Raw genomic sequence first — 56616 nt, forward strand, 5'->3', positions numbered from 1 at the left:
GAAGATTTAATGAAAGAACAAACAATTTAAAATGTGTGGAAGATACGTTGTTAAAAATCCAGTTACCAAAACTAGTACTCTAGTTAAATCTGCAATTCAGGTTGAGGATAATGAAAACTATAATGCTCATCCTTATCAAAAACTTCCAGTTATAAAAAAATATAAAAATGGAAATACTTTAGAAGCTTTGAAATGGGGTTTAGTTCCAAGCTGGGCAAAAGATAAAGATTTTAAAGCTCTGATTAATGCACGACTTGAGACAATTGATGAAAAGGTTTCATTTAAAAAATTGATTAAAAACAATAGATGTGTTGCTGTTGCAGATGGATTTTATGAATGGAAGAGGGAAGAGAAAGAAAAAACTCCTCATTACTTTACTCGTGAAGATGCTAATACCATTTATTTTGCAGGGATATTTGAAGATGGTCAGTTTTGTTTAATTACAGAAGAAGCAAAAGAAAATATTAAGGAAATTCATCACCGTCAACCAGTTATTCTTAATCAAGCGGATGTTAATAGATATCTAAATTTAGAATTACAAGGATCAGCGTTTCTTAATGAACGTAAATCACCAAATCTTATATTTCATGAAGTTTCAAAAGATGTAAATAAGCCTACAAACAATAGTGCTTCTTTAATTCAAAATGTAACTACTAGTTAGATAGTTTTTCAAAAGATCTATAAATTTAATTTTATTTACGTTTATGCTTTTTGAATGAAAAATTTTTTGGTCTCTTACGATTTTTAAATTTATTTTTTTTCTTAAATGATTTTTGTTTAAAGTTTTCATTTTCCATTGGATTTTCTTGTTTTTTGCTAAAATATTTTGGATTATTTGTGTATCCAACTGTTGTTTCTTTTTTTTTAAATTTAGATCTTTTGTGATCTTTATTAAAAGATTTTTTTTTATCTTTAAAGTTTGATCTTTTGTTATCATCTTTTTTGCTAAATTTTTTGTTTTTATTAAAACTAGATTTTTTTTTATCTTCTTTTTTAAAGAATTTATTTTTATCTCTAAAATTCCTCTTTTTATTGAATGATTTTTTTTCTTTTTTATTTTTCTTCGATCTATTTTTTTCAATTTCTTGAAAAGTTTTAAAATTTGGATCTATTAATTTTTGTATAGATCTCCACATATTTCGATCGCTATTGGTTAAAAAGGTCAAAGCAGAACCATCTTTTCCAGCTCTACCAGTTCTACCTATTCTGTGAATATAATCTTCTGGAACTTGTGGAAGATCATAATTAATTACATGTTTTATAACAGGAATGTCTAAACCTCTTGCAGCAACATCTGTTGCTACTAGAATTCTACTATTACCATTTCTAAATCCTTTAATAACTCTGTCTCTTTTGCTTTGTCTAAGATTACCATGGATAGCATCAGCTTTATGACCATCATATTTTAATCTTTTTACTATTTTATCAGCACCATGTTTTGTTTTAACAAAAACTAGAATAGATCCACTTCTTTCAACTAATTGATTAATCAACTCATGATATTTTTTGTCTGTTGTAATTTCGAAAGTTTCTTGTTTAATTTTTTCAATTGGTGTCGATAAAGACCCGACTGATATTCTTTCAGGATTATTAAGATATTTTTGAGAAATCTTTAAAATGTTTTCAGGCAAAGTTGCAGAAAACAATAATGTTTGATGATCTTTTGGAATAAATTTTAAAATTACTTCTATTTGTGGGGTAAATCCCATATCTAACATTCGATCTGTTTCATCTAGAACCAGGTAATTTACATTTGATAAGTTTAAACTTCTACGTTCAATGTGATCGTTAATTCTTCCAGGGGTTCCAACTATTATTCTTGCTCTTTTTTTTAATTGTCTAAGTTGTTTTTGCATACTCTCACCACCAATTAATAGAGCATTACCAATTCCTATTTCTCTAATATTAAGTTTTAAAACAGTTTCCATTACCTGTGTTGCAAGTTCCCTTGTTGGACAAATTATTAATGCCATTGCTTGCTTATCTTTTAAAAGCTTATTCAGCATTGGAATTGTGAAAGCTAAAGTTTTGCCAGTACCGGTTTGAGCAGTTCCTAAAACATCTTTTCCTTCTAAACTAATTGGTATCGATTGACTTTGAATAGGGGTTGGGGTTTTAAATTCAGCTAATTCAATTGATCTTTTTAATTTATTTTCAATATTTAGATCAGAGAAGTTCATTATGTCGGGATTGGTATAAATTTTAAGTAATTGAGTGTCTGCTTATATCTTTTTGTACCAAATACAATAAATAGTTTGAAAAGATTAATCTCTAAAGTTTACAAAGTCTATTGGAAGCCCAATATCAATAGCTTTAATTGCTGCTATAGCTTCTTGAAGGTCATCTCTTTTTTTACCATCTACTCTTAATTCATCACCTTGAATTTTTACCTGAATTTTTAGCTTAAGTTTTTTAATGTCAGCTATAACTTTTTTTGCGTTTTCTTGGCTAATTCCTTCTTTAAGTTCACTTACTTGTCTTATTGCTCCACCTGAAGCACCTTCCGAACTTTTAACTTCTAAAACTCTTGGATCTACTTTTCTTCTTACTAAATGTGTTTGTAATAATTCATTAACTTGCTTTAATTTTAATTCATCAGGAGCATTGGTTGTAACTGATTTATCTTTTCGCTCTATAGTGATGTGAAGTCCTTTAAAGTCATATCGATTACTTATTTCTCTTAAGCAATTTGCTAAAGCATTATCAAATTCTTGATAATTAATTTTACTGATTACATCAAATGAAGGCATAGTTATTTATACAATAATCTATTTTTTATTAAACGAAATTAAAGATAATATTAATTTAAAATATGAAAAAAATTAAAATTCACATCAGAAATAATCATTGGAAAGAGGGATTTTTGCCTTGTGATCCTGAAGGTGAGAAAAATAATACAATCACCAAGGAAGAAATTGAAAAGGGATTTGATCAATATACAGAGTTAAGAGACAAAGTAGAATATTTAATTGATTGGGATGATGATAATTTTGTCTCCTCAATTAAATCAGCTGACATTTTACTCGGCTGGCAGTTTCCAACAAAAGGTTTAAAACAAATTGCACCTAACCTTAAATGGATCCATGTGATTTCTGCTGGTGTTAATCATTTATCTCCTTTTGATTGGATGACAGAAGATTTAGTTTTAACAAACAGTAGTGGCGTTCATGCTAAAAAAGCGGGTGAGTTTGGTTTGATGAGTATATTAATGCTCCAAAATCACATGACTAGAATTGTAACCAACCAAAAAAATAAAGAATTTGTATCTTTACTTGGAAAACCTATAGAAGGAAAGAAAGTAGTTGTTATTGGAACTGGTTCTTTAGGTGGTTCAATGATTAAACATATCAGTAAGCTTGGAGCTGAAGTTATTGGTGTAAATAGAAAAGGAAAAGATGTTGAGGGATGCTCTAAAGTTATTACATTTGATAAAATTGATGAAGTTTTACCTCTAGCTGATTTTTTATATTTAGCAGTTCCAGAAACGGAAGAGACCAAAGGATTAATTAATAAATCAAGATTAGATAAATTAAAATCTGCATGTGGAATTGTAAACATTGGAAGGCAATCTGTTTTAGATTACGAAGCTTTAAGAATTAAACTTCAAAATAATGAAATTGCTGGAGCAATTTTAGATGTATTTTCACAAGAGCCTATTCCAAAAACATCAAACCTTTGGGATACTCCAAATTTAATTATCACTCCTCATATTTCATCTGATAGTGAGGGTAATTATATTGAGATGGTTCTTAAAATTTTCTTTAAAAATTTAAAATTATTCATAGAAAATAAAGAATTGATTAATCAAATAGATAGAAATTTAGGTTATTAGATCTGGTTTAAACAATTATTAAATATTTGGGAAAAAACATTTATATTTTCTATTTTCTTTATCAGTTTCTGAAGGATTAATATCTTTACATTTTTCAGTTTTATTTTCACATCTAGAATAAAACGAACATCCTTTAGGTGGATTAATTGGATCGGGTAGCTCTGTTTCAACTAAACTTTGAATTTCAATTTTTTGATTAGTTTTAGGTACACTATTTAAAAGTAAATTTGTGTATGGATGATAAGGTTTTTGAAATAATTCTTTAGCATCAGATTTTTCAACTATATCTCCAAAATACATAACCATTATTCTGTCACATATAGCTTCTATCACAGCAAGGTCATGACTAATTACAATATAAGACAATTCAAATTTTTTCTGTAAATCGTTTAATAAATTTAATATTTGTGATTGAACCGAAACATCTAGAGCAGAAACTGGTTCGTCTAAGATTATAATTTTTGCTTTTGAGAGCAATACTCTTGCAATACCAATTCTTTGAGCTTGGCCTCCTGAAAATTCGTGTGGGAAACGATTTAAAAATTCTTCCTTTAAATTAACTTCTTTAATTATGCTTTTAATCTCATTTTCAATTTCTTTTTCATCAAGATTTCTAAGATATTTTAAAGGTGCTGCTAAAGATTGATAAATTGTTTTTCTTGGATTGAGACTACTGATTGGGTCTTGGAACATATATTGAATATGATTTGGTAGTTCATACTTTTCATAATTATTTATATCTTTGTCTTGTATCTTTATTTCTCCAGAAGAAGGAGTAATTAATCCTGCCAACATTTTTGCTAATGTTGATTTACCACAACCAGACTCGCCAACTATTCCAAGTGACTCTTTTGCTTTTAAATTAATATTAATATTGTTTACGGCTCTTAGATTTATTGATTGCTTGTTAAATAAACCTTTATTTTTTGAATAAAACTTTGAAAGATTATTTGCAGATAAAATGTCCATCGTATTATTCATGAGGATATAAACACCTAACCTCACTATCTCCTTTCTGAACTATTTTGACATCTTCATTTAAGCAGTTATCTTTTTTAATTAAGCACCGACTAGCAAATGAACATCCAATTTCTTTCTTATGTGTAATTGATTGGGGACTACCTAATATCGTTGGAAGTTTTCTTTTGCCAAATCCAATATGAGGAACACACTCCATTAACTGACTAGTGTATGGATGTCTTGGTTTGCTCATTATATTTTCTGTTTTACCTTCCTCAACAATTTGGCCTCCATACATTACAATCACACGATCACAAATTTGTGAAACAACTCCAAAGTCATGTGAAATAAATAAAACGGATAATCCTCTCTCTTTTCTTAAAGTATCCAGTAATGATAAGATTTGAGCTTGAACTGTAACATCTAATGCAGTTGTTGGTTCGTCTGCAATAATTAATTCTGGATCATTAGTTAATGCCATTGCAATAGAAACTCTTTGTCTCATCCCGCCAGAAAGTTCATGAGGATAGGAATTCCATACATTTTCAATATTAGGAATTTGAACTAACTTTAATAATTCCTTACCTTTTAATATAGCTTCATTACTTTTTTGATGATTGTGTTCAATAAATGCTTCTTCAAGCTGTTTTCCAATTTTAATCAGAGGGTGTAGGGTAGAAAGAGGGTCTTGGAAAATATATGAAATTTTATTTCCTCTTAACTCTCTAATTTGTTCATAGTTCATTTTTAAAATATCATCACCCTGAAATTTTACAGATCCATCAACAATCACACCTGGAGGAGAGGCAACAAGACAAGTAATTGATAAAGCTGTTACTGATTTTCCCGAACCACTTTCACCAATTAACCCTAAACATTCACCTTTTTTTATATCAAACGAAACATCCTTAGATGCTAGGTGTAATTTGTTATCAAATTCAAAAGCTGTAGTTAAATTCTGTACTGATAAAAAAGAATTGTTATTATTTTCAACATTTCTATTTAATTTAATTTGAGTAACAGGTTGAGGTTTAACTAATTCTCCTTTGCTTAATCTTGGATCTAATGCATCTCTAATACCATCACCAAATAAATTAACTCCAATAACAATTAAGAAAATCATAGCTCCAGGCACATATGAAGTATGAGGATTTACAATTAATGAACTTCTCCCTTCTCCAAGCATTGAACCTAAATCAGCTTGTGGAGGTTGCGAACCTAAACCTAAAAATGATAGACCAGCTGTCTCTAATATCATCCAGCCAACGGTCGTTGAAATTGTAACGACTATTACCGGAAGAATATTTGGAAAAATTTCATAAATAATAATTTTAAAATTACTCATCCCAGATAATCTTGCAGCATCAATAAATTCTTTGTTAGCAATCGTGACAGTGACACCTCTGATGTTTCTTGCAAAAAAAGGAATGTTAACTAAAGCAACTGCAATCATAGCATTAAAAAGACCGGGGCCTAAAACAGCAACTATTGCAAGTGCTAACAGAATATAAGGAAAAGCCATTAAGACATCAATGATACGCATAATAACGTTGTCAGTTTTATTTCCATAAAACCCAGCAATAGTTCCAAGTATTGATCCTATAGTTGCTGAAATTAAAGCTGCTGATATTCCAACCAATAAACTTAATCTAGTTCCCCATAATAATCTTGATAACAAATCTCTACCTAAGTGGTCTGTACCCAGTAAGTATCCTTCTGAAAAAGGTAAAAGAAATCTGTCACTAGTTTTAATGACATCAGGATCTTTTAAAGGCAACAAGGGACTTAGAAATGAGACTACAAAAATAACAACTAATAAAATCCCACCAAATAATGCAAGTTTGTTTCTTGAAATTAATTTTAAGAAATTAATCATTTAATCCTTGGATCTAAATATCTTTGTAACAAATCAACTGCAATATTGAATAATACATAACAGGCAGCAACAAACATGACGCCACCTTGAACAAGTAAAATATCTCTTTTTAAAATTGCATCGACCAACATTCTTCCAACACCTGGCCATTGAAAAACAATTTCAATAAAAACAGATCCAGATAAAACAAATCCAGCCTGCAAACCTAAAATTGGAAGAATAGTGACGATTGCAATTCTTAAAACATGTTTGAAAAGTACATTTCCTTCTCTAACTCCTTTAGCTCTTGCTGTTCTAATATAATCTTGTCTAAGTATTTCTAAAACAGAGTTTCTAGTTATTCTTGCAACTACTCCAGTTGCAACTAAGGCAAGTGCTATTGCAGGCATAATTAAATGATGAATTAAATCTAAAAAATCACCCCCACCATAAATTGCATACATTCCTGATACAGGGAGCCATTGAAGATTAACTGCAAATAATAAAATCATCATCATTCCTAAAAAAAATGATGGTAATGAAATTCCAGTTAAAACAGTAAAAGTGATTATCTTATCTGTAATAGTGTATTGTTTAAATGCTGAGATTGTTCCAATTAAAACTCCAACAACAGAGCATAAAATAAATGCAGTCCCTGATAAAATTAATGTAGCATTAAATCTTTCTAAAATCTCATCCAATACCGGACGATTTAAAGCAAACGATCTTCCAAGATCACCTTGAACCAAATTACCAAGCCAAATGAAGTATCTTTGAACTAATCCCTTATCTAATCCTAGCTGTTCATTAAGAAGTTTTACATTCTCTGGTGTTGCATAAGAACCAAGTATTGCTGTTGCTGGATCTCCTGGAATTAGTGAAATAATAAAAAAAACTATAATTGTAATACCTAAAAGTACAGGAATTGCAGATAGTAATCTTTGAAGGAGATAATTCATGATAATACCCTAGGCTTTTTTATGCCTAGGGCAACTATTATAATTCTTAACTTTTTTTAGTTTTTCTTAACGTCTTTTAATAAAAGTAAGAATGAAGGTTGAAGTGAGAAGTTACTCACTTTGTTGCTAGTAACTGCATTTTGTTTCCAGTTAGCAACAAAAACCCATGGAGCATCTTCTTGAACAATTTCTTGCATCTCTTGATACAGTTTTGCTCTTTCTGCTTGGTCAGTAGATGATCTTGCTTTATTTAAAAGATCATCAACTTTAGGGTTTGAGTAATATCCAGAGTTAAATCCTCCTTTGTCAGGCCAAGATTCTGTTCTTAGCGCTAAGAAAGGAAGAGTATCAGGATCGTTTGTCATCCATGCCATTTCTGCCATGTCTGCTTTTCCTTCTAAACCTGGGTTTACTTCACCTAGGAACGAGTTCCATTCAAAAGTTTTGATTTCAACATCAAAACCTACAGCTTTAAGATCTGCTTGAATTGCAGTTCCCATTGCAACAGGATCTAACATTCCAGAACCACCTTCAGTAACATAGAAAGTAAGTTTTGCACCTTCAACACCTGCTTCTTTAATTAAAGCTTTAGCTTTAGCAGGGTCATAAGGATATGGTTGTAAACTATTGTTATACGCCCAAGCAAATGCAGGAGGTGTTGGTCCAGCAGCTATGGCAGCTGTTCCTTCTAGCACGTCATTTACAATTGCTTGCTTGTTAATTGCATAATTAGCAGCTTGTCTTACTTTCTTATTAGCAAAAGGACCTTCTTTTGCATTTAAGATCAAGAACCAAACGTGAGGTCCAGCTTGTTCAACTACGCTAAATTTACTTCCACCAAATTTACTTAATGATGCAGGAGGAACTTCAACCATCATGTCAATTCCACCTGAAAGCATTTCAGCAACTCTAGTGTTAGCATCAGTTATAGGTCTAAAGACAACTGCATCTGTTCCAGCTTTTCCATCCCAATAACCAGAGTTTTTGTCTACAACAACTCTTTCATTTGATTTCCATTCATTAAATTTGAATGGACCAGTACCAGAAGGATTTCTTCCAAAATCTTTTCCGTGTTTTTTAACACCTGCTGGTGAAACAATTAAACCTGTTGGATACGCTAAGTTAGATAAAAAAGGAGCGTAAGGCTCATTCAATGTAAACTTAACTGTATTAGCATTTACTACATCAACTGATTTGATTGCTGAAAAAAAGAAAGATAGCGGGAAAGGTCCTGTATTATGATAAGGATGATCTTTGTTTAACATTCTATCAAAGTTAAACTTCACTGCATCAGCATTAAAGTCTGATCCATCATGAAACTTAATTCCTGATCTTAAGTTGAATGTATAAACTGTTCCGTCGCTACTAATGTCCCAACTTTTTGCTAAAGCTGGTTCAACTTCTAATTTTCCGTCTGTATATCTTACAAGTCCATCATAGATATTCATTACGATTCTAAAGTCATTTACAGCCGTAACTGTACTTGGATCTAAAGATTTTGGCTCAGCTATTTGACCTACCACCAATACTTTGGCGTTAGATGCAACTGTAAAACCAGTTATGAAAACTAATGATAAAAGACTAATAAAAAACGTTCTTAACTTTTTTAACATTTTATCTCCATCGTTGTATTTATTATAAATAAAGCCTAACAATTGATAATTTTGAATTCAACCCGATCATTTGTTCATTTCAGTTTTTTTCTGGTTAAAAAAAATAGTAAAATTAAGCAATTTTGTAGTAGGCTATTTATGTTATGACATTTTCAATTTTAGCTAGAAATCCAAAAACGGGCGAAATAGGCGGAGCTGCTGCTACAGGAAATCTTTGTGTAGGAGGATGGGTTTTAAGAGGAGATATAAAAAAAGGTGTTACTGCATCACAAGGTTTTTATCCAAGCACTATTTGGGGTGAAAATATTTTAAATAATTTAGGCAAATATTCACCAACAACAGCAACCAATAAAGTTATCAAAAATGATAAGCAAAAACATTACAGACAAGTTGCTTGTTTAAACATATCTGGCAAAGGTTTTTCATTTACAGGAAATAAAAATACAAAATATTTTAGTCATATAGTTTTGCCAAATTTGGTTGTAAGTGGAAACATGCTGTCCAATGACAAAGTGATCAATAAAATTGTGGATAATTTTAAGTTTAAAAATGAACCATTAGCAAAGACATTGGTAGAAGCTCTTAAAATAGGCAAAAAGTTTGGCAGCGACAAAAGAGGATTGATGTCTGCTGCATTACTGGTCTTTAAAAAAAACAATCCACCACTAAATATAAGAGTGGATCATGATACAAATCCATTGGTAAAACTAGAAAAAATTCTAAAAATGACTAATAAAACTAAATATAAAGAGTGGTTAAAAAAACTTCCTACTAAATAATGATTATACAAAATTATATTGAAAAAATTGCAAAATGTTCAAAACCTGCAGAAGGGGTAACGAGGTTACCTTTTACTAAAGAACATAAATCTGCAAATAATCTTCTAAAAAAATGGATGAGTGATGCTGGATTAAAAATTAGTTTAGATGCAGCTGGAACTTTAATTGGCAAATACGTAAGTCCTAAAAAAAATGCCAAAACATTATTGATAGGTTCTCACCAAGATAGCGGTTACAACTCTGGAAGATATGATGGTATCATGGGAGTGATACTTCCAATTTTAGCTTTAAAAGAATTAAAGAAAAAAAAAATTATTCTTCCTTATAATGTAGAAATTTTAGCTTTTGCAGATGAGGAAGGTGTTAGGTTTCCAACAGCATTGATGGGACCAAGATCATTAGCAGGAACATTTAATAAAAAAGATTTAAAACTTAAAGATAAAAACAATATTTCTATTGAACAGGCTTTAAAAAGTTTTGGATGTAATCCATCAAAAATTAATTCATTAAAAAGAAATAAAAAAGATCTACTAGGTTTTTTTGAGGTTCATATTGAACAAGGACCAGTTCTAGAAAGTAAAAACTTAGCAGTTGGAATAGTGAATGGTATTTCTGGAATATCTAGATTTAAACTTGAAATCGAAGGTTATGCTTCTCATGCAGGAACTACTCCAATGCATCTTAGAAAAGATTCATTAGCTGCAACTGCAGAAGTAATTAATGCTGTAGAAAATTTGGCTAAAAAAAATAAAAACTTTTTAGCAACGATGGCATCGATTGAGAATAGACCAAATAGTGTAAATGCTATTCCTGCAAAATCACTATCTTTTGTAGAATGTAGGAGTGTCGATGATAAAAAAAGAAAAAAAGTAGAAAAAGAGATTTCTAAAAAAATCGGGCTAATTTGTAAGAAAAGAGGTCTTAAATTTAATTTAAACAAAACTTACGATCAAAGTGCTGTTAGTTGTGATAAGAAAATTATGAGTACACTTAAAAAATCATTTCAGAATTTAAAATTAAATCCATTTGTATTGATGTCAGGAGCAACACACGATGCATCAGCAATGTCTGATTTATGTCCTATTTCAATGCTTTTTGTAAGAAGTCAAAAAGGTTTAAGTCATAACCCAAAAGAATTTACTATCGAAAAGGATATGCAAATAGCAGTCAAAGTTATTGAGAAATTTTTAATTAATTTTAATTGATTTAATAAGAGGTATTGATGTTGAAAGTATATTTAGCAGGAGAAATTCACACAAATTGGCGAGATGAAATTATTGATGAATGTAAAAAACAAAATTTAGACATTCAATTTTCGTCTCCTGTAACAGATCACGCATCTTCAGATGATTGTGGAGTTGAAATCTTAGGTCCTGAAGAGAAAAATTTTTGGAAAGATCGAAAAGGGGCTAATATCAATTCAATTAGAACTAAAAAATCAATCAAAGAAAGCGATGTGGTCGTTGTTAAATTTGGTGAAAAATACAAACAATGGAATGCAGCATTTGATGCTGGATATGCATCTGCATTAAACAAATCTATTATAGTTATTCATAGCGACGATCATCAACATGCCCTTAAAGAGGTAGATGCTGCAGCATCAGCTGTTGCCTCAGATCAAAAACAAGTTGTCAGAATTCTAAAATATGTTCTAGAGGGCTCTTTAAAATAAAATAATGAAATTATTAAAATCGTTATTTGTTATTATTTTTTTTATCTCGACAAATTCATACGCTGAAATTTATAAATTAAATTGCAAGTATTCAGAGGAATTAGGTGGGGGCAACAAAAGTGTGAAAACTTCTGTTTGGTACATAAACAACGAAAAAAAGATGATCGCTCTTGCAAAAATAAATAATACCAATGTAAAGTACACTTCAAATAAATGGGATAGTAAAAGTTTTGGAGTCAAAAATGATGAGGTATTTATTAATCGATCCCAAATGAAAATTAAAAATAATATTTATGAAGTAGGCGCAAGTACCAATAAGGATACCAAAGAAATTATCTTAATGGCACTGAGTGAAGAAGGTTTAGATAAAGATCCAACTTGGATTAAACTACAAAAAGATACTAAAAAGTTATTAACAAAAAAAAATACCCCTGAACTCGAGAAGCAAGTTGAAAAAATTTATAAATTGAATGATCAAGTAGTAGCAAAATGGACAATAGAGCAAAAATGCTCAAAACCAAGTAAAGTAAAAACCGCTAAGAAAGATCCTCTTAATAAAGTTAAAGACAAGTTAAAAGAAACGTTAGATAAAATTAATTAATATTCAAGATCACTAACAATTGGTTTAATTGAGTTTTTATATTTAATATGAAAAAAATACTTTGGTTTAGACAAGATTTAAGAATTGAAGACAATGAAGCTTTCAACAAAGCTTGTAATGATGGAGAAGTCTTACCAATTTTTATTTATGATGAAGGGTATTGGAAATTAGAGACATCTAGTTCATTTCATTTAAATTTTACTAAAGAAAGCTTAGAAGAATTAAATAATGAACTGATAAGTAAATATAATTCTAAAATTGATATATTTTATGGAAATACAATTGAAATTTTAAATAAATTAATCAACCAATTTAAAATTACAGATATTTTTACTAACCAAATATTTAGAAATAAATACACACTAGATTTAGATCAAAAATGCTCTGAGCTTTTTGTTGAAAAAGGAGTTAATTGGCATCAATTACAACAATTTGGAATTCAACTTGAAAATAGAAAAAGAAATTATTGGGCTAATCAGTGGAATAAATTTATCGATAACGGACCACAAACTATTAAAGCTAATTGTAAATTTTTAACCACTGAAACATCATCTATTGAGGTCAAAACAAATCAAATTGATGGTTCAAATATTCAAAAAGGTGGAAGAACTCAAGCGCTTTCACTTTTAAATAGTTTTTTAGAACAAAGATCTGAAAATTACCAAAAAGAAATGTCTTCACCAATTACAGGCGAGGTTGCTTGTTCTAGATTAAGTCCTCACATTACTTATGGAACTATTTCATTGAGAGAAATTAATCATGCAATTGATAATGCTAAACAAATCAATATGTCTTTTAATAAAGTTAAATCTTTAAGATCTTTTAGAAGTAGACTTGCTTGGCACTGTCATTTTATTCAAAAACTTTATGATGAGCCTGAAATTGAATATCAAAATATGAACAGGGCTTATGATGGTGTTAGAGAGAATGATTTTAATGAACAGTATCATCAAGCCTGGATGGATGGTTTAACTGGTTATCCTTTTGTAGATGCTTGTATGAGATATTTAAAATCAAATGGATGGATTAATTTTAGAATGAGAGCCATGCTTGTATCTTTTGCATCATACCAACTTTGGCTTGATTGGAGAAAAACTAGCAAACATTTAGCAAGATTATTTACTGATTATGAACCTGGAATTCATTATTCCCAGTTTCAAATGCAATCAGGCACAACAGGAATTAATACTATTAGAATTTATAACCCTATTAAACAATCAACAGATCAGGATCCAGAAGGTGAATTTATTAAAAGATGGGTGCCAGAATTAAAAGAAATACCCAATAAATTAGTCCATGAACCATGGAAACTTACTTATATAGATCAAAAGGGCCTAGGAATTGAAATAGGAAAACATTATCCAAATCCAATTGTTGATCACCATTCTTCATCAAAGATTGCAAGAGATAAGATTTGGATGGTTAAAAAAACAGAAGAGGCAAAGTTCAATGCTAAAAAAATCTTAGAAAAGCACGCAAGTGCTAAAGGTAGACGATAATCTTTTAAAAGTGCAATTTAATTAACAATATTTAAGAAATAAAACTTGAGTTATTTAATATTAATGTAATATGCGTGATTTAATTAAACATATGAGCTTTTTTCCAGCCTTAGCAGATTTTGTTCTTAAGAGAAGAATAACAGTTATTGTTTTTGGTTTCTTGGTTGCACTAGGACTTATGGCAGGAGCACCAAATCTTAATTTCGATACTGACGCTAGAGTTTTTTTTGACAAAAATAATCCAGATCGGATTGCTTTAGATAAATTTGAAGCAGCGTATTCAAAAGATGACAACCTTATTTTTATCATATCCCCAAAAGATAAAAATATTTTTACTGCAGAAACATTAAAAGCAATTGGTCAATTAACAGAAGAATCTTGGCTTCTTCCGTATGTAAGAACTGTAAACTCTTTAACTAATTATCAAAATAGTTATGCTGAAGAAGACAGTCTTGTTGTAGAAGATTTAATTACTGACATAAATAATATTTCTCCTGAAGATGTTGCAAAAGCTCAAGAAGTAGCAAACTCTCGAATTGAACTTAAAAATACTTTCATTAACAATGACAACTCTATTTCTCAGGTAAATGTATTGTTCAGACTTCCTGGAAAGAATGCCATTGTAGAAGTACCGTTTGTTATGGGTGAGGCTGAAAAGCTAAAAGAGAAATTTGAGGCAAGTAACCCGAATATCAAAGTTAGGTTGGCTGGTTTTGTACCTTTAAACAACCAATACAGCGAGTCAGGACAAGACGACTCAGCTACTCTTACACCTTTGATGGTTGTGGTTATACTTATCTCTGTTGCAATAATTTTAAGAAGTGTTTTTGGGGTTGGTTTAATATTTATTATCATCATCCTTTGTGCTGGATCTTCCTTAGGTGCACTAGGTTGGTCTGGAACCAATATAAATAATGCAACTGTTGTTGCTCCACTTATGGTGATGATTTTAACTGTGGCTAGTACAGTTCACATCTTATCTTCAGTTCGTCAGACAATGACTATTACTTCAGATCGAAACGAGTGGGTGAGAACAGCAATTATTGATCATGGTCCCGCAATTACTGTTGCTTGTCTTACAACAGCTGTAGGATTTCTTTCTTTGAATTTTTCTATTTCTCCTCCCTTTAGACAACTTGGAAATATCGTCTTTGTTGGTGTGATTGCAGCTCTTTTTTACACATTAACAATGCTGCCCGCACTGATCAGCTTGTTACCTATGAAAAAAATAAGTTCGCAAGCCTCAATGGATAAAGGAATGTCAGGACTGGCAGAGTTTGTAATAAAATGGAAAAATTTTCTTTTGATTTCAACAGCTGCACTTGTAGTTGTTCTAGTTTATGGAATTACTAAAATTTCATTGGAAGATGATTTTTTAAGATATTTTGATAAGAAATATGAATTAAGACAATCAATTGATTATTATGAGGAGAATTTTGGAGGTCTTAATGCACTTGAGTATTCTATTAATTCAGGAGTTGAAAATGGAATAAATGATCCTGAATACCTACAAAAGGTTGATGATCTTGTTGATTTTATTAGAAACCAACCAAAGGTAACGAGTGTAAGGTCTTACACAGATGTCGTAAAAAGATTGAACCAAAACTTTAACAACGACAATCAATCGTTTTATAAAATTCCAACTACTGAACTCGAAGCAGCTCAATATCTGTTTCTTTATGAATTATCACTTGGTTATGGGTTAGATTTAACTGATCAAATCAATGTTAATAAATCTGCTCTTCGTGTAACAGCAAATGTTGCTAATGCTACAACTAAAGAATTTTTAAATTTAGATAAACAAATTCAAGAATGGTTTAAAGACAATGCACCTGAATTAATGACAAAATCAACTGGACCTTCTCAAGTATTTTCACAAATTTCATCAAGAGATGTACCAGCTATGCTGAAAGGAACAGGTTTTGCCCTCATTGGTATTTCATTTATTATCTTAATTGTAATTAGAAATATTAAATATGGACTAATGAGTTTAATTCCTAACTTGTTACCTGCTGCAATGGCGTTTGGGTTATGGGGATACTACACAGGCAGCGTAACTTTAGCTGTCTCTATTGTAGTTGCAATGACATTAGGAATAGTTGTCGATGACTCAGTACATTTTATGCTGAAATATGCTAAGGCTAGAGAAAAAGGTAAGTCACCCGAGGATAGTGTTCGAGAAGCATTTCAAAAAGTAGGGATGGCACTAACAACAACAACAATCGGTTTATTTTTAGGTTTCTGTGTTTTGGCTCAATCAGGATTTACAGTAAATAAAGATATGGCTCAGCTTACTGCAATCACTGTTGTTTTTGCTTTAGTTGTCGATTATTTACTTTTACCACCAATATTAATTTTGATTGATAATTTTAAACAAAAAAGGAAAGCATCAATATGAAATATTTAATATCAATTGTTATAACCTTAACCATTTGGTGTACATCGTTATCAGCTCAAACTAATGAAGAAAAAGGGTTAGAGATTATTGAAAAAAGTATTGCCTTAGACAATGGTTTTATCGACAGCACTGTAGAGGGACAGATGGTTTTAAAAGATAAGTCTGGAAATGAAAGTGTTAGAAAATTTAAAAACCTAATTTTTGAAGAACTAGATGATACACTTGGAGATAAAAGTATTATAGTTTTTACAGAGCCAAGAGATGTAAAAGGCACATCGCTTTTAACTCATGCCAAAATAGAGCCTCAAGATGATGATCAATGGTTATATCTTCCAGCTCTTAAAAGGGTAAAAAGAATTTCTTCTTCTAATCGTACTGGTAAATTTGTTTCTTCAGAGTTTTCTTATGAGGATTTATCAACTGATGAACCAGAAGATTATACTTTTACTTGGATCGAAGATGGACCGTGCTTAATTGAAACTTCTCTTACATGTCATTTAATTGAAGCAACTCCTAAAAACAAAAAATCAGGTTATTCTAAAAGAGTAATTTATGTTGATACTGATGAATTTTTATATCAATCAGTTAAGTTTTATAATCGAAGAGGTGATTTAGAAAAAGAACTACATTTTAAAGGTTATCAAAAATATTTAGATAAATTTTGGAGAGCAGACACATTAGAAATGACTAATCTTCAAACAGGAAAATCGACAGTAATTGCTTGGGAAAATTATCAATTTCAAACTAATTTATCTTTGAATGATTTTAAACCTGAGAAGTTAGCCAAAATGGCTAGATGATTATTAGATTTTTAATTATTTTATTTACACTTTTTAATGCTAGCTCCTTAGCAGAAACATATACTGAGCAGTACGGAGAAGTAAAAGTAAGTTCATCTGTATTTTTTGATGATGTAGAAGGTGATGATCGAAAAAATACTCTGAATTCATCATCCCTCAAGTACAACTTCTTTTTTGAAAAGAATAATTTATCTGGAAAATTAAAAATAAATTCAGCAATATCAGATCCTGAAGCAGCTCAAGATATTGATTTTAATGAAGCTTATTTAGAATACGCTAACAATGATTTAAGTTATTTAGTTGGGAATAACATAATTTTTTGGGGCAAGAATGAATTTTATAACCCCGTAGATATCATTAATTCAAAAGACTTTTCAAATGGTTTGGCTCAAGGTGAAAAAAAAGGTCAAACGATGGTTAATGTTAAAAGATACTTCGAGTCTAGTGAATTAAATTTTTTTATACTACCAGCAGTAACCAACACATACCCAACTTTTAAAGTAAGACCTCAACTATCACTCGATATTGATACCACCCATACTTATGCTGATGGAGCAAGTAAAGATAACATAGGAATGGCATTACGTTGGTCAGGCTATATTAATGAATATGATTATGGACTTTCATTTTATGAAGGAAATACAAAAGATCCTGCTTTAGTTTTAAATTCAGGCAAATTTATTCCAAAATATTCTGAAATTACGCAATTAGGTTTAGATCTTCAGGCTACCAAAGGAGATACTTTGTATAAGAGTGAAGTGGTTTATCGTGAAAACCAATATGATTATAACGGTAATATAGAGGATTATACTAATTTGATCCTTGGTATTGAGCACAACAATTATGGAATTATAGAAAAGAGTTGGGATTTAGCAAATATAATTGAATATTCTTACGATACTCGTAGCACAAAATCTCACCACGGTTATCAAAACGATCTATTTTTAGGCGCTAGACTTGTACTTAATGATATTGAGGACACTCAGTATTTTGTCTCTATTCAAAATGATTTAGATAAAAATACACGTGCTTTAACTTTTAATTATGAAAGTAGATTTTTTTCATCTCTTAGAGCTGGGATTGATATTTACCACCCTTTAAATCTTGAAGATGACACTCATCAATCTTCTTTTAAGGATGAGAATAATATCAAATTTTACACCAGTTATTCTTTTTAGATTTAATTATTTTTATTTTGTTAATCAAAAATAGTTAGATCAAATTATCTTTACCTAAGGACAAAAATATAATACGATTTTATTATGAATCTTAATCTTTTTACTCACTGCCATAGACTGGCTAGAGTTGGTCTGAGTACAAAGTTATCATCTAATCTATTTAATTTATTACTTCAAAAAGTAGACTGTAAAAATCATATAAATTCTTCAACGCCCACGAAATTGTAATCACTTCTTTTTTTAAAAAATTAATTTTAATTAAAGGAGAATTATGGAAATAAAAAACATTGTTAACTTAAAAGATTACCCAATTGATCAGACAGGATCAAAAGAGTACCAAGATTTAATTACTAAAAATAGAGAGCTACTTGATAAAGACGGATGCTGTGTACTGCCAAACTTTGTTCTTAGCGAGTCTTTGAAAAGAATGAAGGAAGAAGTTGAAAGAAATCTTCCTAAAACTCATTGGACCAAAGATCATCACAATCCTTATTTTTCAAAAGATGATGAAAATTTATCTAAAGATCATCCAAAGAGAGTATTTTCATTTAGAGAAAGCGGATACATCAATTCAGATGATTTAGAAGAACAATCTGATTTAAATAAAATTTACGAGTCTGAAGAAATGTTAAAATTTATTTCAGATAGTTTAGGAGTTTTTCCTCTTTATAGATGGTCAGATCCTTTAGGTAAAAATCCATACAGTATCATGCATAAAGATCATTACTTCCCTTGGCACTTTGATGGAAATGAATTTACTTTAAGTATTTTAGTTCAAAAAGCTGAAAAAGGTGGATTGTTTGAATACTCACCGGATTTAAGAAGCACTGAAAATGAAAACTTTGATGAAGTAACAAAGGTTCTTCGAGGTTCAAGAGATAAAGTTAAATCATTAGACCTTCAACCAGGGGATCTTCAAATATTTAAAGGAAGATTTTCTATGCATAGAGTAACAAAAATTGAAGGAAATACTTCTCGTTACATTGCATTACCAACATATGTAAAAGATAGCTACAGAGTAAATAAACCTGAACACTCTAAACAAGTTTACGGTAAAGCACTTCCAATTCATTATGAGCGTAATAATGTTGAAGTAGATGGGTTAATGGATTGATATGAAAATAGGTTTTATTGGTTTAGGAAATATGGGTATGCCAATGGCATTAAACTTACATAAATCCAAAAGAATAGATTTATTAGGTTACGATGTAAGTCTTAAATCTTTAAAACAATTTAAATCCAAAAAAGCAAAAGCAACAAGCTCATTAGATGAATTAATCAAGTTTTCTGATGTAATTATCACCTGCGTTCCTGGACCAAAACAAATCAAAGCATTATCAATTGGTAAAGGTAAAATCATTGATCAATTAGGTAAAAATAAAATTTGGATTGATTGTTCTACCAATTCTTTAAATTGCTTTAATCTTTTAAAACAAAAGTTAAGTAAAAAAATAAATCAATTTGTTGATGCAACAATATCAGGCGGAAATTTAAAGGCTCAATCAGGAGATTTATCAATATTTATTGGTGGTAATAAAAAGACAGTTAGTAAACTTAAGTTTGTCTTTAATATATTAGGTAAAAACATTTATTATTTAAATAAATCAGGTGCTGGTTATGCTGCTAAAATTGCACAAGTTAGCCTTTGTTATTTAAACTATTTATCACTCTCAGAGTCGTTGATGCTTGGAGTAAAGTCAGGGATTAAACCAAAAACAATGTTAGAGATCATCGATAAAAGTGCAAGTGGTGGTTATACATCAACAAGATACGGACCCAACATGATTAATGGAGATTATGATCCATCTTTCTTTTTAGGTTTATCAATGAAAGATCTAAATCTTGCTAATGAAATTATTAAACTTCAAAAATTAAAACTACCAATAATGAACCTAACTTCAAAAATATATAACAAAGCAATTAAAAAATACGGACCAAATTCTAATCACTTAAAAGTGATTAAACTTTTAGAACAAAATAATAAATTAACTTTTTCAAAGGAGGGACGATGAAGAATAATATAAGCGAAGCAGATTGGAAAGTAAGAGTAGATCTTGCTGCCATGTTTAGATTAACAAATATGATGGGTTGGGACGATACGGTATGGAACCATATCACTGCAAGAGCACCTGGAACAGATCATACATTTTTTATGCATGAGATGGGTTTGTTGTATGAAGAAGTAAAAGCATCAAACTTAATTAAAGTAGATGAACATGGTAAAGTTTTAGAAGGACCTGAAAAAGCTAATACTGCAGGTTTTATAATTCATAGCGCTATTCATTTAAATCATCCAAATGCAAAATTTGTCTTTCATGCACATCCTCCTTCAGCTTTGGCTGCAACTGCATTGAAAGATGGTATTCCACATTTGGTTCAAGATAGTTCAATGCTTTATGGAAAAGTTGGTTATCATGAGTGGGAAGGGCTATCGATTAATAAAGACGAGAGAGTTAGAATTGCTGAAAACATGGGAGATAATAAGGTTTTGATCATGAAAAACCATGGTTTACTTACTGTTGGTGCAACAGCTGGAGAAGCTTTTATGAACATGTATTATGCAATTAGAATGTGTGAAGTTGCAGTACAAGCAACAGGTTCAGGATTACCTCTTGAAAGAGCAACGGAGGAGATGTGGAAATTATCTCAAAAACAATATGATTTATTTTCACCAGGTTTAAATGAGTGGCCAGCATTACTTAGAAGATGTGATGCAAAAGACCCATCTTATAAAGAGTAATGACAAAAATTAATTCTTTAGATGATATTGTAAAGAACGGCCTTTGTATTGGCTGCGGACTTTGCAAAAGTATTGTAGGTAACTCAATTGAGATGGAAATGAGTAACAAAGGTAATTTAGAACCTAAAGAATTAACACCAATTACTAATGAAACTTTAGAGGAAATTAAAAAAGTTTGTCCTGGTGTGATTGCTGAGGGACCTGAAGATCATAAAGAAAATGAAGGAGCTAATAAAGATTTGGTTTGGGGAAATTATTTTGATTTATATTATTCATGGTCTACTGATCCAAAGATAAGATTTCAAAGTTCCACAGGTGGTTTGTTAAATGGTTTGTCTTTATATTTATTAGAACAAAAGAAAGTTGATTTTATTATGCATACAGCAGGGGACAAAGATAACCCTATGCGAAACATTGTAAAATATAGTTATAATAAAGAGGACTTAATTAACTGCGAAAGTAGATCAAGATACGGTCCATCTTCACCTTTAAGTGAATTTCATAAAGCTTTAGACAAAAAACAAACCTTCGCTTTTGTTGGAAAACCTTGTGATGCAGGAGCTATTAGATTACTTGCTAAATCAGATCAAAGAGTGGATCAGTATTGTAAATATATATTCACCCTTGTTTGCGGAGGCTTTCAAGAACTTACAAAATCACAAGAGTTTATTGATAGCTTTAATGTTAAAGAAGAAGAATTAGAAGAATTTAGATACAGAGGATTTGGTAACCCTGGAAGAATGTATATCAAAACAAAAGATCAAAGAGAGTTTGATAAAGATTATAATTCTTTTTGGGGTGATGAAAGTAACTGGAAAGTTCCATTTAGATGTAAAATTTGTCCCGATGCAATAGGAGAGAGCTCTGATATTGCAGCACTTGATACTTGGAGAGGGGGTTCACCTAAAGGAGAAGATGAAGGTTTTAATGCTGCAGTGATGAGAACTAAAAAAGGAATTAAAGTTTTTAATGAAGCAGTTGAGAAAGGATACCTTGTTAAAGGAGATAAAGTAACCATTGAAGACATTAAAGATTTTCAACCTCATCAAACTAGTAAAAAACAAGCAGTTTATGCAAGACATCTCGGGATGAAAAATAAAAATGTGCCAACAATTAAGACCAAAAACCTTAGAATAGAAGAATTGTATAACTTAAACGATGATGAGTTTAACAGACTACAAGAACAAGGTGTTTCAAAAAGGTTAGGAAATTAATTAAGTATAAAATTATGAAAGGTATTCATTTAATCGGTCACGGAGGTTTTGAAAAATTAGTATTAAATTTAGATATACCAAAACCAGAACCTAAAAATGATGAGGTATTAATTAAAGTATCTGCAGCAGGCATTAATAATACAGACATTAATACTAGGATAGGATGGTACTCAAAGTCAGTTACAACTGACACAAATGATGGTGGTGAAAAGGGTTTTGCTTCTTCTAATGATAAAGATGCCACTTGGTCAGGTAATGCTCTAAAGTTTCCAAGAATTCAAGGCGCAGACATTTGTGGAAAAATTATTTCTGTGGGTAAAGACGTTGATCAGTCTAGAGTAGGGGAAAGAGTAATAGTTAGGTCGATGCAATCTGATCCAAATAATTTACAAAAAATTTCATCGTATGTGATTGGTTCTGAAATTGATGGTGGGTTTGCAGAATATGTTGCAGTGAGATCCTCCGAGAGTTTTAAAATTAATTCTGACTGGTCAGATGTGGAGCTTGCATCAATTCCTTGTGCTTATTCAACAGCAGAAGGTATGTTGCATAGAGTTAACTTAAAAAAAGAAAAAGTTTTAATAACAGGCGCCTCAGGAGGAGTTGGTTCTGCAGCAATTCAATTGGCAAAAAGAAGAGGTGCTTTTGTAATAGCACAGTGTTCAAAATCTAAATTTGAAGATATTAAAAAAATCGGAGCAGATGATGTGGCAGATAGGAATGAAGATTTAATTAACAAATTAGGAATAAATAAAATTGATGTAGTCGTTGATTTAGTTGCTGGTAGTAATTGGAAACAATTATTAGATATATTAAAGCCAGGCGGAAGATATGTCACCGCAGGAGCCATAGCAGGTCCAATTGTAAATTTAGATATAAGAACTCTATATCTTAAAGATTTAACTTTTTATGGTTGCACTTATCAACCTTTAGAAATTTTTAAAAATTTAATTAAATATATTGAAAGCAATGAAATTAAACCTTTGATTGCTAAAACTTTCCCACTTGAAAAAATTGTAGATGCTCAAAAAGAATTTTTATCAAAAAAATTTATAGGAAAGATAGTGTTAGAGATTTAAAACACTTACGCGTTTAAATATCCAACAAGCAATGAGATAAAAGCACCTATGTGAACAACCATTATTGCTTTATCTTTCCACATAACTCCAACTGCAAACCAAAGAAAAATTCCTAAAAAAAATAAATAAACATTATAGGGTGTCATGTTTAAACCAGTCATCCCATAACCAATTAATTGAATGATGGTTGCTATCCATTTTACATAATCAACTAATTTTATATCTTTAATCATAAATTTATAAATTAATCTCAAGTTTCATATCATTTGAAACAGTAAAGGAAGCATCTTCAAATGAGGGCGGTCCAAAGTTACCTTTAGCATTATTACTAAAACCAAATTGCTCTTTTGGTACACCAAACAAATTTCTATCCATTTTATTATTGTAGTTTTTATCAACAAAAATACCGATTGCATAAGTACCATCTGGCAATTCAAATGTGTAAGTGACACTTCCAGTTTCTACATCTTCGATTACACCTTGAATAATGCCTTTTGCTGCACCACCTTTTTCGCCATCATCATTTTCAAATACCTCTGCATCATCATAAATAGCTAAATGCATTTCACCTTTTTTCTCAATATTATTGACTTTCACAATTACAGTTGCAGCATAAGTATGAGATATAGTAATAAGAAACGGAAAGATAAAAATTACAAATATATTTCGATAAAATTTGAGCATGACTTTATTATTCAATGAAGCTCACCCTATACCACTTCATGCTATAATGGCAATGATTGCTATAATTTTAGGTGGCATACAACTTTCTATGAAAAAAGGTGGAGCCATTCATAAATTGTTAGGTCGTATATGGGTAGGTTTAATGTTGATTGTAGCGATAACTTCTTTTTTCATACACGAAACAAAAATGTGGGGAGATTATAGTCCTATACATTTATTGAGTTTGTGGACAATTTTTATACTGGGTGTTGGTGTTTATTATGCACGTATAGGAAATATTAAACGTCATAAACAAGTAATGATCGCAACTTATTTTTTTGCTTTAATCCTTACAGGCTTTTTTACGCTTATGCCTGGACGTGTCATGCATCAAATTTTGATTGGCTGACAATTCCATTACTGCATATACGCGCCAATAACATTGGTAATAGAGGTTAATTTACCTTAAGACTTCTTTTTTGATTTAAATTATTATCTAAATTTTTGCTTGATAAATATTTCAAATAACCTTTTTTTGTCTTTTTCCAATCTTTATCAATGATTGCATACCAGGAAGTGTCTCTATTTCTTTTTTTATAAATTGTCGCTTGTTTAAATATACCTTCAAATTTAAAACCTAATCTTAATGCAGCTTTATTCGATTTTTTATTTAAACTATCACATTTCCACTCGTATCTTCGGTAACCTAAATTCTCAAAAACATTTTTCATCATAAGATACATTGCCTCTGTTGCCTCAACTGTTCTTTGAAGATTTTTTGCATAAGTAATCCAACCTACTTCGATAGTTCCGATTTCTGGTTTAATTCTAAGATAACTTGCTAAACCACAATAGGTTTTAAGCCTTTTTGAATAAATTGAGTAAAAAAACGGATTACCTGATAACTTTTCAGTAGTTAAATACTTCTTAAAAGAACTAAAAGTCTTATAGGGTCCTGTTGGCATATAAGTCCAATCAATTCCTTTTTTGTCTAAAGAAAAGTTTTTATACAAATCTTTAGCATGCTTTTTTGCGTTAACTGGTTCTAAGAAACAATATTTACCAATTAATTTTTTCTTTGAAGGATATTTTGCTTTATTAAATTTTACACTAAAGCCTATTTTCATTATTTAATTTTATTAACAACAGCTTTTTTTCTCAGTATCTGATCTTGCGCCATCTGTATTATAAATCTCAGCATCTTCCATTGTATGGTAAGCTTCCCAAGCAACACCGTTTGGATCATTAACCCAAGATTTTTCTGATTTTGCATAACAACATGTTACCTCACCATCAGAGTAAGTAGATATATCAGCTTTATCTAAATTAGTTCGTATATCGTTTAGTTTCTCAACTTTATCAACCTGAATTCCTAGATGATCTACACCTAAAGTTTTTACTCTAGTAGATATTGCAAAATTAACTTTAGGATCTTCCAAAATCCATTGAGCATAATCTTCTTTTACTTTTGTTGGCTCAGATTTAAATAAATTTTTGTAAAAATTTATACTTTCGTTTAAGTTTTTAACTCCAAGATGTAAGTGTAGTCTTTGCATATTTTTATTTATTTTTTAATTAGTTTTAAAAACTTACTATATGTCAAATTTTTCTAATAAGAAATTGATTAGTAGATTGTAAATGAATGCAAAACTAAAAATATAAAACAGAAAAATTGCTGCTTTAGAATTAAATATGTATCCAGTTGAAGTTAAAAGGACCAAGAAAAAACTTATTGATAAAGCAAGTTTAGATAGTGCTTTTTTCTTAAAATGAGATTTAATTTCTTTTTCCTTCATATATCCTATTAACTAAAATACTTAATATACCAATGAATTTTAAAAAATATATATGGAAATGTAGGTTGTTAGTTTTGAATACTCCAAACTACACTAATCAAGAGTATAAAAATTCAAAAGATGCTTATCAAAAAAACATTAAAGAATTTCATAAAAGATTCATAAAACTTGTTACAAGATTAGACAAATCAAAAAACTTTAGTGTCAGTTTAATTGGCTTTGATGGAACCGAAAAAGCTAAGTTAGATACAATAAATCTTAAAAAGATATTTAACTTGGTTGATAAAATGCCAATGAATAAAATGATAAAAGATAAAAGTTTTAAACCTTTAAATCTTTCATTATTTTCTGATTATAAACCTGAGACAACTTTACATGGATTAGGTTTTAAGAATAAAGAAAAGGCGCTTTATACAGTTAAAGCTATCAAAAAAAGATCAATTAAGTATCAAGTAAATGTTATTGCAACTATGCTTGGAAGAGCAAAAAATCATCCTAACAAAACTAAAGATATGCATGATGCAATTTTGATCTTTGAAAAGTGGATGAGAATGTATAAAAAAAATAAAAAGGCCCAAATTAAAGAATAGTATAAATTTAATCACTTATTAAAATATGGCCCTAATTGAAATAGTAGCTTTAATAATTTTTTTATTTCCTCTAGCTTTTAGCCCAGGACCTGGAAACATGTTCTTTGCAGCTAATGGAGCTAGATTTGGTTTTACTAAAACTTTATCAGCAAATTTTGGTTATCATCTTGCAACGATTATAGTTACTTTTCTTATAGGTTTTGGTTTTAATATATTTTTTTCATTTATTAATGATCAATATCAGTACATTCAGATAATTGGATCATTATATGTAATCTATCTTGCCTATAAATTCTTCAAGGCAAGCACATATGAAAATAATAATCAAAATTTAAAATGTACTTTTGTTGATGGAGTTATACTTTTAGTATTTAACCCAAAAGCTTATGTGATAATTTCTTTAATGTTCACAATCTTTTTAGACGGTTCTCAAAGTTTAATAAGAATAATTTTAATCAGTACAATTTTTACAGTTAATAACTGCGTATCATTTACTCTGTGGACATTATTTGGTGACTTGCTAGGTGCAAAATTTAGAAATGAAAAATATTCAAAAATATTAAACAAAATCTTCTCATTGTCTTTATTTTTGGTTGGTATATGGATGCTTTCAATTAAAATTTAGAAAATAATAAAAAATGAAAAAATTTATATCTGCAATAATTCTTAGCATCTTAAGCACAAGTGCTAATGCTGATGATCAACAAACTTTTGTATTTAATAACCTACAAGGAGATTTCACGACTTGTTATAGTTATTATTTATTGTCTGAAGAAGGTTTTAAAAAAAGTGGTAGTGCTAATGATGAAACTATAGCAGGGCTTAATAAATCAGCAGATTTATCATTAGAATCTGTTTTTATGATTGGTCAACAATTAGGTATGAACACAGATACAATGAGAAATAGAGTTAAAACATCCTTTGAAAGTATGAAAAAAGAGATGGGTGAAGATTTTAAAAACTTTTCAGTAGTTTTAGATAAATACGGAATATTCTGTAAGTACTTAATAGAAAAAACAGACGATAGAGTTGTATTCTGGGAAGATAAATTTAAGTAAATTATTATTTAGATAATTAAGGGTTATGTTAACCTAACTTTAACCAATGAGTAATATTTATCATTCAGATATTTATCAGTTCAATAAACCCGTTCCTAGTTACTGGGAAGCAACTTCAAGTGAAAATCTAAATTTAGATAAACTTCAAAAAGATATTAGTTCAGAAATAGTAGTCATAGGTGGGGGTTATACTGGTTTGCTTTGTGCAATAAATTTAATTGAAAACTATAATTTAGATGTGGTTTTGGTTGAGGCTGGAAAAGTAGGTTGGGGTGCTTCTTCTCGTAATGCTGGATTTTGCTGTCTTCCTCCAAGCAAAATGTCTTATAAAAAAATGCAATCTGTTTATGGAACAGAGGAAACTAGAAAATTTTTTAAAAATTCTGTTGAAGGAGCTAATTATACTAAAGAATTAATTGATAATTATAATATTGATTGTGATGTAACAGGTGAAAATAACTTTGTTGTAGCTCATCACAAAAACAAATTTTATCAAATCAAAGAACAAGCTGAAGTTTATAAATCTGAATTTGGTATAGAGACTAAAGTTTATTCAAAAGAGGAATTTGATGAAGTAGGTCATGGTGGAGCTGAGCAATTTGGTGCATTTTCATATAAACCTGGATTTGCGATCAATCCATTAAAATTTGTAAACGGACTTGCAAATCATGCTTTATCAAAAAAGTTAAAAATATATGAGCACACCAAAGTTGAAAAAATCGAAAAAGAAAATGGCTCTTATCTTTTAAGAACTAATGAAGGATTAATAAAGACAAAAAAAATAGTTGTTGCAACTAATGGATTTTATCAAGAGGGATTAATTCCTGAAATGGATGGAAGAGTATTACCTGTTATTTCAAATATTATTGTAACAAGACCACTTACAAATGAAGAGCTTAGCTTACATAACTTTAATACTTATGCTCCAATAGCTAATTCAAAAAATCTTTTATATTATTATCGTAAGTTACCTGATAATCGAATTTTGTTTGGAACCAGAGGAGATTTTGAAGGAAGTGATCAATCTAATCAAAATAGAGCTAATGATATGGAAAAATTTTTAAAAAATATTTTTCCTAAATGGAAAAATGTTACAATTGATTATAATTGGCGAGGTTTAATTGCTTTATCTCAAAAACTTACGCCTTCAATTGGTAAAATAGATAATGAAGAAATTTATTATGGATTTGGATACAGCGGCGTAGGGGTTAGTGCTGCACCATGGACTGGAAAACAATTATCAAAGTTAGTTTTTTCATCGAATAGTAAAGACTTAGATATTTCAAAAATTTATAAAGGTTTACCTAAGAAATTTATTTTTCCACAATTAAGAGTATTTTATTTTAAATTAGCAGTGTGGTTTTATAGAATTAAGGATAAGTTTAATATTTAATGATTGAGTTTATAGATATATTTTTTAATCAATACTTAAGGATATTTGTAGGAGTTGTCCTTGTGGTTCTTATTTTGTTTTCTTTGTATTATAAGTTTAGAAAATAAATAATAAAAAATATAAAATAAAGCTGATATGAAAAAGATAGTTACTGCAATTATTTTAGCAATTTTTACTTCAAATATTGTGGTTGCAAATGAATACACAATTGCACCTTTTACTGCTAAAAAAGGTAAATTGTTTGATAACAATAATGCAGTTAAAAATTGTAAAGGTACTAAGAAAAAGTATCAAATTAATTTTACAGGAAATGAAATTTCAAAGTTTTGCCAACTTCCAGGTTCAAATTATTTAGAAACTGGCACACTTCCAGCTTTACCCACAGATGATTACTTTGGTGCACAGATGACCTTGTGCACGAAAAGTGTTGAGCAACCAAAAGATCTTTTTGTATATGGTCCGTGGCTCGATAAAAAATGTCCATATGACAATCCAGATCTAGTTGATTATGTTGTTGTTAAAGAAAATGGCTATTTAGATTCTTTGAAAAATACATTTGGTGATTTAGTTAATGCAGAAGATTTAGTAGACCTTGAACCTTTTCATTTTAAAAGCGTAACTGGCGCTATTCCGGTTGAAATGGAAGATACAGAATTTGGTGAAGCTGAATGGAATAGCTATAAAAAAGTTCTACGTAATCATGCACGAATTATTACTTCTTATTTGAATGGCAATTATTCTGAGGCTTCTAATAAGGCACTTAAATTCTTAAACGAATACAGTCAGAATGAGGCATTCAGTTATTTTCATTATGTTCCAGGTTCCTACCATAGAAATAAGAGCGGTAAAATTTACTTTGATTTAACAGAACCAGATTTCTACGATGCTGCGATGAGTAGGCTTAAAATGATTTTACCTAGTACGATCATTCTTTATAGTATTGTAAAGAAAGAACACAGAAACCATCCTGACTTTAATAAAGCAGAAATATATGTAGAAAAACTTATGTGGATGTTTAGTGAAACTGGTGTTGCTGCAGGAAGGTTTGGTAATAGAAAAGGTAAACTTAAATGGTCAATTGATGAACTTGATCACCACACAACTTGGTATTCTATGCTTTATACCTTGTGGGGTGTTGCAAAAGGAGATGACAAATACTTTAATGCTGGGTTGAATACTTTCATTGCTACGTTACAATTTACTAGGAAAGATGGCAGTATCATTTCCGAAGTTAAAAAGAATCCTAGGCCAAAAAGTACGCATGGTGGCTGGGGTTCGTTGATCAGAAACAATGAGTCCGTAGCGTTTGTTAGTATTGCTTCAACAATAATTCATACCCAAGGATATGACGTTACTAAACTAAACGTTAAAGGTAAGACTATTCTTGATATTCAGAAGTTTGCAATAGAAGCTAATGTTGATCAAAGTGTTGCTAAAAAACATACAGGTGTTAAAGAGCATAACTTGCAACACTACAACGAACCGTCTAGTATTTTTAGAAAATCATTGTCTTGGTATAACTTTGCAAAAAACTTTTATGATGTTCCAAAAAATGAAATGTTTGAATCTCATATATCAAAGTTTGATAATAATTACAAACTAGAGGTTCTTGGTTTAAAGAACTTTGCAAAAAATTAATATAAAAAACTAAATACTTTTAAAAGTATTGGTATTTTTGGCTATTGAGAGGTTGTTAATATTAAATATTAATTTAAAATGATAGTATGCTTAGTTATATAATACCATTTTTAATTCTTATTTTAGTTGTCGTATTCATTCATGAATATGGACACTATTATTTTGCTAGAAAATATGGTGTAGGAGTTACTGATTTTTCTATAGGATTTGGAAAAGAATTATTTGGTTGGAATGATAAACATGGAACTAGGTGGAAAGTATGTGCAATTCCTCTAGGTGGATATGTTAAGTTTTTTGGAGATCGTAATGTGTATTCACAAGCAGATCATGAAGAAATATTAGAAAAATATAATGAAGAAGAAAGAGATAAATTATTTATTTTAAAACCATTATATCAAAGAGTTTTAATTGTATTTGGTGGTCCTTTGGCTAATTTTTTATTAGCTCTAGCAATCTTCTTTTGTATTTATACATTTGTTGGAAAAGATTTTACTCCAGCAGTTATCAGCGAAGTTCAAAAAGATAGCCCTGCAATGGTTGGAGGATTAAAAAACCAAGATATTATTTTAGAAATTGATGGCAATGAAGTTAAAAGCATCATGGAAGTCTCAAAGTATATCACAATGTCCACATCAGACTTTATAGATTTCAAAGTTAAGCGTTCATATGAAGAATTAATTTTAAAAGTAAAACCAAACATTGTTGAAGGTGAAGATGGTTTAGGAAACAAAATAAATAAAAGAATGGTTGGTATAAAATTAAGTGCTTATAATGATAAAATTAATCATGTTAAATTAGGACCAACTAAAGCATTGTATCATGCAGCAAATGAAGTCTATTTTGTGAGCGTTTCTTCATTAAAATACATTGGTGGAATGATCATGGGTAAAGCAGATACTTCCCAACTTGGAGGTCCTATAAGGATTGCAAAGATATCAGGGCAAGTTGCAACCTTTGGAGTGTTAGCTTTTATTAGTATGATGGCTTATATTTCAATAAGTTTAGGCTTAATTAACCTGTTTCCGATACCAATGTTAGATGGTGGACACTTAATGTTTTATGCATTTGAAAAGGTTTTAGGGAGGCCTTTGTCTCAAAAAACACAAGAAGGCTTTTTTCGAATCGGATTGTTTTTGTTGCTATCATTGATGTTTTTCACTACATTTAACGACCTAAAAGACCTTGGTTTATTTAGATAATTTAAATTTCTAAATTGTTAAAAAGATCAATAAAATCAATGTTTATTTAATTTTTAACAAGATATTGTGTGTTCATTTAATAAAGACACTAAAAAAAAGCTTGATTTATCAACGTTTATGGAAAGTATTGAATTAACCAACAATATTGGAGCTAAAATGAACAAAAAACAACTAGTAGCAAAGCTTTCTGGCTCATTAAATTTGAGCAAAGCAGATGCGGAACGGACGTTCGATACGATCACGAATACAATACTTGACGCCTTGAAGGGAGACGATTCAGTAAAAATCGCCGGCTTCGGGACGTATAAGGTTGCGAAACGTAAAGCAAGGGTTGGAAGGAATCCTCGAACCGGTGAGCAGATTCAAATCGCTGCTTCTCAGAAGGTAAAATTCTTACCAGCGAAAGCTTTAAAAGAAGTATTCAATAGATAATATTTTTTTAACAGCCCTAAACGATTGTAAAAACACGTTTAGGGTTGTTACTATATGCAAAAACTGCATACCCAATTTTCCTAATCAGCGTTAGTTTTTAAGTTTTTTAAATTTATAAACCTCACTTTAACAAGTGGAGGTCTTATGACTAAAATAATAAAGAGAATATCTGCACCATTACTAAGTTTGGTATTTTTGCTAAACATGAGTAGTGCGGGTATGGCAGAGACAACTGTTTCTGCTGAAGTGGGGTTTATATTTAACACTCTACTATTTTTAATTTGTGGTTTCCTTGTCATGTTCATGGCAGCAGGTTTTGCAATGTTAGAATCTGGTATGGTAACTTCAAGAAGTGTTTCAGTAATTTGTGCAAAGAATATTGGTTTGTATGCAATTGCTGGAATTATGTTTTGGCTAGTTGGTTACAACTTAGCTTATGGTATTCCAGAAGGCGGATACATTGGATCATTTACACCATGGTCAGATGCAAGTGCAATTGACACTGGTTATTCTGATGGTTCAGACTGGTTTTTTCAAATGGTATTCTGTGCAACTACAGTATCAATTTGTTCAGGTGCTATGGCTGAAAGAATCAAGTTATGGCCGTTCTTCTTATTTGCAGCTATCTTAGCTGGAATTATTTATCCAATCGTTATGGGTTGGCAGTGGGGCGGAGGCTGGTTAGCAGAACTAGGCTTCTCTGATTTCGCTGGTTCAACTTTAGTACACTCAACTGGTGGTGCAGCTGCTTTAGCAGGTATCATGTTGTTAGGTGCTAGAAGTGGAAGATTTGACAGTAAAGGTCAACCAAAAGCGTTACAGCCTTTTGCTGCATCTTCAATTCCATTAGTAACAATAGGTGTATTCATCCTATGGTTAGGTTGGTTTGGATTTAACGGTGGTTCACAATTAGCATTAGGTACTTTTGATGATGCAGTTGCGATCTCATCAATCTTTATCAATACAAATCTTGCAGCTTGTGGTGGAGTAATGGCCGCTGGTATCATTACAAGATTAATGTACGGTAAAACAGATGTTATTCAAATGTTAAACGGAGCAATTGGTGGTCTAGTAGCAATCACTGCAGAACCATTAGCACCATCTCCATTTGCAGCAATTTTAATCGGAGCTGTGGGAGGATTAATCGTAGTGTTTGGAACTAAATTATTATTTAGCTTCAAGTTAGACGACGTTGTTGGTGCAATCCCTGCCCATTTATTTGCTGGAATTTGGGGAACACTTTCAGTGCCATTGACAAACACTGATGCATCGTTCAGTGCACAGTTAATTGGTGTACTTTCAATTAACATTTTTGTGTTTGCTGTGTCTTACATCGTATGGTCAATAATGAAAGGTACGTTTGGAATCAGATTAAGTAAAGAAGCTGAAACTAAAGGTACGGACGTTACTGAAACAGGTGTAATTGCTTACGCAATACGTGACTAATTGCATGCAATATAGAGGCTCTTCGATCTCCATGTCGTTATCTCATTGAAGAGCCTCTAAACAAAGAATTAACTTATATCTCTCTCTAGTTAGTTAATAACCAAAGGCCCCAGAAATGGGGCCTTTTTTTTACACATATGCTTATTTCTCATAACTCTTTTGACCTATCAGCAGTACTTAAAATTCAAATGTTTATTAAAACGACAAGATCAAAAAAGGAGAGAGATAATGATTAATCATTTAAAAAAAATATCATTAAGCTTATTAATATTTTTAAGCTTTACTAATTTAGCTTCAGCAGAAACAACAATGTCAGCTGAAGGACAATATATTTTCAATTCATTAGGATTTTATCTTGGTGGTGTTTTAGTTGCATTCATGGCAGCAGGTTTCTGTATGCTTGAAAGTGGACTGGTGACAACTAAAAGTGTTTCAACAATTGCAGCAAAGAATATAGGTAAGTTTGCAATTTGTTCATTAATATTTTTTTTCTGTGGTTACAATTTAGCTTACGGAATTCCTGAAGGTGGATTTATAGGATCATTCTCAATGTGGAGTGATGCTTCAGAACTTTCAACAGGTTACTCAGATTATTCTGATTGGTTTTTTCAAACAATGTTTGTATGTGCAACTGCATCAATAGTATCTGGTGCTGTAGCAGAAAGAATTAAAATTTGGCCATTTTTTATTTTTGCAGCGATCATGGCTGGTATCATTTATCCTATTTCAATGGGTTGGCAGTGGGGTGGAGGTTGGTTAGCAACTTCAGGCTTCTCTGATTTTGCTGGTTCAACTTTAGTTCATGCTTGTGGTGGTGCAGCTGCTTTAGCGGGTGTAATATTATTAGGTGCAAGAGAGGGAAGATTTAATAAAAAAGGTGAAACAAAATCACTAGTTCCTTTTGCGGCATCTTCAATACCACTTGTCACATTAGGAACTTTCTTATTATGGTTTGGCTGGTTTGGATTTAATGGTTTTAGCCAACTTGCAATGGGAACGTTTGATGATGTAAATGCAATTAGTAAAATTGCGGTTAACACTCACTTAGCGGGAGCTGCTGGTACTGTTACTGCTGCAGTCGTTACAAGATTATTAGGTGGTAAAACAGATATCGTAATGATGCTTAACGGAGCATTAGCAGGTTTGGTTGCAATTACAGCAGAACCTTTAACTCCAAGTCCAGTGCTTGCAATTGCTATTGGAGCTGTTGGATCAATCATCATGTACTTTGGTACAAAGTTTTTAGAAAGTAAAAAAATTGATGATGTTGTAGGTGCAATTCCTGTTCATTTATTTGCTGGAATTTTTGGAACTTTAGTTGTGCCATTAAGTAATCCAGATACAAATTTTGGAACTCAGTTAACAGGTGTAATTGCAGTATGTGCATTTAGTTTCATACTTTCTTACATCACTTTTAAAGTTCTAAAACAAACAATTGGTCTTAGAATTAGTTCTCAAGCTGAAAAACTTGGAACTGATGTTGCGGAAGTTGGTGTTAAAGCCTACGCAATAAGAGACTAAAATATCTCTCAATATATAACAATTAAAGGCTCCTTAGAAATAAGGGGCCTTTTTTATTTTGAAATATTTTTTAATGTTTCTAGGACTTCTTTGGCGTGATCTTTTACTTTAACGTTTTCCCAGATTTTTAGGATTTTACCTTTTTTATCAATTAAAAAAGTTGTTCTATTTATTCCCATAAATTCACGTCCCATAAATTTTTTTTTGCCCCAGACCTTATATTTTTTAAGAACTTTTAGTTCTTCATCAGCCAATAAATCAAATTTAATTTTATATTTTTCTCTAAATTTATCGTGGCTTTTTATACTGTCCTTTGAAATTCCATAAATTTCACAATCTAATTTTTTAAATTTAGATAGCAATTTATTAAAATCATTTGTTTCAATTGTACATCCAGGCGTATCATCTTTTGGATAAAAATATAAAACTACATATTTTCCCAATGTATCTTTCAAGGAAAAATTAGTTTTATTTGTAGATGGAAGTGTAAAATTATTAGCTTTCATTTGATATCCTTTCAATTATTTCGTCAAAAACTTTTTTAGTTGTTAGAGTTTTCATATTATTTCTATCTCTTATCCATGTATTATCTTTATATCCTTCAGGAGTTATAAATTCTATTTTACTATATTTAAGTTCGCTTATAGCATCATTTGCAATCAAACCAAAAGATTTAACATCCAAAGCTGATGCTAGGTTTAAGGGTCCTGAATTATTACCAACAAAAAAATCTGAATGCTTAATTGCAGCTATTACACCTGTAAGATCTTTATTTGAACAATCAATAAAATATTTTTTATTTGATAAAGAAATAATTTTTTGAGCTAGATATGATTTTTCTGGTCCACAAATCAAATAAATGTAATCAAATAATTTTTTTTTATAAAGCAAATCTGCAAGTTCTACAAAATTTTCCTCAAACCACATTTTGTAATCTTCAAAAGAATCTATACCAAATGCAATTTTTTTGCCCTCTGGCAAAATATCCAGATGTTGATTACTTATTCTATCAAGGTCAATTTCTAATTCTGGATATAAATTATTTAATTTAATATTGTTTATTTTTAAAATTTTTTGTGATTGTTCTGAATAACTTAAATTTTTATCAGTATCATTTAGCACTTTATCTACAGTTAACCATTTTTTTTGATTTCCTATTCCTGGACCAATAATATTTTTTATTCCACTTAGATTTGCTGCAATTGCAGGCTTGTTTACTTTATCTAAAATATAAACGTGAGAATATTTATTTTTAAGAAAAATTTTTATCAATTTAAATACATCAATCCAATAAAAAAAGCCTTTTCTAAAATTATTGTAACTAATAAAATTTATATGATTAATATCTTTAAGTATATTTTTAGCTTGAGTTTTTTCTCTTAAAATTAAATCAATATTTTGTGAATGATGTTCGCTGATTGCTTTGATGTATGGCAATTGCCAAATGAGATCACCAAGTTTGTGATGAGTATAAACTACACAAATTTTTTTATTCATTGAACTTTAATTCTATATCAGGTCTTCTTTTTAAATTTTTATAATCTAAACTTATAATTGGATAACTTAAATTAGACTTATTTTTACTTGTTTTAAATTTTTTTGAATTAATAAAAGTCATTTCAACTACTTTTGGGTCATTGTTTTTGTTTGTACCAGCATAGTTATTCCCATGAATATGTATAATTTTAAATTTTGTTTTTTTTATAAAATTTTTAATTTTATTTAAATTTTTATGAATATTATGAAATTCAATAATTAATAAATTAATTTTAAAAAATTCTTTATTTACTTGTTCTAAAACTTTGTATTCATCACCTTCAATATCTATTTTTAAAATTAAGTTACTTTGATTTTTTAAAATGTTTTTAATGGATATTTCGTTCTTTTTTCTTTCATAATTAACTACTTTTTTTATTAAATGTTTGTTCCCATCCTTAAAAAATTTTAAGTAGTCAATATACTTAAAGACATCTAAAATTTTCTCTAGTCTAAGTTTTTTAAACAAAAATAATGAAATTAAATCCTTTTTAAATCTTTTGACCCAAAATTCTTTATGAACTGTATGATCGTAAGCGATTATTTTACATTTTGGATTAATTTTTAGAAATTCTCTCTCAAATTCCCAGTCATCATTTAATCCACAACTAATTATTTTTTTTGTTTTTTTTATTGCTCTTTTATCAATTACATATCCTCCATCTTTTTTAGGACCTATTCGGATTAAATTATTTATATTGGATTTAAATGGTTTAAAAGTTTTAGGTAGCACTGCTATGTATATTTTTAAATTTAAATATATTATACTAATTACATAATCGTAAAATTAATACAAAGTATAAATCGTTAAAGTTATGAGTGAAATTAAAACTATAAATGCTGATGAAGCTTATCAAATGGTCCAAGAAAACAAATGCAATCTAATTGATATTAGAGAATTAAATGAATTAGAACTTACAGGAAAAGTTGAAGGAGCTAATCATATACCTATGGGAAATTTAGAAACTCTTCTTGATCCTAATAGTGATGTTTTTAAAAATGGTCAAATTGACATAGATAAAGAAGTAGTTTTGTTTTGTGCTGGAGGAGTTAGATCTGAAATGTCAGTAAAGTCTTTAACTGAAAAAGGCTTCAAAAATATCTCTCACATTGAAGGTGGTTTTGGATCTATCAGTAACAGTAGTTTTAAAATAGTTTAAATATTTTTAATTTCATCTAGAGCATATTCTAGACGGTCTTGTCCCCAAAAAATTTTATTATTTACTATAAAAGTAGGAGCTCCAAATACCTCTTTTTCAAATGCTTCTTGAGTTAACTTTTTTAATTTATCTTTAATATCTTGATTACCAATAGAATTAAAAAAATCATTCTCATCAATTTTTAATTTTTTTAATATTATTTTGATATTTTCTTCATTAGATAAATCTATATCTTCTTTCCAATAAGCTTCAAAAAAACTATTTAAGTATTCTTCTTTTTTATCATCCCTAACACAAAGATAACCTCTCATTATACTTAAAGAGTTTATTGGAAATCTAGAATTCCATTTGAAACTTATATTATTTTTTTTTGAAACAAGCTCACAATCATTTTGCATATTTTTCATTTTATATTTGTTAAATGCAGGAGCAGTAATACCTGCTAGGTTGTGAAGACCACCTAACAATATTGGTTTTAATTTAAAATCAACATTGTTAATTTTTAAAATTTTTTTATATGCGATGTAAGCGTAAGGGCTAATAATATCGAAGTAAAAATCTATATGATCACTCATATAGATTTAGTCTTTTGGCGTAAAAAATTCTAATTATCCAATAAATAAACAGACCAATAGGACCAATTAAGTATGTAATTATTAAAGGGACTGACATTAATACTTTATTTACATAGTATTTTTGAGAGTCTTTCACCATCCATCCACCTACGAATAAATTTATAGCTATAAAATGAGTCCAGAAAAGAGTTAGGTATAGATTATCTTCAAACAGTCGAGATAACTCAACTAAACCAAGATACAAACTAAAATTAGCATCGAAGTCATAACCAACGATGAAAGATCTGTATAAAATGTAAATATAAACCCCACTTAATAATAGAAATGGAAATATAGTAGTTACTACATATCTGCTCAAGTGAGACTGGGGAAATACAATTAAGATGAACCAAAAAGGTATAACTCCTAAATTGATCCACATATAAAGCACATCAATTGTGAAGTAGTTATAAATTTGTTCGATCATATTTATATTATATAAAATCTAACGATGATTCCTATAAGAAATAAAAGAAAAACACTTCAAGTTACTGTTGATGAAATGAGGAATTTTGCATTTGGCTATGTTGAAAAATATGCACCTTCAAAACAACAGCTTAAAACATATTTATTAAAAAAATATATGAAACTTTCTGCAACAGATTCTAGAAAAAAAGACGTAAACAAATTAATTGATATTGTTCTATCTGATTTAGAAAAAAATAAATTTATTAATGATCAATTTTATTCAGAAAGTAAAGCAAAGAGTATGATCCAAAGAGGAAACTCTATAAATAAAATTAGAAATTATTTAATGGGCAAAGGAATTGATGATGGTTTTATTAAGGATACAGTTGAGAAAATAAAAGAAGATAATTCTGATCAGGATTTCTTTTCAGCAATAAAATTATGTAAGAAAAAAAGAATAGGACCAGCAAGAGCAGAGGATAATAGAACTTTGTTTTATAAAAAAGATATTTCTTTACTAGCAAGAAATGGATTTGATTTCGAAACATCCAAAAAAGTGATGGATATTGATAAAAATGAATATGAAAAGATAATTAAATTACTTTAATTTTCTTTTTTTCTCTTCATCAACAAGATGATTTATTTTGTTTCGAATATAATTTTTAACAAAAACAAAAACTAGTAATCCAAAAATTGAGACGGATACTATTATAATTAAAATAATTCTTAATTGCTCATCCATTAAATTATATTTTTACTTTTCAAAATTAAACTTGGATTTTTTAAATCTTTCTTACCATATAAAATTTCATTACCATTAAAGTCTCTCACAGATCCCCCTGCATTTTCTAAAATTGCATGTCCAGCTGCAATATCCCACTCATAAGCTCGAGGTTCAGCAACATAACCATCAAACTCACATGCAGCAACAACACAAAATTTTAAAGAACTTTTCATTCTAGTATGTTCCTTAACACCCAATTCATCATAAATTTTTTGTATCTCAGGTTTAATTTTATTGCTGTAAGAAATGAAATTAAGTGGGTCTGTTTTTTTAGACTTTAACTCAGAAAGGTTTATTGTTTCTTTATTAGTAAACTCAAAAGATTTACCTTTGCCATATGAATAAAACATTCTTTTTTTAGCAGGTGCATTTATTAAACCTGCAACAGGTTTATTGTTAATAATTAAACCTGCATTAATAGTAAATTCTTCTAAATTGTTAATGTAATCATAGGTTCCATCTATAGGATCAACCAACCAAAAATCTTTTAATTTAGAATTATCTTTATTTTCAGAAGTTTCCTCTGAAATAATTGGAATGTCAGGTGTTACTTTTGATATTTGAGAAGAAATAAAATTATTTACTTCAATATCACCATTACTCACCGGTGTATTGTCAGATTTAATTTCTTTACTTAATCCTTTTTCTCTAAGCTGAAGAGACAAGTCTCCTGCTGATAAAAAAGCATCAACTAAATCTTCAATAATTTTTTGTAAGTCCATCTTTTATTTACCAATTTTTTTTAATTCTATATTTTTTGCATTTATTACTTTTTTACCTGCATTTTCAAAATTAACAGTAACCTTATCTTTTATAATTGATTGTACTTGTCCAATGCCCCAGTCTTTATTCTCAGGATTAGTGACTTTGTCACCTGGTTCATAATCTAAAATCATTTAATTTAACTTATATTGTAAATAAGTATAAATACCACCTAATGAATAAAGAATTAAACTCTATCGGAATTAACAAAAAACCTGAAGATACAACAGTCGTTGTTGCAATGTCTGGTGGGGTAGACTCGTCAACTGTAGCAGGAATTATGAAAAATGAGGGTTACAAAGTTATAGGCATCACTCTTAAACTTTATGATGATGGAAAAGAAGTAGCACAATCTAAACAGTGTTGTTCAGGTCAAGATATAATGGATGCAAAACGTGTTGCTCACAAATTAGGTATTGAGCATAAAATTTTATACTACCAAGATAAATTCAAGCAAGGAGTAATAGATAATTTTGTTGATAGTTATTTAAAAGGTGAAACTCCAATTCCATGTGTACAATGTAATCAAACAGTAAAGTTTAAAGATTTATTTGAAGTTTCAAAAGATCTTAAAGCAGATGCATTAGTTACAGGACATTATGTAAAAAATATTACATCAGACAACACCAATAATATGTATAGAGCAATTGATGAAAACAGAGATCAAAGTTATTTTCTATTCAACACAACTAGAGAACAATTAGATTATTTAAGATTTCCATTAGGTGGAATGTTAAAAGATAAAACAAGAGAAATTGCTAAAGAGTTAGATTTAAATGTAGCTGATAAACCAGATAGTCAGGATATTTGTTTTGTGCCTAATGGAGATTATGCATCTGTAATTAGAAAATTTAGACCAGACTCTTTTCAAAAAGGTAATATTAAAAATTTAGATGGAAAAGTAATTGGTGTTCATGATGGTATAATTAATTTTACCATTGGACAAAGAAAGGGAATTAAGGTTTCAGATAAAGAAGCTTTATATGTTTTAAAAATAAATTCAGATAAAAATGAAATTATAGTAGGACCTAAAGAAAACCTTGGAAAAAAAGAAATATTTTTAAAAGATTTAAATTTATTAACTGATAAAAAAGACTTTGATCAAAATATATTTGTAAAAGTTAGATCAACAGGTAGTCTTCTTGAGGCAAAAGTAGACTTAAAAGATAACAATTATGCAAATGTTCATCTATTAAATCCTGAGGATGGAATATCTCCAGGACAGGCATGCGTATTCTATAGCAAAGACCAATTTGGTCATAGAGTTCTTGGCGGTGGTTGGATTAAAGAATAAAAGAATTATTTCTTCTTATTTTTTCTTTTTGCTCTTCTCTTTTTGGAGCCTTGTTTTCTTCGACCCCTATGTTTCTTCGGATAACTCATTTAGTCCTATTTATTAATTTATTGACGTTTTTTACGGGATATAGCATTGTCTTTTAAACATATCAAATTTTATTATGAGCAATTCTTTTAAAACATTTTTAAAACATACCGCTAAAGATTTTCATAATCAGTCTGTAAATCCACCAATTGTGCGTGCATCAACGATTATTTTTAAATCGATGCAAGATATTAGAAAAACCCAAGAGAAAGCTAAAAAAAATCCTACCGGTGGACATTTTGATTATGGCAGACAAGGAACTTCAACGACTCATATTTTGCAGCAAATTTTATCTAAACTAGAGGAAAGTTATTTTACTTTTTTAACACCCACTGGGTTTGGAGCGGTATTCTTAGCAATCTTCAGTGTTACAAGACCTGGTGATGAAATTATTGCAGCTGATCCAGTTTACAGTCCGACAAGACTTTTGACACAAGATTTTTTAAAGGAATTTAATATCAAAACAACTTTTTATGATCCACATGATCTTAAGACATTAGAAAAAGCAATCACCAAAAAAACTAAATTAATTTTAGTAGAAAACCCAGGAAGTAATACATTTGATTTTCAAGATTTAGGGAAAATTGTATCCATAGCAAAAAAACATAAAATTTTAACTGCACTTGATAATACATGGGGAACCCCATATTTTTTAAAACCTATCAAACTTGGTTTTGATATGGCAATTGTTTCAGCAACAAAATACTACTCAGGCCACTCTGATGTAATGGGTGGAAGTTTAGCAGTTAATAAAAAAGTATTTCCAAAAGTAAAAGCAACCGAAAGGCTTACAGGTTTAAGATTGGGACCTGATGATGCTTATTTGATTACAAGAGGATTAAGAACTTTAGATGTCAGGTTAGATAGACATAGAGAAAATGCAAAAAAAGTAGCAGAGTTTTTATCTAAATTTAAAAATATAAAATTATTATATCCATACAAAAAAGACTCTTACAATTTTAGAATGTGGAAAAAATATTATTCAGGTGCCTCAGGTTTAATGGGTTTAAGAATAAAAGCTAAAAGTGAAAAGGCAGTTGTAAAATTTGTAAATAATTTAAAATTATTTGGACACGGTTATAGTTGGGGAGGATTTGAAAGTTTAGCTTTACATCAAAATGTTCGAGAACAAGGAAATAGAAGCTATCTTAAATTAGCAAAAAACGAGTACATAGTTAGACTGCACATTGGATTAGAGGATCCAGACGACCTTATCGCTGACATTAAGCAGTCAATGAAACATTTAAAGTAAATTGTGAATAATTTTTTTCCAACCAAAACAGCAATGGTTACACTCATTGCATGTTGCTTAGTTGTAATTATATCTCTTGGAATTAGACAAACATTTGGTTTGTTTTATTTTGATTTCTCTACAGATCTTGACATCACTATTTCTCAATTTGGTTTTGCAATGGGTTTGCAATTATTTTTATGGGGCGCTTTTAATCCTCTGTTTGGAGTTATTACAGATAAGTACGGAGGTAATATTGCTATTTTCATTGGTTTCTTTTTTTATTTATTAGGAGTTTTTCTTTTTTATTTGGGTTTTAATACTGGTGTTAATTTTATTTATACAATAGGTATTTTGATAGGTGTAGGCTTAGGATCTACAGCAATCAGTATTCCCGTTTCTGTTGTTGCTAAACATTATCCAGCATCTAGAAGGACAATGGCCACAGGAATAGTCACAAGCGCAGGTTCTTTTGGTTATTTTGTTTCACCTTTAATTGTAAGTTATTCTCTTGTTGAAAATGGTTGGGAGAGTACGATGCTTTACTTCTGTTTTTTGTTGGGACTAGGATTAATCGTTTCTTTGTTTGTTAGTACTCCAAAAACTCCTGTTGGCGTTAAAGATAATAACAATCAAACTGCAAGAGAGGCTTTGAAAGAAGCACTTAATAATAAAAGTTTTATTTATTTAACTTTAGGATTTTTTGTATGTGGATGGCACATAGCACTAGTGGCAACACATATACCAACTTATATGGTAGACAAAGGTTTGCCTGATTGGTGTGCAACAACTGTTCTTTCATTAATAGGACTTTTTAATATGGTGGGAACTATTGTGAGTGGTTATCTGGCAACAAAATATAGTAAAAAATATTTATTAAGTGCAATTTATTTATTAAGAGGCGTCTCTATAATTGTTTTTATTTCTTTTCCTCCAAGTGTAATTAATTCAATAATATTTGGTATTACTTTTGGTTTTTTGTGGCTTTCTACTGTTCCACCAACTAACGGGATAGTTGCTCATATATTTGGAACAAAGTATGTGGGAATGCTTTATGGTATCGTATTTGTTAGTCATCAATTTGGATCATTCTTAGGAGCATATTTAAGTGGAGTTTTTTATGAACTTACAGGAAATTTTGATTATGCATGGTACGGATCTATCGCATTATCAATTTTTGCAGGTTTGATACATTTGCCTATTAATGAAAAAGCAATTGAAAGAACTCAACCGGCATAAATTTAATCCTTATTTAGAGGATCTTTATCAATCAGATAAACCCATGATTATCTACAAGGTAAGTGGTGGGTATAATATTTATACTGATTTTTCTAAAAAGATTATTTTAACAAATAAAAATATTAATAATTTTTTAAACAATTTTAATAAATCAAAAAAAAAATCAGAAACGGATATGTTTATTGGTTTTTTTGGCTATGAAATTTTATGTAATTTGCTTGGATTAAAAATTAAAAAACAAAAAAAGCTAAATTTTTATAAAGGTGTGTTTTATAAGCCTGAAACAGTAATAAAAATAAGAAAAAAAATTTCAATATTTTCTAAAATTAAGAAACAAAAATTTAACAGTAGCTTTAAAGCTACAAAAATATTATCACCTTTTAAATTAAATATTGATTTTAAAAAATATGAAAAAATTTTTAATGTTTTTTCAAAAAAAATTAGACAAGGGGAAACATATCAAATTAAAATTTGTACCAAATACAAAAATAAATCAGATATAGATCCTATCAACTTTTTCTGGAAATTAATGAAAGTTAATGCGTCTCCAGAAGCTTTTATGATAAGAGATAAGAATTACTCTATAGTAAGTTGCTCACCTGAAACATTGATTGATAAAAAAGGACTAAATATTTTAACAAAACCTATTGCTGGAACACTTAGAAAAAACAAAAATCTTAACAAAAATAAAGCGTTAAGTTTTTTTAGAAAAAATATTAAAGAAACCAAAGAACACAATATGATTGTAGATATGGAGAGAAGTGATCTTTCAAAGATTTGTAATCCAGGAAGTGTGAAAATTATTAAAGAGAAAACTGTTGAAGAGTATAAGGATCTTTATCACTATGTTTCTTTAATCAAAGGAGTATTAAAAAAGAGTGTTAATAATATTGATATAATTAAAGCCATGATGCCTGGAGGTTCAGTAATAGGTTGTCCTAAAATAAACACTCTAAATCTTTTAAATAACCAAGAAAAAGAAAACAGAAACATTTACACAGGAAGTTTTGGTTATATGAAATTTAATGGAGATATGAGATTTAATATTATTATTAGATCAATTTTAAATTATAAAAATACATCAGAAATTTCCGTAGCCTCAGGAGTTGTTGTGGATAGTAATGCCAAACATGAATTCAATGAAAATTATATAAAGGCAAAAGCATTAATAGATTTATTTAAATGATTTATGTGATTGATCATAAAGATTCATTTACTCATAATGTAGTACATCAACTTTCTATATTTGATAAAGTTGAGTGCAGTGATTTTAATGAAATTAATTATTCTAAACTTCACAAAGCTTCAACAATAGTACTATCACCAGGTCCAGGTTCACCAAAAGATTATCCTTTAACAACTAATATTTATAAAAAATTTAAAGGAAAAAAAAAAATAATTGGAATTTGTTTAGGATTTCAGCAAATATTATTTTCAGAAGGAGGAAAAATAGTTGAACAAAATAAAATTTACCATGGTTTTCAATCCAATGTCATAGTGAATAAACAGAGTAAGTTATTTAAAAAAGGTCAAATTTTTAAAGTAGGAAGATATCATTCATTAAAACTAAGAGAGCCTTTTAAGGCAAAAAATTTTGATATAACTATGAGATGTGCTATTTCAGGTTCTGCAATGTCTATAGAAAATAACGTTGATAAAGTTTATGGATTTCAATTTCACCCAGAATCATTTTTAACAATCAATGGTAACACTCTTATTAAAAAAATCTTATCAGCTAAGTAATCTCAAGGAAGTTTCTTTTAAAGATCTTTGGGGGTCCAGAGGTGTATTTACAACAATGCGAATGGTTGGAAAACCTTCCAAGTTAATATTGTTAAAACCACATATTGAAAATTTAATTAAATCTACAAAAAAATATGAAATTAGAAAAAAAAACTTAAAGAATATTATTTTAGATCTAATTAAGAAGAATACACTCTACAAAGGTCCTGACAATTTATTTCGAATTGCTTTAAATAAAAAACTAATATCTGTATCTATAAGACAAAGACCAAAACTTAAAAAAAATTTTAGTCTTTTATTATTTAAATATAAAAGAGTTGAGCCAAATTATAAAAATCTTTATTACAAAAAAATTTTAGCAAAACTTAGCAAAGTTGACTCATCTAAATTCGATATTGCTTTAGTTGCAAACAATAAAATATTAGAAACCGGTACTTCAAATTTAGTTTTTGTTAAAAATGGAAAAATATTTTCTCCACAAAAAAATTGTTATTTTGGAAACACACTTAAGTTTTTAAGTAAAAAAGTTAAAATTAATTTTAAAGATATATCAATCAAAGAAATAAATGATTATGAAGAAATAATTCTTATTGGATCAGGAAAGGGAGTTACTTCAGTATCAAAAATAGATGAATTAAAATGGAAAAGTCGAAATAATGTTTCCTTTAATAAACTTAGAAAAATATATAATACTCTAATTTAAGTATGAGAGATCCTAACAACCCTTGTTTATTCTGTGATTCAAAAAAAAGTGGAATTGCTCATGAAAATGACCTTGCTTATGCAAGTTACGACTCTTATCCTGTTTCTGATCATCACTGTTTAATAATTCCTAAGCGACATATTAAAGATTATTTTGACATGACTAATGATGAGTTGATTGCATGCAATAATTTATTGCAAATGATTAAAAATGAGATTTTAGAAAAAGATAATACTGTAAAAGGGTTTAACATTGGCACTAATGCTGGAAAAATTGCAGGTCAATCTATACTGCATTGTCATATACATTTGATACCAAGAAGAGAAGGTGACGTAGATAACCCCCAAGGTGGGGTAAGATCAGTAATTCCTAATAAACAACACTACAAACGTAAACCCTAAGTTGTTATTAATGACAAAATTGACCAATAGTTTTGGTTGAACTCTTTATTTAACTAGATTAGAAAATCTCAAACTAACTTTATAAAATACAAAAAATTATGTTATCTACAAATCCTTTTTCAATTTTAGCTGAAACAGTTTCACCTTTTGCAATGCAGAGTTTTATAATTGCTATGATTATTTTAATTGCAGCTGGAACAATAATTCAAATGATTGTTCACAAAAACGTTACTTATTTTTTTAATAATGCAAAAAAAGCTAAAGCTAATGCTGTTAAGGAATTGAGCTCAGGAGAAAGAGCTTCAATTATCGCAAAGACAACAGTCTACGATATTGGCACAACTGCAGAGCTTGGATTTGGAAAAAGAAGACTTGCACACGTACTTGGTATGTATGGAACAATATTATTTTGGGTTGCATCAGCAGTTTTAGTATTCTGTTATACAGGAGCTGATAAACCTACTTCATCAACTTGGTCTTTGGTTTGGCATGTAGGAGCAATACTTACATGTATCGGTGGATATTGGTTCTGGTTTTTCCTAAGAGTAGACGTATCTGCGGAAGCGCATCCTTGGTACAGAATTATTAAAGCTGATTTATTTGTTTTAGCTTTATTAGCTTGTTCGACTTTTGGTTTATTGTGGTCTTACACACAATCTAATGGTCAAGCAGGATTATCTTATTTATTTTTGACTTTATTTGTCTTTTCAAATTTAGTTTTATTTGGAGGAGTTTATTGGTCTAAATTTGCACATATGTTTTATAAACCTGGTGCAGCAATCCAAAAAAATTTAGCAGAAGCAGATGGTTCAAGAGACAACTTACCTCCTCCTGCTGACGCGCCTGAACAGTTTGGTTTAGGTATTAAAAGAGAACAACCTAAACACTATTAATATGATGAAATTAAAAAAGGAGAATAAATAATTATGTCAACTTTCGTATACATGACAAGATGTGATGGCTGTGGTCACTGTGTGGATATTTGTCCATCAGATATTATGCACATAGATGAAAATATCAGACGTGCAAAAAATATTGAACCTAACTTTTGTTGGGAATGTTATTCATGTGTAAAAGCATGTCCAAATCATGCAATTGACGTAAGAGGTTATGCTGATTTTGCTCCTATGGGTCATAGCGTTAGAGTTAGAAGAGAAGAAGAAAAAGGAACAATTTCATGGAAGATCAAATTTAGAAATGGAACAGAGAAAAACTTTGTTTCTCCAATTACTACAAAACCATGGGGTAAATTTATTCCAAAACTTGCAGAGGGTGACAAACCAAACCAAGGTGAGATTAATTCACAAAGACTTTACACTGAGCCAGAAGGTTTAAATATTGATGGTGAATTACCATCAGTTCCAAAGGAGTCGTTTAAAAAAGGAGTTTACTACTAATGGCTAGACATAAGACACATTACGAGGATTGCGATATATTAGTTGTTGGTGGTGGTATGGCTGGAACGGGTGCTACGTTCGAAGCTAGACACTGGGGAAGAGATATGAAAATTGTTTGTGTAGAAAAAGCAAACATAGATAGAAGTGGAGCTGTTGCTCAAGGTCTTTATGCAATCAATTGTTACATGGGAATGCAATGGGGAGAAAATCAACCTGAAGACCATGTTAGATATGCAAGAAATGACTTAATGGGAATGGTTAGAGAAGATTTAGGTTACGACATGGCTAGACACGTAGACTCTACTGTTCACATGTTTGATGAATGGGGTCTTCCAATGATGAAAAATGAACAAACTGGAAGATATTTAAGAGAAGGTAAATGGCAGATCATGATCCATGGTGAAAGTTACAAACCTATTGTTGCTGAGGCGGCAAAAAAATCTGCTGACAAAATTTATAATAGAATAATGATCACTCATTTACTTATGGATGAGTCTCAAGATAATAGAATTGGTGGAGCTGTTGGCTTTAACATGAGAACAGGTGATTTTCATGTTTTTAGAGCAAAAGCTGTAATAGTTGCAGCTGGTGGTGCTTCTCATATCTTCAAACCAAGAGCAGTTGGAGAAGGAATGGGTAGAACTTGGTATGCTCCTTGGAGTAACGGTTCAGCATATGCTCTTCCGATTGCTGCTGGAGCTAAAATGACACAAATGGAAAATAGAATTGTGTTATGTAGATTTAAAGATGGTTATGGTCCAGTCGGAGCTTATTTCTTGCATTTAAAAACTTACACTCAGAACGCTAATGGGGAAAATTATGAGAAGAAATGGTATGATCAAACCAAAGAGTTAGTTGGCGAATATATTGATCATCACCCAACACCTACTTGTTTAAGAAATCATGCTTTCATTCAAGAAGTTGCTGCTGGTGGTGGACCAATTCATATGGTTACAACTGAAGCTTTCCAAGATCCACATTTAGAAACAGTTGGTTGGGAGAATTTTTTAGGAATGACTGTTGGTCAAGCTGTAGTATGGGCGTCTCAAAATATTGACCCTAAATATACTAATCCTGAATTAACAACTTCAGAACCATATGTTATGGGTTCACACGCTACTTGTTCAGGAGCTTGGGTAAGTGGTCCAGAAGATTTATCTCCACCGGAATATTTCTGGGGTTATAACAGAATGCTTACAATTGACGGATTATTTGGCGCTGGCGATACTGTGGGTGGAAGTGCTCATAAGTTTTCATCTGGATCTTTCACAGAAGGTAGATTAGCTGCTAAAGCTGCTGTTAAGTATATCGAAGATAAAAAAGCTGAAGGAGTTAAGGTTTCAGACAAACAATGTGAGGATTTCAAAGCTATGGTCTACAAACCACTTGAAAACTTCACTGTTGCGCAAAATGAAATCACTGGTGGAACTGTTTCTCCTAGCTATATATCACCAATCCAAGGTCTACAAAGACTACAGAAGATTATGGATGAATATGTAGGTGGAATTACATCTAATTACATGACTAATGGTAATATGTTGAAAAGAGGCCTTGAATTGCTTGAATGGCTTCAAGAAGATCTTGAGCATGTTGGTGCTGAGGATTATCACCAATTAATGAGAGCTTGGGAGTTGAAACATAGAGCTTTAACTTCTCAATGTGTAACTGAACATACTTTATTTAGAGAAGAAACTAGATGGCCAGGATACTATTATAGAGGAGACCATATGAAACTGGATGATGATAATTGGCATTGTCTGACAGTTTCTAGAAGAGATCCAAAAACTGGTAAATTTAGTATGGAGAAGGTTCCTGTCTACCACATAGTGGATGAGAATGAGAAGAAAAAAGCTTCTTAAGATACTTTAATTAGAAATAGATAAGTTATGGATATTTTATCAAAAAAAGATGATGAAATATATGAGTTGGCTAAACCTATTTGGTTCAACCTGGTAAAATCATCAAACCTTAAAGATTATGGTGGATTTACTAGAGATTTTTCAACTCAGATGCTCTTTGGAGCCAATGAAGTAGAACTTGGAAAACAATGGGCTAACAACAAGCTTATCACTAATCTTCACGAAACGTTTGAGCCTTTTGGGTGTCTTAGAAGAGGAGAGCATATAACCGTTCTGATAAAACAGACCAATAAAGAAATCCCAGGAGAATTTTTGGGAAGGCTAGTTTTAGGTGTTGAGGATGATGTGGTTAAAGTTTTTGGCGCAACCATCTATTAAAAAAAAATTTATCTAATTTTAAAATAATATTTGACAATTTGTTCTCTGGGTGTATTGACGCACTTAATGCAAATTTCTAACGTAAAAATTTTCAATAAACTAACTAACTTAAAAGTTTCTTTGATAAAAACAGGTATATTTTTAAGTTTAGTTGCTTATTGGGGAGTTATTATAGTTGGAACTTTTATTACTTTTAACTAAGTTGTTTTTAGACAATTTATTTATTTAAATGGATGTATTTTTACCCATCGCTCAAGTCTTTGTTAATCCGATAGAAATTCTTATATTAAGTGCAATCGTAGGTGTCCTCTCTGGATTGTTTGGAGTAGGTGGTGGTTTTTTAATGACGCCTTTTTTAATTTTTTTAGGTATCCCTCCAGCTTATGCAGTCGCAAATGAAGCAAACAATATCTTAGCTACTTCAGTTTCTGGTTCAACAACACATTATCTAAAAAACACTTTAGATTACAAAATGGGTTTAATGATTGTCATTGGCGGTGCTATAGGTACCTCATTAGGAATTTTTACCTTTTCTTATTTTAAAGGTATTGGAAAAATTGATACCGTAATCTCTTTAGCGTACATGTATATTTTAGCAATCATTGGATCTTTAATGTTAGTCGAGAGCTTAGGTGAGATTGATAAAGCTAAAAGAAATATTTTAGTTAAAAAAAAATTACATGTTCATTATTGGATCCATGGTCTTCCTTTAAGAATGAGATTTCCAAAATCAAAATTATATGAAAGTATTTTTACCCCAATAGTTATTGGTTTAGTAGTTGGTTTTATTGCTGCAATAATGGGAATAGGTGGAGCATTTATATTAGTGCCAGCAATGATTTATATAATTAAGATGCCAACTAAACTTGTTCCCGGAACATCGCTTTTTGTTACTATTTTTGTAAGTGTAATTGTTACTTTCCTGCATTCATTTAATTATGGCTCGATTGATTTACTTTTAGTATTTCTACTTGTTATTGGATCAATAATTGGTGTTCAGATTGGACAAAAACTAGGAGAAAAAATTGATAGCTCAGGATTAAGAGCGTTGATGGCTATTTTGATTTTAGCAGTTGGTATTGCAATTGCTTATGATTCATTTTTTGCAGATCATGATACAAATTCAACAACCACTTCTGTAATTCCTGATTTAAATTTTTTCTCACAATTTATTTTAGATTTTTCTAATGAGATGCCATTCTTTTATGGCTTATTTTCCATTATGTTTGCAATATTTTTAGGTGTAGCAGCAGCTTTTATAAGAAGATTTTTTTCAAATTTTAAAAAACAAATGTTGATGAAATCTTAATTGAATAAGTAAAGATATAATTCAATAGTTCCCAAACAAACAATTCCAACAGTAGCCATTCCAATAAATCCAACTACAAAAGGTTTATAGCCCATATCTTTTATATCTCTTAAATTGGTAGACATACCAATTGCTGCCATTGCCATTGTTAGGAATATTTTTGATAAAGATTTAATTCCATCTACAGTGCTAAGCCAAATTTCACTATTGTTAGTAATAAAAATTTGATCACCAACATTTCGAACAATAATCATTGCAACAAATCCAAGTACAAAATAGGGAAAAATATCAATTATTGAGTATTTTTTTTCTTTAGATTGGCCTCTGTTATAAAGATACGCAAACAGGGGTATCATAATAATCAAAAAAGTATTTCTAATCAGTTTAGTTACGGTTGCTACATTTAAAGTCTCTGGACTATTGAATTGCTGATCATAGATCAATCCAGCAGCCGCTACTTGTGCTGTTTCATGTATAGAAGTTCCTAAAAACAAACCGATTAGAAGTGGTTCACCGTTAAAATAAAAATTTGCAAAGTATGGATAGATCAACATTGAGAGAATTCCAAACAAAGTGATGTTCGCAATTGCATAGGATATCTCATTTTTTTTGGCACCAATAACAGGAGCAGTTGCCATGATGGCTGTTGTTCCACATACCGTGCTTCCGATAGAAATTAGATAAGCCATATTTCTAGGAATCTTTAATTTATTGATTAAAAGTTTAATGACCACTAATACACTCACGATACAAATTACTATTAAAGGAATAGCAATTGCACCAAATTCTAGAAACTCAAAAGGTTTTAATTGAATACCTAAGCAAATTATTCCAAGTTTTAAAATATTTTTTTGAGTAAAATCCAAACCTCTTATGAAACTTTCTCTTATTTTAAAAACATTTCCAAAGAACATTCCTAAAAGGATTGCTATCATTGCAGTGGATATAGGACTTTTTTCATATCCGAGTAACTCTGTGCCTATAACATTATTAAAACCTTGCGATAGCGTGTAAAGAACAAACGCAAGTATAATACCAGGTAAAAGTACCAGGTACTTATTATTAGACATAAAATAAAGTGTTTAATTATGCACTTCTGTAAAGCTTGGTCATCACAAATTCTTTGTGACCCAAAGCCTCTGCACAAGTTAATCTTCCGTTAGCAACTCTTAAAGTTGTTTTAATTAGCTCATCACCTGCTTCTGATAAATTCATTTCTCTTGAAAGAATTTTAGAAACATCACAGTCGATATGTTCACCCATACCCTTAACAGTAAGAGGATTTGCAGTTAATTTAACAACTGGCTCAATTGGATTTCCTACAATATTTCCTTGGCCTGTTGGAAACAAATGTATATTAAAACCAGCTGCTGCTTGAAGTGTTACACACTCTGCGGCTGCAGATGAGGTATCCATAAAATACAAACCTTTTCCTTTAGAAGGTTCTTCAGCTGGCTCAAGTACATCAATAAATTTACAATTTCCAATTTTTTGAAAATTTCCAAAAGCTTTCTCTTCAATTGTAGTTAACCCTCCAGCAATATTTCCAGCTGTTGGCTGACTTTCAGAAAGATCATCTGTTGCTTCCTTTAGAATAAAATCATTATAAGAACTCCAAGTTTTCATAAATTTTTCAGAAGCTTCTTTTGTAGCACCTCTAGTTGCACATACTTGTTCTGCACCAGTTAATTCTGATGTTTCTCCAAAACACAAATGAACTCCTAGTGGTTCTAGCTTATCCATTAAGTTACCCACAGTTGGGTTTGCAGCCAAACCAGATGTAGTATCAGACTCTCCACATTTTACTGAAATCCAAAGATCACTCATTGGACATTCTTCTCTTTGTTTTTCTGATGCCCACATCACAAATTCTTGAGCTTTTTTCGATGCTTTCATTGTAGTACCAATGTCACCAGTTCTTTCAATGTGAAAACCTTCAACAGGTTTTCCAGTTTTAGCAATTCCGTCTACAATTTTTTTAGTCCATTTTGGCTCAATACCAATGACTATAACTGCAGCAACATTTGGATTACAGCCAGTTCCAATCATAGTTCTGAAGTGTAATTCTAAATCAGCCCCAAATTGTAGTCTTCCATAAGAATGGGGTAGAGCTATTGTTCCTTTAATATTGTTGGCAACTGCTTCAGCACATGCATTTGAAATATCATCTACTGGTAAAATAATTACATGATTTCTTGTTCCGGCTCTGCCGTTTTCTCTTTTATAACCTAAAAAACTTTTTGGAATTTCCATAATACTACCACTTCTTTGTTTTAACGTTGTGAACATGAACGTGTTCACCTTTTTTGATTGATTTCACAACTTTGCCTATATCGTGACCATATTTAAGAATCGTGTCTCCCTCATTAAGGTCAACCATAGCTATTTTATGTCCTAATGGAATTTCGTCTAATGATTGAATATTTGTTGAACTGTCATCCTCCATTATCCAGCATGCGCAGTCTTGTTCTGGTGTGATTTTTTCAATAACAACCACTCCTACGTTGTCTTTTTTATCATGAATTATTATATCTGTTGCCATATCGTGTCGATTTGTTTGTTTGAAATTTGTAAATTCTTATATATTAATCGCGCAAATTAACAAACGAATTTTAAAAAATTAATACTTTAGAGAGGTTCTAGTCTTATGACAAAAATGACAACAGAAGAAGCTTTTGTGAAAGTTTTACAAATGCACGGTATCGAACACGCTTTTGGAATTATTGGTTCTGCTTTTATGCCAATATCAGATATTTTTCCTGATGCAGGAATTACTTTTTGGGATGTAGCTCATGAAACAAATGGCGGTTTAATTGCTGATGGTTACACAAGAGCTACAGGCAAAATGTCTATGGTAATTGCACAAAATGGACCAGGTATAACAGGATTAGTAACTCCAATTAAAACTGCATACTGGAACCATACTCCTCTATTATTGGTTACACCACAAGCTGCAAACAAAACTATGGGTCAAGGAGGTTTCCAAGAAGTAGAACAAATGAATCTGTTTAAAGATATGGTTTGTTATCAAGAAGAAGTCAGAGACCCGTCAAGAATGGCTGAAGTTCTAAATAGAGTAATTGAAAAAGCTATAAGAGGCTCAGCCCCTGCACAAATAAATGTTCCTAGAGATTACTGGACACAAGTAATAGATATAGATCTTCCTCCAATAGTTAGACTTGAGAGACAAGGTGGTGGTTCTGATGCAATTAATAAAGCAGCAGATTTATTATCTAACGCAAAATTTCCTGTAATACTTTCAGGTGCTGGTGTTGTGATTGGTGGAGCTATTGATGCTACTAAAAATCTTGCTGAAAAATTAGATGCACCAGTATGTTCTGGTTATCAACATAACGATAGTTTTCCAGGAAGTCACCCATTAGCAGTAGGACCTTTAGGTTATAACGGTTCTAAAGCTGCAATGGAATTAATTTCAAAAGCTGATGTTGTTTTAGCACTAGGTACAAGATTAAATCCATTTTCAACTTTACCAGGGTATGGAATTGATTATTGGCCAAAAAATGCAAACATCATTCAGGTAGATATTAATCCTGATAGAATTGGTTTAACTAAAAAAGTAACCGTTGGAATTAGCGGTGATGCAAAATTAGTTGCAGAGCAAATTTTAGCAAAACTATCTTCAAACGCTGGAGATACTGATAGACAAGCTAGAAAAGATTTAATTCACCAAACAAAATCTGCATGGTTACAAAAACTTTCAAGTTTAGATCATGAAGATGATGATGAAGGAACGGTTTGGAATAAAGAAGCTAGAGAAAGAGATGCAGATAGAATGTCACCAAGACAAGCTTGGAGAGCAATTCAATCTGGTATGCCTGATGACGTAATTATTTCAAGTGATATTGGAAATAACTGTGCCATTGGTAATGCTTACCCAACTTTTGAAAAACCAAGAAAATATTTAGCCCCAGGTTTATTTGGACCTTGTGGTTATGGATTTCCATCTATACTAGGTGCAAAAATTGGTTGCCCTGATACTCCAGTAATTGGTTTTGCAGGTGATGGAGCTTTTGGAATTAGTATGAATGAAATGAGCTCATGCGCTAGGGAAGAATGGCCTGCAATTACAATGGTAATTTTCAGAAATTATCAATGGGGTGCAGAAAAAAGAAATACTACTCTATGGTTTGATAACAATTTTGTTGGAACTGAGTTAGACCCTGAATTAAGTTACGCTAAAGTTGCTGATGCATGTGGTTTAAAAGGTGTAACTGTTAGAACAATGGAAGAAACAACAAATGCAATCAAGCAATCTTGTGAAGATCAAAAGAAAGGAATTACAACTTTTATAGAAGTAATTCTAAACCAAGAGCTTGGAGAACCATTTAGAAGAGATGCGATGAAGAAACCGGTAAGAGTTGCTGGTATCAACAAAGCAGATATGAAGAAACAACCTTCATTAAATTCTTAAAATCTTTTAAAAATTTACCAATTATCGTAAAGTCACTTCATGGAAGTGACTAACGATAATAGCTGTAGTTGGATTAATGACCTTAATCCAAGAACAAACATCAAGTCTCTTCTATCAAACGATGAGTGTGATTGGTTAATAATAGGGGCTGGTTACACAGGTCTGTCTGCTGCAAGAAAATTAGCTCAAATAAATTCAAATTTAAAAATTATACTAGCAGATGCCCAATTAGCAGGTGAAGGTGCTAGTGGAAGAAATTCTGGTTATTTGGTTGATACAACTTTGAATGATGGTTTTACATCAAATAAAGAACTGCAAAATTACAAAAAGAAAGCTAATATTTATTCATTAGGAATAGATGTAG

Annotated in this window: 64 protein-coding genes (2 of these 64 running past the window's edge); 43 read left to right on the plus strand and 21 right to left on the minus strand. The window is 30.4% G+C overall.

The window, feature by feature from the left end; all coding sequences use genetic code 11:
* Positions 1 to 30, plus strand: partial view of a tetratricopeptide repeat protein gene (locus ACTTBE_RS00630; protein WP_440676742.1) — the 3' portion only. 519 nt of this gene lie to the left of the window's left edge; 30 of the gene's 549 nt are visible here — the last part of the coding sequence; its start codon lies off the left edge, out of view; the stop codon is at positions 28 to 30.
* 1 nt (position 31) lies between these two features.
* Positions 32 to 661: an SOS response-associated peptidase gene (locus tag ACTTBE_RS00635; RefSeq protein WP_440676743.1), complete on the plus strand. Its 630-nt coding sequence runs from the start codon at positions 32 to 34 to the stop codon at positions 659 to 661.
* Between the two features lie 31 nt (positions 662 to 692).
* On the opposite strand, the gene ACTTBE_RS00640 is transcribed toward ACTTBE_RS00635, so the two are convergent.
* Positions 693 to 2180 carry a DEAD/DEAH box helicase gene (locus ACTTBE_RS00640; protein ID WP_440676744.1) on the minus strand — a complete coding sequence of 496 codons (1488 nt, stop codon included), beginning with the start codon at positions 2178 to 2180 and terminating at the stop codon, positions 693 to 695.
* An 84-nt stretch (positions 2181 to 2264) separates the two neighbouring features.
* Positions 2265 to 2750, minus strand: coding sequence for a YajQ family cyclic di-GMP-binding protein (locus tag ACTTBE_RS00645; RefSeq protein WP_262589405.1), 486 nt, complete (start codon positions 2748 to 2750; stop codon positions 2265 to 2267).
* 62 nt (positions 2751 to 2812) lie between these two features.
* Here ACTTBE_RS00645 and ACTTBE_RS00650 point away from each other — a divergent pair, with 62 nt between their 5' ends.
* Positions 2813 to 3832, plus strand: coding sequence for a D-2-hydroxyacid dehydrogenase (locus ACTTBE_RS00650; protein WP_440676745.1), 1020 nt, complete (start codon positions 2813 to 2815; stop codon positions 3830 to 3832).
* Between the two features lie 18 nt (positions 3833 to 3850).
* Here the strand turns inward: ACTTBE_RS00650 and ACTTBE_RS00655 are convergent, their stop codons facing one another.
* The 4 genes from ACTTBE_RS00655 to ACTTBE_RS00670 are packed head-to-tail and all read right to left on the minus strand — an operon-like array spanning position 3851 to position 9219.
* Positions 3851 to 4813: an oligopeptide/dipeptide ABC transporter ATP-binding protein gene (locus ACTTBE_RS00655; protein WP_440676746.1), complete on the minus strand. Its 963-nt coding sequence runs from the start codon at positions 4811 to 4813 to the stop codon at positions 3851 to 3853.
* Entirely contained in the window at positions 4806 to 6668 is a 1863-nt protein-coding gene (locus ACTTBE_RS00660; protein ID WP_440676747.1) for a dipeptide/oligopeptide/nickel ABC transporter permease/ATP-binding protein, read from the minus strand. Before ACTTBE_RS00660 ends, ACTTBE_RS00655 begins: the two co-directional genes overlap by 8 nt.
* Positions 6665 to 7606 (minus strand): ABC transporter permease, encoded by a 942-nt coding sequence (locus ACTTBE_RS00665; RefSeq protein ID WP_440614524.1) that lies wholly within the window; start codon positions 7604 to 7606, stop codon positions 6665 to 6667. Before ACTTBE_RS00665 ends, ACTTBE_RS00660 begins: the two co-directional genes overlap by 4 nt.
* Positions 7607 to 7662: 56 nt before the next feature.
* The gene (locus tag ACTTBE_RS00670) at positions 7663 to 9219 is read right to left on the minus strand and encodes an ABC transporter substrate-binding protein (RefSeq protein ID WP_440676748.1); all 1557 of its coding nucleotides are present in this window, start codon (positions 9217 to 9219) and stop codon (positions 7663 to 7665) included.
* A gap of 143 nt (positions 9220 to 9362) precedes the next feature.
* Here ACTTBE_RS00670 and ACTTBE_RS00675 point away from each other — a divergent pair, with 143 nt between their 5' ends.
* From ACTTBE_RS00675 to ACTTBE_RS00735, 13 genes are all read left to right on the plus strand, one after another.
* Complete coding sequence (locus ACTTBE_RS00675; RefSeq protein ID WP_440676749.1) at positions 9363 to 9998, plus strand: DUF1028 domain-containing protein; 636 nt, start codon at positions 9363 to 9365, stop codon at positions 9996 to 9998.
* Positions 9998 to 11203, plus strand: a complete 1206-nt coding sequence (locus ACTTBE_RS00680; protein WP_440676750.1) for a M20 family metallo-hydrolase — start codon at positions 9998 to 10000, stop codon at positions 11201 to 11203. The genes ACTTBE_RS00675 and ACTTBE_RS00680 overlap by 1 nt, the downstream gene beginning before the upstream one ends.
* A gap of 17 nt (positions 11204 to 11220) precedes the next feature.
* Entirely contained in the window at positions 11221 to 11670 is a 450-nt protein-coding gene (locus tag ACTTBE_RS00685; protein ID WP_440647635.1) for a YtoQ family protein, read from the plus strand.
* A 4-nt stretch (positions 11671 to 11674) separates the two neighbouring features.
* A complete protein-coding gene (locus ACTTBE_RS00690; protein ID WP_440676751.1) occupies positions 11675 to 12271 on the plus strand; it encodes a hypothetical protein in 597 nt (198 codons plus the stop codon).
* A gap of 47 nt (positions 12272 to 12318) precedes the next feature.
* Entirely contained in the window at positions 12319 to 13770 is a 1452-nt protein-coding gene (locus tag ACTTBE_RS00695; RefSeq protein WP_440676752.1) for a deoxyribodipyrimidine photo-lyase/cryptochrome family protein, read from the plus strand.
* A gap of 70 nt (positions 13771 to 13840) precedes the next feature.
* Complete coding sequence (locus ACTTBE_RS00700; protein ID WP_440676753.1) at positions 13841 to 16168, plus strand: efflux RND transporter permease subunit; 2328 nt, start codon at positions 13841 to 13843, stop codon at positions 16166 to 16168.
* Positions 16165 to 16968, plus strand: coding sequence for an outer membrane lipoprotein-sorting protein (locus ACTTBE_RS00705; protein ID WP_440676754.1), 804 nt, complete (start codon positions 16165 to 16167; stop codon positions 16966 to 16968). Before ACTTBE_RS00700 ends, ACTTBE_RS00705 begins: the two co-directional genes overlap by 4 nt.
* A complete protein-coding gene (locus tag ACTTBE_RS00710; protein ID WP_440676755.1) occupies positions 16965 to 18146 on the plus strand; it encodes a hypothetical protein in 1182 nt (393 codons plus the stop codon). Before ACTTBE_RS00705 ends, ACTTBE_RS00710 begins: the two co-directional genes overlap by 4 nt.
* 271 nt (positions 18147 to 18417) lie before the next feature.
* On the plus strand, positions 18418 to 19260 hold the full coding sequence (locus ACTTBE_RS00715; RefSeq protein ID WP_440676756.1) for a HalD/BesD family halogenase: 843 nt from the start codon (positions 18418 to 18420) through the stop codon (positions 19258 to 19260).
* Position 19261: 1 nt separating this feature from the next.
* Entirely contained in the window at positions 19262 to 20158 is an 897-nt protein-coding gene (locus ACTTBE_RS00720; protein ID WP_440676757.1) for an NAD(P)-dependent oxidoreductase, read from the plus strand.
* Positions 20155 to 20886, plus strand: a complete 732-nt coding sequence (locus ACTTBE_RS00725; protein ID WP_440634018.1) for a class II aldolase/adducin family protein — start codon at positions 20155 to 20157, stop codon at positions 20884 to 20886. The genes ACTTBE_RS00720 and ACTTBE_RS00725 overlap by 4 nt, the downstream gene beginning before the upstream one ends.
* Positions 20886 to 22100 carry a Coenzyme F420 hydrogenase/dehydrogenase, beta subunit C-terminal domain gene (locus ACTTBE_RS00730; RefSeq protein ID WP_440676758.1) on the plus strand — a complete coding sequence of 405 codons (1215 nt, stop codon included), beginning with the start codon at positions 20886 to 20888 and terminating at the stop codon, positions 22098 to 22100. The genes ACTTBE_RS00725 and ACTTBE_RS00730 overlap by 1 nt, the downstream gene beginning before the upstream one ends.
* A 14-nt stretch (positions 22101 to 22114) precedes the next feature.
* Positions 22115 to 23179, plus strand: a complete 1065-nt coding sequence (locus tag ACTTBE_RS00735) for an alcohol dehydrogenase family protein (protein WP_440676759.1) — start codon at positions 22115 to 22117, stop codon at positions 23177 to 23179.
* A gap of 5 nt (positions 23180 to 23184) precedes the next feature.
* Here ACTTBE_RS00735 and ACTTBE_RS00740 read toward each other — a convergent pair whose 3' ends face one another.
* On the minus strand, positions 23185 to 23412 hold the full coding sequence (locus tag ACTTBE_RS00740; protein WP_440676760.1) for a DUF6552 family protein: 228 nt from the start codon (positions 23410 to 23412) through the stop codon (positions 23185 to 23187).
* A gap of 4 nt (positions 23413 to 23416) precedes the next feature.
* Positions 23417 to 23776 (minus strand): DUF2141 domain-containing protein, encoded by a 360-nt coding sequence (locus tag ACTTBE_RS00745; protein ID WP_440676761.1) that lies wholly within the window; start codon positions 23774 to 23776, stop codon positions 23417 to 23419.
* Between the two features lie 85 nt (positions 23777 to 23861).
* Between ACTTBE_RS00745 and ACTTBE_RS00750 the strand changes: the two genes are divergently transcribed.
* The gene (locus tag ACTTBE_RS00750; protein WP_440676762.1) at positions 23862 to 24251 is read left to right on the plus strand and encodes a DUF2306 domain-containing protein; all 390 of its coding nucleotides are present in this window, start codon (positions 23862 to 23864) and stop codon (positions 24249 to 24251) included.
* Positions 24252 to 24297: 46 nt separating this feature from the next.
* Here the strand turns inward: ACTTBE_RS00750 and ACTTBE_RS00755 are convergent, their stop codons facing one another.
* The 3 genes from ACTTBE_RS00755 to ACTTBE_RS00765 are packed head-to-tail and all read right to left on the minus strand — an operon-like array spanning position 24298 to position 25638.
* Positions 24298 to 24969 carry a GNAT family N-acetyltransferase gene (locus ACTTBE_RS00755; RefSeq protein ID WP_440676763.1) on the minus strand — a complete coding sequence of 224 codons (672 nt, stop codon included), beginning with the start codon at positions 24967 to 24969 and terminating at the stop codon, positions 24298 to 24300.
* A 12-nt stretch (positions 24970 to 24981) separates the two neighbouring features.
* Positions 24982 to 25398 (minus strand): ArsI/CadI family heavy metal resistance metalloenzyme, encoded by a 417-nt coding sequence (locus ACTTBE_RS00760; protein ID WP_440672326.1) that lies wholly within the window; start codon positions 25396 to 25398, stop codon positions 24982 to 24984.
* A gap of 36 nt (positions 25399 to 25434) precedes the next feature.
* Complete coding sequence (locus ACTTBE_RS00765) at positions 25435 to 25638, minus strand: hypothetical protein (protein ID WP_440654396.1); 204 nt, start codon at positions 25636 to 25638, stop codon at positions 25435 to 25437.
* 32 nt (positions 25639 to 25670) lie between these two features.
* Here ACTTBE_RS00765 and ACTTBE_RS00770 point away from each other — a divergent pair, with 32 nt between their 5' ends.
* From ACTTBE_RS00770 to ACTTBE_RS00810, 9 genes are all read left to right on the plus strand, one after another.
* A complete protein-coding gene (locus tag ACTTBE_RS00770; protein WP_440676764.1) occupies positions 25671 to 26228 on the plus strand; it encodes a DUF4174 domain-containing protein in 558 nt (185 codons plus the stop codon).
* A gap of 25 nt (positions 26229 to 26253) precedes the next feature.
* Complete coding sequence (locus tag ACTTBE_RS00775; RefSeq protein WP_440676765.1) at positions 26254 to 26853, plus strand: LysE family translocator; 600 nt, start codon at positions 26254 to 26256, stop codon at positions 26851 to 26853.
* Positions 26854 to 26866: 13 nt separating this feature from the next.
* Positions 26867 to 27286, plus strand: coding sequence for a hypothetical protein (locus ACTTBE_RS00780; RefSeq protein ID WP_440676766.1), 420 nt, complete (start codon positions 26867 to 26869; stop codon positions 27284 to 27286).
* Between the two features lie 46 nt (positions 27287 to 27332).
* Positions 27333 to 28679 (plus strand): NAD(P)/FAD-dependent oxidoreductase, encoded by a 1347-nt coding sequence (locus tag ACTTBE_RS00785; protein ID WP_440676767.1) that lies wholly within the window; start codon positions 27333 to 27335, stop codon positions 28677 to 28679.
* 135 nt (positions 28680 to 28814) lie between these two features.
* Complete coding sequence (locus ACTTBE_RS00790) at positions 28815 to 30317, plus strand: hypothetical protein (protein ID WP_440676768.1); 1503 nt, start codon at positions 28815 to 28817, stop codon at positions 30315 to 30317.
* Positions 30318 to 30403: 86 nt separating this feature from the next.
* Positions 30404 to 31516: an RIP metalloprotease RseP gene (gene rseP / locus ACTTBE_RS00795; protein WP_440676769.1), complete on the plus strand. Its 1113-nt coding sequence runs from the start codon at positions 30404 to 30406 to the stop codon at positions 31514 to 31516.
* 156 nt (positions 31517 to 31672) lie between these two features.
* Positions 31673 to 31948: an HU family DNA-binding protein gene (locus ACTTBE_RS00800; protein WP_075506581.1), complete on the plus strand. Its 276-nt coding sequence runs from the start codon at positions 31673 to 31675 to the stop codon at positions 31946 to 31948.
* Between the two features lie 144 nt (positions 31949 to 32092).
* On the plus strand, positions 32093 to 33394 hold the full coding sequence (locus ACTTBE_RS00805) for an ammonium transporter (RefSeq protein ID WP_440676770.1): 1302 nt from the start codon (positions 32093 to 32095) through the stop codon (positions 33392 to 33394).
* Between the two features lie 228 nt (positions 33395 to 33622).
* Positions 33623 to 34915, plus strand: a complete 1293-nt coding sequence (locus tag ACTTBE_RS00810; RefSeq protein WP_440614682.1) for an ammonium transporter — start codon at positions 33623 to 33625, stop codon at positions 34913 to 34915.
* Positions 34916 to 34968: 53 nt separating this feature from the next.
* On the opposite strand, the gene bcp is transcribed toward ACTTBE_RS00810, so the two are convergent.
* The 3 genes from bcp to ACTTBE_RS00825 are packed head-to-tail and all read right to left on the minus strand — an operon-like array spanning position 34969 to position 37184.
* Positions 34969 to 35421, minus strand: a complete 453-nt coding sequence (gene bcp, locus ACTTBE_RS00815; RefSeq protein ID WP_440676771.1) for a thioredoxin-dependent thiol peroxidase — start codon at positions 35419 to 35421, stop codon at positions 34969 to 34971.
* Positions 35411 to 36412, minus strand: a complete 1002-nt coding sequence (locus ACTTBE_RS00820; RefSeq protein WP_440676772.1) for a glycosyltransferase family 9 protein — start codon at positions 36410 to 36412, stop codon at positions 35411 to 35413. The genes bcp and ACTTBE_RS00820 overlap by 11 nt, the downstream gene beginning before the upstream one ends.
* Positions 36405 to 37184, minus strand: coding sequence for an FkbM family methyltransferase (locus tag ACTTBE_RS00825; protein ID WP_440676773.1), 780 nt, complete (start codon positions 37182 to 37184; stop codon positions 36405 to 36407). The genes ACTTBE_RS00820 and ACTTBE_RS00825 overlap by 8 nt, the downstream gene beginning before the upstream one ends.
* A gap of 82 nt (positions 37185 to 37266) precedes the next feature.
* On the opposite strand from ACTTBE_RS00825, the gene ACTTBE_RS00830 reads away from it, so the two are divergent.
* Positions 37267 to 37611: a rhodanese-like domain-containing protein gene (locus ACTTBE_RS00830; RefSeq protein WP_440676774.1), complete on the plus strand. Its 345-nt coding sequence runs from the start codon at positions 37267 to 37269 to the stop codon at positions 37609 to 37611.
* On the opposite strand, the gene ACTTBE_RS00835 is transcribed toward ACTTBE_RS00830, so the two are convergent.
* Together ACTTBE_RS00835 and ACTTBE_RS00840 are read right to left on the minus strand one after the other, a co-directional pair.
* Positions 37608 to 38186, minus strand: coding sequence for a 2-hydroxychromene-2-carboxylate isomerase (locus ACTTBE_RS00835; RefSeq protein ID WP_440676775.1), 579 nt, complete (start codon positions 38184 to 38186; stop codon positions 37608 to 37610). The genes ACTTBE_RS00830 and ACTTBE_RS00835 overlap by 4 nt on opposite strands.
* The gene (locus tag ACTTBE_RS00840; RefSeq protein WP_440676776.1) at positions 38179 to 38652 is read right to left on the minus strand and encodes an ABA4-like family protein; all 474 of its coding nucleotides are present in this window, start codon (positions 38650 to 38652) and stop codon (positions 38179 to 38181) included. Before ACTTBE_RS00840 ends, ACTTBE_RS00835 begins: the two co-directional genes overlap by 8 nt.
* Positions 38653 to 38676: 24 nt before the next feature.
* On the opposite strand from ACTTBE_RS00840, the gene ACTTBE_RS00845 reads away from it, so the two are divergent.
* Entirely contained in the window at positions 38677 to 39240 is a 564-nt protein-coding gene (locus tag ACTTBE_RS00845; RefSeq protein ID WP_440676777.1) for a regulatory protein RecX, read from the plus strand.
* 134 nt (positions 39241 to 39374) lie between these two features.
* Here ACTTBE_RS00845 and ACTTBE_RS00850 read toward each other — a convergent pair whose 3' ends face one another.
* Both ACTTBE_RS00850 and ACTTBE_RS00855 read right to left on the minus strand, forming a co-directional pair.
* Positions 39375 to 40139 carry a 3'(2'),5'-bisphosphate nucleotidase CysQ family protein gene (locus tag ACTTBE_RS00850; protein WP_440676778.1) on the minus strand — a complete coding sequence of 255 codons (765 nt, stop codon included), beginning with the start codon at positions 40137 to 40139 and terminating at the stop codon, positions 39375 to 39377.
* Positions 40140 to 40142: 3 nt separating this feature from the next.
* Positions 40143 to 40313, minus strand: coding sequence for a DUF3553 domain-containing protein (locus ACTTBE_RS00855; RefSeq protein ID WP_075506600.1), 171 nt, complete (start codon positions 40311 to 40313; stop codon positions 40143 to 40145).
* A gap of 41 nt (positions 40314 to 40354) precedes the next feature.
* Between ACTTBE_RS00855 and mnmA the strand changes: the two genes are divergently transcribed.
* From mnmA to ACTTBE_RS00920, 13 genes are all read left to right on the plus strand, one after another.
* Complete coding sequence (gene mnmA, locus ACTTBE_RS00860) at positions 40355 to 41473, plus strand: tRNA 2-thiouridine(34) synthase MnmA (protein ID WP_440676779.1); 1119 nt, start codon at positions 40355 to 40357, stop codon at positions 41471 to 41473.
* 163 nt (positions 41474 to 41636) lie between these two features.
* Positions 41637 to 42812 carry a trans-sulfuration enzyme family protein gene (locus ACTTBE_RS00865; RefSeq protein WP_440676781.1) on the plus strand — a complete coding sequence of 392 codons (1176 nt, stop codon included), beginning with the start codon at positions 41637 to 41639 and terminating at the stop codon, positions 42810 to 42812.
* Positions 42813 to 42815: 3 nt separating this feature from the next.
* Positions 42816 to 44030, plus strand: a complete 1215-nt coding sequence (locus ACTTBE_RS00870; protein WP_262589358.1) for an MFS transporter — start codon at positions 42816 to 42818, stop codon at positions 44028 to 44030.
* Positions 43996 to 45216 carry a chorismate-binding protein gene (locus tag ACTTBE_RS00875; protein ID WP_440676782.1) on the plus strand — a complete coding sequence of 407 codons (1221 nt, stop codon included), beginning with the start codon at positions 43996 to 43998 and terminating at the stop codon, positions 45214 to 45216. Before ACTTBE_RS00870 ends, ACTTBE_RS00875 begins: the two co-directional genes overlap by 35 nt.
* Positions 45213 to 45773 (plus strand): aminodeoxychorismate/anthranilate synthase component II, encoded by a 561-nt coding sequence (locus ACTTBE_RS00880; RefSeq protein ID WP_440676783.1) that lies wholly within the window; start codon positions 45213 to 45215, stop codon positions 45771 to 45773. The genes ACTTBE_RS00875 and ACTTBE_RS00880 overlap by 4 nt, the downstream gene beginning before the upstream one ends.
* Positions 45733 to 46476 carry an aminotransferase class IV gene (locus tag ACTTBE_RS00885; protein WP_440676784.1) on the plus strand — a complete coding sequence of 248 codons (744 nt, stop codon included), beginning with the start codon at positions 45733 to 45735 and terminating at the stop codon, positions 46474 to 46476. The genes ACTTBE_RS00880 and ACTTBE_RS00885 overlap by 41 nt, the downstream gene beginning before the upstream one ends.
* 2 nt (positions 46477 to 46478) lie before the next feature.
* On the plus strand, positions 46479 to 46877 hold the full coding sequence (locus ACTTBE_RS00890; RefSeq protein WP_440676785.1) for an HIT family protein: 399 nt from the start codon (positions 46479 to 46481) through the stop codon (positions 46875 to 46877).
* A gap of 98 nt (positions 46878 to 46975) precedes the next feature.
* On the plus strand, positions 46976 to 47770 hold the full coding sequence (locus ACTTBE_RS00895; protein ID WP_440676786.1) for an adenylyl-sulfate reductase: 795 nt from the start codon (positions 46976 to 46978) through the stop codon (positions 47768 to 47770).
* A gap of 33 nt (positions 47771 to 47803) precedes the next feature.
* Complete coding sequence (aprB, locus tag ACTTBE_RS00900) at positions 47804 to 48274, plus strand: adenylyl-sulfate reductase subunit beta (protein ID WP_075506608.1); 471 nt, start codon at positions 47804 to 47806, stop codon at positions 48272 to 48274.
* A complete protein-coding gene (aprA, locus tag ACTTBE_RS00905) occupies positions 48274 to 50133 on the plus strand; it encodes an adenylyl-sulfate reductase subunit alpha (protein WP_262589350.1) in 1860 nt (619 codons plus the stop codon). Before aprB ends, aprA begins: the two co-directional genes overlap by 1 nt.
* 27 nt (positions 50134 to 50160) lie before the next feature.
* A complete protein-coding gene (locus ACTTBE_RS00910; RefSeq protein WP_440676787.1) occupies positions 50161 to 50511 on the plus strand; it encodes a hypothetical protein in 351 nt (116 codons plus the stop codon).
* A 66-nt stretch (positions 50512 to 50577) separates the two neighbouring features.
* A complete protein-coding gene (locus ACTTBE_RS00915; RefSeq protein ID WP_440676788.1) occupies positions 50578 to 50712 on the plus strand; it encodes a hypothetical protein in 135 nt (44 codons plus the stop codon).
* A 28-nt stretch (positions 50713 to 50740) separates the two neighbouring features.
* Entirely contained in the window at positions 50741 to 51820 is a 1080-nt protein-coding gene (locus ACTTBE_RS00920; RefSeq protein WP_440651280.1) for a TSUP family transporter, read from the plus strand.
* On the opposite strand, the gene ACTTBE_RS00925 is transcribed toward ACTTBE_RS00920, so the two are convergent.
* Genes ACTTBE_RS00925 through ACTTBE_RS00935 form a run of 3 tightly spaced genes read right to left on the minus strand, consistent with a single transcriptional unit; the run spans position 51817 to position 54362 of the window.
* Positions 51817 to 52890, minus strand: a complete 1074-nt coding sequence (locus ACTTBE_RS00925; protein ID WP_440676789.1) for a YeiH family protein — start codon at positions 52888 to 52890, stop codon at positions 51817 to 51819. The genes ACTTBE_RS00920 and ACTTBE_RS00925 overlap by 4 nt on opposite strands.
* A gap of 16 nt (positions 52891 to 52906) precedes the next feature.
* Entirely contained in the window at positions 52907 to 54073 is a 1167-nt protein-coding gene (locus ACTTBE_RS00930) for a UxaA family hydrolase (protein WP_440677334.1), read from the minus strand.
* A gap of 4 nt (positions 54074 to 54077) precedes the next feature.
* The gene (locus tag ACTTBE_RS00935) at positions 54078 to 54362 is read right to left on the minus strand and encodes a UxaA family hydrolase (RefSeq protein ID WP_440676790.1); all 285 of its coding nucleotides are present in this window, start codon (positions 54360 to 54362) and stop codon (positions 54078 to 54080) included.
* A gap of 105 nt (positions 54363 to 54467) precedes the next feature.
* On the opposite strand from ACTTBE_RS00935, the gene xsc reads away from it, so the two are divergent.
* Positions 54468 to 56252 (plus strand): sulfoacetaldehyde acetyltransferase, encoded by a 1785-nt coding sequence (xsc, locus tag ACTTBE_RS00940; RefSeq protein ID WP_440676791.1) that lies wholly within the window; start codon positions 54468 to 54470, stop codon positions 56250 to 56252.
* Positions 56253 to 56291: 39 nt separating this feature from the next.
* Positions 56292 to 56616, plus strand: the 5' portion of a protein-coding gene (locus tag ACTTBE_RS00945) for an NAD(P)/FAD-dependent oxidoreductase (RefSeq protein ID WP_440676792.1). 980 nt of this gene lie beyond the right edge of the window; the window shows 325 of its 1305 coding nt (coding positions 1-325); it begins with the start codon at positions 56292 to 56294; its stop codon lies off the right edge, out of view.

The sequence above is a fragment of the Candidatus Pelagibacter sp. HIMB1587 genome, from assembly GCF_052047775.1.
In the GTDB taxonomy this organism is placed as follows: domain Bacteria; phylum Pseudomonadota; class Alphaproteobacteria; order Pelagibacterales; family Pelagibacteraceae; genus Pelagibacter.

What these genes read in the sequence shown, in the direction of transcription:
- ACTTBE_RS00785 (WP_440676767.1), top strand. Translation starts at nt 27,333, where the DNA reads ATGAGTAATATTTATCATTCAGATATTTATCAGTTCAATAAACCCGTT.
- ACTTBE_RS00830 (WP_440676774.1), top strand. Translation starts at nt 37,267, where the DNA reads ATGAGTGAAATTAAAACTATAAATGCTGATGAAGCTTATCAAATGGTC.
- ACTTBE_RS00680 (WP_440676750.1), top strand. Translation starts at nt 9,998, where the DNA reads ATGATTATACAAAATTATATTGAAAAAATTGCAAAATGTTCAAAACCT.
- ACTTBE_RS00840 (WP_440676776.1), bottom strand. Translation starts at nt 38,652, where the DNA reads ATGATCGAACAAATTTATAACTACTTCACAATTGATGTGCTTTATATG.
- ACTTBE_RS00845 (WP_440676777.1), top strand. Translation starts at nt 38,677, where the DNA reads ATGATTCCTATAAGAAATAAAAGAAAAACACTTCAAGTTACTGTTGAT.
- ACTTBE_RS00920 (WP_440651280.1), top strand. Translation starts at nt 50,741, where the DNA reads ATGGATGTATTTTTACCCATCGCTCAAGTCTTTGTTAATCCGATAGAA.
- ACTTBE_RS00710 (WP_440676755.1), top strand. Translation starts at nt 16,965, where the DNA reads ATGATTATTAGATTTTTAATTATTTTATTTACACTTTTTAATGCTAGC.
- ACTTBE_RS00690 (WP_440676751.1), top strand. Translation starts at nt 11,675, where the DNA reads ATGAAATTATTAAAATCGTTATTTGTTATTATTTTTTTTATCTCGACA.
- ACTTBE_RS00805 (WP_440676770.1), top strand. Translation starts at nt 32,093, where the DNA reads ATGACTAAAATAATAAAGAGAATATCTGCACCATTACTAAGTTTGGTA.
- rseP (WP_440676769.1), top strand. Translation starts at nt 30,404, where the DNA reads ATGCTTAGTTATATAATACCATTTTTAATTCTTATTTTAGTTGTCGTA.
- ACTTBE_RS00800 (WP_075506581.1), top strand. Translation starts at nt 31,673, where the DNA reads ATGAACAAAAAACAACTAGTAGCAAAGCTTTCTGGCTCATTAAATTTG.
- ACTTBE_RS00685 (WP_440647635.1), top strand. Translation starts at nt 11,221, where the DNA reads ATGTTGAAAGTATATTTAGCAGGAGAAATTCACACAAATTGGCGAGAT.
- aprA (WP_262589350.1), top strand. Translation starts at nt 48,274, where the DNA reads ATGGCTAGACATAAGACACATTACGAGGATTGCGATATATTAGTTGTT.
- bcp (WP_440676771.1), bottom strand. Translation starts at nt 35,421, where the DNA reads ATGAAAGCTAATAATTTTACACTTCCATCTACAAATAAAACTAATTTT.
- ACTTBE_RS00650 (WP_440676745.1), top strand. Translation starts at nt 2,813, where the DNA reads ATGAAAAAAATTAAAATTCACATCAGAAATAATCATTGGAAAGAGGGA.
- ACTTBE_RS00790 (WP_440676768.1), top strand. Translation starts at nt 28,815, where the DNA reads ATGAAAAAGATAGTTACTGCAATTATTTTAGCAATTTTTACTTCAAAT.
- ACTTBE_RS00665 (WP_440614524.1), bottom strand. Translation starts at nt 7,606, where the DNA reads ATGAATTATCTCCTTCAAAGATTACTATCTGCAATTCCTGTACTTTTA.
- ACTTBE_RS00755 (WP_440676763.1), bottom strand. Translation starts at nt 24,969, where the DNA reads ATGAAAATAGGCTTTAGTGTAAAATTTAATAAAGCAAAATATCCTTCA.
- ACTTBE_RS00775 (WP_440676765.1), top strand. Translation starts at nt 26,254, where the DNA reads ATGGCCCTAATTGAAATAGTAGCTTTAATAATTTTTTTATTTCCTCTA.
- aprB (WP_075506608.1), top strand. Translation starts at nt 47,804, where the DNA reads ATGTCAACTTTCGTATACATGACAAGATGTGATGGCTGTGGTCACTGT.
- mnmA (WP_440676779.1), top strand. Translation starts at nt 40,355, where the DNA reads ATGAATAAAGAATTAAACTCTATCGGAATTAACAAAAAACCTGAAGAT.
- ACTTBE_RS00760 (WP_440672326.1), bottom strand. Translation starts at nt 25,398, where the DNA reads ATGCAAAGACTACACTTACATCTTGGAGTTAAAAACTTAAACGAAAGT.
- ACTTBE_RS00925 (WP_440676789.1), bottom strand. Translation starts at nt 52,890, where the DNA reads ATGTCTAATAATAAGTACCTGGTACTTTTACCTGGTATTATACTTGCG.
- ACTTBE_RS00635 (WP_440676743.1), top strand. Translation starts at nt 32, where the DNA reads ATGTGTGGAAGATACGTTGTTAAAAATCCAGTTACCAAAACTAGTACT.
- ACTTBE_RS00655 (WP_440676746.1), bottom strand. Translation starts at nt 4,813, where the DNA reads ATGAATAATACGATGGACATTTTATCTGCAAATAATCTTTCAAAGTTT.
- ACTTBE_RS00850 (WP_440676778.1), bottom strand. Translation starts at nt 40,139, where the DNA reads ATGGACTTACAAAAAATTATTGAAGATTTAGTTGATGCTTTTTTATCA.
- ACTTBE_RS00700 (WP_440676753.1), top strand. Translation starts at nt 13,841, where the DNA reads ATGCGTGATTTAATTAAACATATGAGCTTTTTTCCAGCCTTAGCAGAT.
- ACTTBE_RS00820 (WP_440676772.1), bottom strand. Translation starts at nt 36,412, where the DNA reads ATGAATAAAAAAATTTGTGTAGTTTATACTCATCACAAACTTGGTGAT.
- ACTTBE_RS00880 (WP_440676783.1), top strand. Translation starts at nt 45,213, where the DNA reads ATGATTTATGTGATTGATCATAAAGATTCATTTACTCATAATGTAGTA.
- ACTTBE_RS00660 (WP_440676747.1), bottom strand. Translation starts at nt 6,668, where the DNA reads ATGATTAATTTCTTAAAATTAATTTCAAGAAACAAACTTGCATTATTT.
- ACTTBE_RS00750 (WP_440676762.1), top strand. Translation starts at nt 23,862, where the DNA reads ATGACTTTATTATTCAATGAAGCTCACCCTATACCACTTCATGCTATA.
- ACTTBE_RS00640 (WP_440676744.1), bottom strand. Translation starts at nt 2,180, where the DNA reads ATGAACTTCTCTGATCTAAATATTGAAAATAAATTAAAAAGATCAATT.
- ACTTBE_RS00725 (WP_440634018.1), top strand. Translation starts at nt 20,155, where the DNA reads ATGAAGAATAATATAAGCGAAGCAGATTGGAAAGTAAGAGTAGATCTT.
- ACTTBE_RS00720 (WP_440676757.1), top strand. Translation starts at nt 19,262, where the DNA reads ATGAAAATAGGTTTTATTGGTTTAGGAAATATGGGTATGCCAATGGCA.
- ACTTBE_RS00895 (WP_440676786.1), top strand. Translation starts at nt 46,976, where the DNA reads ATGTTATCTACAAATCCTTTTTCAATTTTAGCTGAAACAGTTTCACCT.
- ACTTBE_RS00695 (WP_440676752.1), top strand. Translation starts at nt 12,319, where the DNA reads ATGAAAAAAATACTTTGGTTTAGACAAGATTTAAGAATTGAAGACAAT.
- ACTTBE_RS00890 (WP_440676785.1), top strand. Translation starts at nt 46,479, where the DNA reads ATGAGAGATCCTAACAACCCTTGTTTATTCTGTGATTCAAAAAAAAGT.
- ACTTBE_RS00670 (WP_440676748.1), bottom strand. Translation starts at nt 9,219, where the DNA reads ATGTTAAAAAAGTTAAGAACGTTTTTTATTAGTCTTTTATCATTAGTT.
- ACTTBE_RS00675 (WP_440676749.1), top strand. Translation starts at nt 9,363, where the DNA reads ATGACATTTTCAATTTTAGCTAGAAATCCAAAAACGGGCGAAATAGGC.
- ACTTBE_RS00910 (WP_440676787.1), top strand. Translation starts at nt 50,161, where the DNA reads ATGGATATTTTATCAAAAAAAGATGATGAAATATATGAGTTGGCTAAA.
- ACTTBE_RS00735 (WP_440676759.1), top strand. Translation starts at nt 22,115, where the DNA reads ATGAAAGGTATTCATTTAATCGGTCACGGAGGTTTTGAAAAATTAGTA.
- ACTTBE_RS00930 (WP_440677334.1), bottom strand. Translation starts at nt 54,073, where the DNA reads ATGGAAATTCCAAAAAGTTTTTTAGGTTATAAAAGAGAAAACGGCAGA.
- ACTTBE_RS00835 (WP_440676775.1), bottom strand. Translation starts at nt 38,186, where the DNA reads ATGAGTGATCATATAGATTTTTACTTCGATATTATTAGCCCTTACGCT.
- ACTTBE_RS00705 (WP_440676754.1), top strand. Translation starts at nt 16,165, where the DNA reads ATGAAATATTTAATATCAATTGTTATAACCTTAACCATTTGGTGTACA.
- ACTTBE_RS00885 (WP_440676784.1), top strand. Translation starts at nt 45,733, where the DNA reads ATGGTAACACTCTTATTAAAAAAATCTTATCAGCTAAGTAATCTCAAG.
- ACTTBE_RS00770 (WP_440676764.1), top strand. Translation starts at nt 25,671, where the DNA reads ATGAATTTTAAAAAATATATATGGAAATGTAGGTTGTTAGTTTTGAAT.
- ACTTBE_RS00855 (WP_075506600.1), bottom strand. Translation starts at nt 40,313, where the DNA reads ATGATTTTAGATTATGAACCAGGTGACAAAGTCACTAATCCTGAGAAT.
- ACTTBE_RS00780 (WP_440676766.1), top strand. Translation starts at nt 26,867, where the DNA reads ATGAAAAAATTTATATCTGCAATAATTCTTAGCATCTTAAGCACAAGT.
- ACTTBE_RS00645 (WP_262589405.1), bottom strand. Translation starts at nt 2,750, where the DNA reads ATGCCTTCATTTGATGTAATCAGTAAAATTAATTATCAAGAATTTGAT.
- ACTTBE_RS00730 (WP_440676758.1), top strand. Translation starts at nt 20,886, where the DNA reads ATGACAAAAATTAATTCTTTAGATGATATTGTAAAGAACGGCCTTTGT.
- ACTTBE_RS00915 (WP_440676788.1), top strand. Translation starts at nt 50,578, where the DNA reads ATGCAAATTTCTAACGTAAAAATTTTCAATAAACTAACTAACTTAAAA.
- ACTTBE_RS00765 (WP_440654396.1), bottom strand. Translation starts at nt 25,638, where the DNA reads ATGAAGGAAAAAGAAATTAAATCTCATTTTAAGAAAAAAGCACTATCT.
- ACTTBE_RS00740 (WP_440676760.1), bottom strand. Translation starts at nt 23,412, where the DNA reads ATGATTAAAGATATAAAATTAGTTGATTATGTAAAATGGATAGCAACC.
- ACTTBE_RS00715 (WP_440676756.1), top strand. Translation starts at nt 18,418, where the DNA reads ATGGAAATAAAAAACATTGTTAACTTAAAAGATTACCCAATTGATCAG.
- ACTTBE_RS00810 (WP_440614682.1), top strand. Translation starts at nt 33,623, where the DNA reads ATGATTAATCATTTAAAAAAAATATCATTAAGCTTATTAATATTTTTA.
- ACTTBE_RS00865 (WP_440676781.1), top strand. Translation starts at nt 41,637, where the DNA reads ATGAGCAATTCTTTTAAAACATTTTTAAAACATACCGCTAAAGATTTT.
- xsc (WP_440676791.1), top strand. Translation starts at nt 54,468, where the DNA reads ATGACAAAAATGACAACAGAAGAAGCTTTTGTGAAAGTTTTACAAATG.
- ACTTBE_RS00875 (WP_440676782.1), top strand. Translation starts at nt 43,996, where the DNA reads ATGAAAAAGCAATTGAAAGAACTCAACCGGCATAAATTTAATCCTTAT.
- ACTTBE_RS00935 (WP_440676790.1), bottom strand. Translation starts at nt 54,362, where the DNA reads ATGGCAACAGATATAATAATTCATGATAAAAAAGACAACGTAGGAGTG.